Source organism: Streptomyces sp. NPDC031479 (assembly GCF_055581065.1).
On record NZ_JBVIKC010000043.1, the window covers coordinates 1 to 56,156 of the forward strand.

Sequence of the window (56,156 nt, forward strand, 5' to 3'; positions counted from 1 at the left end):
CTCGCCGACCCCGACACCCTCCACCACACCCCCATCGGCGTCTTCCGCGACACCACCCGCCCCGTCTACGACACCCTCATGGCCGACCAGCTCGACAGGGCCGTCGACCAGAAGGGCAAGGGCGACCTGGCGACGCTGCTCGCCGGCAACGACACCTGGACGGTCGTCGGCTGACCGATACCGCCGGCCGGCCGCAGCCGTACGGAAGCCCGGATCCCGCTACGGGGTCCGGGCTTCGTCGTACGCGACGCGGGCCCGCTCCACCTCGCCGGTGCGACGCTCCGTCCAGCGCGCCAGCGCCCACACCTGCTCGGCGGCCTCACGGCCCAGGTCCGTCAGGGAGTAGTCCACGTGCGGCGGGATCACCGGGCGGGCGTGGCGCAGGACGAATCCGTCGCGTTCCAGGGTCTGTAGGGTCTGGGCCAGCATCTTCTCGCTGACCCCGCCGACCTCGCGGCGCAGCTCGCTGAACCGGTACGAGCGCTCGAACAGGGCGGCGAGCACCAGGACGCCCCAGCGGCTGGTGACGTGTTCCAGGATGCCGCGCGAGGGGCACATGGGGGCTTTGACGCTCACTTCGACACTTACTTCCATACCAGTACCTTACTTTGAAGTGGGTACTTACGAATAGTTAGCGCTCTCCATAGGCTTGTGTCATCACCGCACGAAAGCCCCAGAGACCCACACAGGAGCGTGAGCGTCATGAGCATCGTCGTCACCGGAGCCACCGGATCCCTCGGCCGCCTCGTCGTCGAGGAGCTGCTGGACCGGGTCCCCGCCGACCGCCTGGCCGTCGTCGTACGCAACCGGGAGAAGGCAGCCGACCTGGCCGCGCGCGGCATCGAGGTCCGGGTCGCGGACTACGACGACCCCGCGAGCCTGGCCGGCGCCTTCCGGGCCGGCGACCGCGTACTGCTGATCTCCGGCAGCGAGGTCGGCCGCCGCGTCCCGCAGCACACGGCCGTGATCAAGGCGGCGGAGGCGGCCGGGGTGGCCCAACTGGCCTACACCGGGATCCTCGGCGGGCCCGAGGCGGACTTCGAGCTGGCGGCCGAGCACAAGGTCACCGAGCAGGCGGTCCTCGACTCCGGCCTGCCCTACACCTTCCTGCGCAACGGCTGGTACCACGAGAACTACACCGCGCAGCTGGCCTCGGTCCTGGAGCACGGGGCCGTCCTCGGCAGCGCGGGCGAGGGCCGGATCGCCTCGGCGGCCCGCGCGGACTACGCGGCGGCGGCCGCCGCGGTGCTGACCGGCGAGGGCCACCTGAACCGGGTCTACGAGCTCTCCGGGGACACCGCCTGGAGCCTGGCGGAGTACGCCGCCGAGGTGGCGCGGCAGTCCGGGCGCGAGGTCGCGTACGCCGCCGTCCCGGCGGACGCCCACCTGACGGCGCTGACCGGGGCCGGGGTGCCCGAGGGCTTCGCGGCGATCCTGGTCGACGTGGACGCGGCGATCTCGCGCGGCCGTCTCGCCGGGACCAGCGGGGACCTGGCCCGGCTGATCGGACGGCCGACGACCCCGGTGGCCCGCGCCATCGGCGCCGCCCTGGCCTGAGGAACGCGCGACGGCGGCCGGATGTCATGAGTATCTCGCCGTAACGGGCATGACAGCGGCCCCCCGCGGCGCTACGGTCGTGAGGTTGTGAGATTGGCCGGAAGTCGCACTGGAGGGCCCGTGAAGGCACAGAACGAGCAGCGCGCGGGTCTGCTCTACGGATTCGGCGCGTACGGGATGTGGGGGCTGGTCCCCCTCTTCTGGCCGCTGCTCAAGCCGTCCGGGGCGATCGAGATCCTCGCCCACCGCATGGTGTGGTCAGTGGCGGTGGTCGGCGTCGCGCTGATCGCGCTGCGCCGCTGGAGCTGGATGGCGGAGCTGCTGCGCCAGCCGCGCAAGCTGGCGCTGACCGCGCTGGCCGCGACCGTGATCAGCGTGAACTGGGGCCTGTACATCTGGTCGGTCAACAACGGCCACGTGGTCGAGGCCAGCCTCGGCTACTTCATCAACCCGCTGGTGACCATCGCGCTCGGCGTCCTGGTCCTCGGGGAGCGGCTGCGCCGCCCCCAGTGGGCCGCGGTCGGCATCAGTTTCGCCGCCGTCCTGGTCCTGGCCATCGGGTACGGGCGCCCGCCGTGGATCTCGCTCGCCCTGGCCTCCTCCTTCGCCACCTACGGGCTGATCAAGAAGAAGCTCGGCATGGGCGGGCTGGAGTCGCTGACCGCCGAGACGGCGATGCTGTTCCTGCCCGCGCTGGGCTACCTGCTGTGGCTCGCCGCCGAGGGACGCTCGACGTTCGCCTCACTGGGGCTCGGACACTCCGCCCTGCTCGCCTCGACCGGGCTGGTCACCGCGATCCCGCTGGTCTGCTTCGGGGCGGCCGCGATCCGCGTTCCGCTGTCCACGCTGGGGCTGCTGCAGTACCTGGCGCCGGTGTTCCAGTTCGGGCTCGGGGTGCTGTACTTCCACGAGGCGATGCCGCCCGAGCGCTGGGCCGGCTTCTCCCTGGTCTGGGCCGCGCTGGTCCTGCTGAGCTGGGACGCGCTGCGCAGCTCCCGGCGCTCGCGGGCCCGGCTGGCACAGGCCGCGGGGAACGCGGCGGCGCCCGCCGCGGTACCGGCCGCTTCCGTCGCGGAGCCCGCCCCTCCGGCCGCAGACGCCCCCGCGGCGGGGGCGGCCCCCACCCGTGGGCCCGCGTAACGGCCTTCACTCCTCTCCCCCGGTCCCCGGTACGAAACCTTCGTACCGGGGATCGTCCGTTTACCGAACTCCCTTGACCGGATTCTGGTCTTGACGGACAGTCACGCTCTCACTGAACATCAGGCTCGCACTGGCGCATCATCGTTCACCTGATCGATCCCGCACGTTCCGTCTCATCCCCATACGGAATCACGGAGCCCCCACATGAGCCTGTCCGTCTCCCGGCGCCTGGCCGCCGTGACCGCACTCGCGGTCGCGGGCCTGCTGGCCGCCACCTCCCCCGCCGCGCTCGCCGCGCCCACGGCCGTCACCGCCGCGCCGACGCCGCCCGACATCCCGCTGGCCAACGTCAAGGCCCACCTGGCGCAGTTCTCCTCCATAGCCGCCGCCAACGGCGGCAACCGCGCCCACGGCCGGTCCGGCTACAAGGCCTCGATCGACTACGTGAAGGGCAAGCTGGACGCGGCCGGTTTCACCACCACGCTGCAGACCTTCACCTCCAGCGGCGCCACCGGCTACAACCTGATCGCCGACTGGCCGGGCGGCGACCCGAACTCCGTGCTGATGTCCGGCTCCCACCTGGACTCGGTGACGGCCGGCGCGGGCATCAACGACAACGGCTCCGGTTCGGCGGCCGTCCTGGAGACGGCGCTGGCGGTCTCCCGCGCGGGCCTGCAGCCCACCAAGCACCTGCGTTTCGGCTGGTGGGGCGCGGAGGAGCTGGGCCTGGTCGGTTCGAAGTACTACGTGAACAACCTGCCGGCGGCCGAGAAGGCGAAGATCTCCGGCTACCTGAACTTCGACATGATCGGCTCGCCGAACCCGGGCTACTTCGTCTACGACGACGACCCGACCATCGAGCAGACCTTCAAGAACTACTACGCCGGCCTCGGCATCCCCACCGAGATCGAGACCGAGGGCGACGGCCGCTCCGACCACGCCCCCTTCAAGAGCGCGGGCATCCCCGTCGGCGGCCTGTTCTCCGGCGCCGACTACACCAAGACGGCGGCGCAGGCCCAGAAGTGGGGCGGCACCTCCGGCCAGGCCTTCGACGCCTGCTACCACTCCTCCTGCGACACCACCGCGAACATCAACGACACCGCCCTGGACCGCAACGCGGACGCCATCGCCTACGCGGTCTGGAACCTCGGGGCGGCCACCCCGGTCCCGCCTGGCCCGTCCTTCGAGAACACCGCGGACGTGAACATCCCGGACTCCCCCGGCGCCGCGGTGACCTCGCCGATCACGGTCTCCGGCGTCACGGGCAACGCGCCCGCCACCACCAAGGTCGACGTCAACATCGTCCACACCTACCGCGGTGACCTGGTGATCAACCTGATCGCCCCGGACGGCACGGCGTACCTGCTGAAGAACTCCGGCTCGGACTCGGCCGACAACGTGATCGCCACCTACACGGTGAACGCGTCGAGCGAGGTGGCCAACGGGGTCTGGAAGCTCCAGGTCAAGGACGTGGCGGCGCAGGACGTCGGCTACATCAACAGCTGGAAGATCACCTTCTGACGGACCGCCCTCCGGCAGCCATCCGCCGAATGGTCCGGTCCTCCAGGGCACCCCGACGAGGTGCCGGTGGCGCTACGCGTCCTCGGCCGCCGGCCGCAGCGAGGCGGGCAGGGGTTCCTGGATGCGGGCGCGCAGTTCCTCCGCGACCGCCCCGATGTCCACCCGGCCCAGCTTCGCGGCCTCCACCAGGTCGCCCAGCTCCTCCGGCGAGGGCAGCTGCTTGGCCCCGGCCACCCGCAGGTACGAGCGGGTGGCCGCGGCCGCGTAGAACTCGTTCATCGGGGATTCCAGCGCGGGGCACACGGCGAGGGTGTGCAGGAACGCGGCGGCCCGCCAGGCCGTGTCGGGAGCGGGCTGCTCGGGCACCAGCACCAGGTCGTTCTGGTGCCGGGCGACGGCCGCGGCGACCCCGGAGGGGTCCCACACGGCGGGATCCGACGGCAGATGGTGGGCCAGGGCCGTCCAGGCCCATTCCATGGTGATCTTCAATTGCCGAACCGCTCCTGGAAGTAGCCCCAGTGGTCGGCGAACTCCTCTATGCCCGACAGGAAGGTCTTCCGGTCCTCGTCGAGTTCGCGCTCGGTGACCTCGGTGATCAGCGCGGTCACCGTCGTCCCCAGTGCCGCCGCGCGCGCCTTGAGGCGCTCGTGGAACTCTTCGTCCAGGCGGATGGTGACGTGTCTCGACATGGCGTTCACGGTACAGCGGCCCTGCTGTACACAGGAGCGAAACAGGACAAGGGTGGCCGGGGACACACGTCCCCGGCCACCCCCGTCGGTGGTGCGCCTACTTGGCGGAGTCCGCCGTCTTCACCAGCTGGTCCTTGGTGACCGCGCCGACGTAGACCTTGCCGTCATCGGTGATCAGCGCGTTGACCAGGCGGGTGGAGAAGATCCGGCCCTCGCCGAACTTCCCGGTGACCTTGTCCCCGAGGGAGTTCAGGAACTGCTTGGCCTCCTTCGGCGCGTTCTTGTCCTTCTCGATGTCGCTCAGGTTCTTGCCGGCACCGGTGTCGATGCGCGCGACCGTCGCCCAGCCCTCGCCGAGGACCTTCACATCGCCCTTGCCGCCCTTGCCGTCCGCCCCGCCGGTCAGCGCGTCCAGACCGGGGAAGGCCTCCAGCGGCCCGAACTGCTTGCCGTGCTCCCCGCCCTTCCCGGCGGCCTTGTCCGCGCCCTCGGTCACCTTGGCGCCCTTGGGCGGGGTGAAGGAGAAGGCGTCGGCGGCCGGCTTGGCGAAGTCGACCTGGGTGAAGCCCGCCTCGGCGATCGGCTTGCCGCCCTGGCTGGAGAGCAGCTGGACCCGCAGCGGCACGCCGTTCCTGGCGTCGACGGCGATCCGGACCGAGCCGACGGTGGAGCCGCTCTGCTTGGGCTTCAGGACGAGCTGGTAGGCGTCGCGGCCGGCGACCTGCGCGGTGTCGCCCACGCCGATCTCGGTGGTCGGGCCGGCCTGCTTGATCAGGTCCTGGGCCATCTGCTGCGGCGAGGCCGCGAGCCGGTCGGCCGTCTTCGGGTGCTCCTTGCCCTTGCCCGCGTCCTTGCCGTCGGCCTTCTCGTGGAAGGCCTCGTTGGACTTGGAGTCGTAGCCCCAGACGTCCGTGCCGTTGTGGACGAGGGTGTACTCGTCCTTGCCGTCCAGGAAGGTCAGCTTCTGCCGGTCCGGGCCGTCGGCCGCGACGCGGAAGGTGTGCGTGCCGTTCGCCAGCTGCGCGACCTTGTCCTGCGGGTCGGCCGAGCCGCCCGCGACCCCGCCGCCGCCCAGCAGGCCGGAGGCGAGCGTCGGCAGACCCAGGTCGGTGCTGAGCTTGGCCGTACCGGTGAGCTGCTGGACGTCGGACGCCGCGACCTTCTCGATCAGCTGCTGCGCCGTCACCTTGGGCAGGTCCGGGCCGCCGGCGTTGGCGAAGGCCGGGACCATCGCCACGGTCGCCGCGGCGACGCCCGCCACCGCTACCGGTACCGCGTACCGGGCGGCCTTGCGAGAGGTCTTCGTGTTCGCTGCCATGTCAGTGCCCTGCCCTCTGTGTCTGTGGCGGCGACCCCCGTGTCACCGCGCTCACCCGATCCGGTGGGGTTGATGACTCCATCTGACCAAATGGGCGGGCTCGGGGCGTCAGTCCCCGGAATCAACTGCGCGTACGACCGTGGGATGACACGGAAGGGGGCCCCTCACCCCGGACCCGTAGGGGTCGCCGGGGGCGAGGGGCCCCTTGCGGTGCCGATGGGGACGGCTCAGCCGGCGCGGTGGACCACCGCGTCGCAGAGCTCCTCCAGGGCCGACTTCGCGAAGCACTCCGGCAGCGGGGCGAGCGTGGCGCGCGCGTCCTGCGCGTACTGGATGGTGTCGCGGCGGGCCTGTTCCAGCGCGGGGTGTACCCGCAGCCGGGTGAGCACCTCGGCGAGCCGGGCGTCGTCGCTCAGGTCCCCGTCCAGCAGCCGTACGAGCTCCAGGTCCTCCTCGCGGCCGTCGCGCTCGGCCATCTCCCGCAGCCGCAGCACGGGGAGCGTGGGAATGCCCTCGCGCAGGTCGGTGCCGGGGGTCTTGCCGGACTCGTGGGAGTCGGAGGCGATGTCGAGGACGTCGTCGGCGAGCTGGAAGGCGGTGCCGAGGCGCTCGCCGTACTGGGTCAGGATGTCGACGACCGACTCGTCGGCCCCGGACATCAGCGCGCCGAAGCGGCCGGAGACCGCGATCAGCGAGCCGGTCTTGCCCGCGATGACGTCGAGGTAGTGCGCGACCGGGTCGCGGCCGTCGCGCGGGCCGGCCGTCTCCAGGATCTGGCCCGTCACCAGCCGCTCGAAGGCCTCGGCCTGGATGCGCACGGCCTCCGGTCCGAGGTCGGCCAGGATGTGGGAGGCGCGGGCGAACAGGAAGTCACCCGTCAGGACGGCCACGGAGTTGCCCCAGCGGGCGTTGGCGCTCTCCACCCCGCGGCGCACGTCCGCCTCGTCCATGACGTCGTCGTGGTAGAGCGTGGCCAGGTGGGTGAGCTCCACGACCACCGCGGACGGCACGATCCCGGGCGCGTAGGGGTCGCCGAAGCGGGAGGCGAGCATCACCAGCAGCGGCCGGAACCTCTTGCCTCCGGCGCGCACCAGATGCTGGGCGGCCTCGGTGATGAAGGGGACTTCGCTCTTGGTGGCTTCCAGCAGACCCGCCTCGACGGCGGCCAGTCCGGCCTGGACATCGGTTTCAAGAGCCTGGTCCCGCACGCTCAGTCCGAACGGCCCGACGACGGTCACGAGGGGTACTCCTGTCTGCTGACGATCACGCTGACGATCACCTGGATTGTCGATGTGTCGCTGCCATCACTCAAGCCAGCGTATCCGGTCTGTTTTCGATCACCCAGAGCGCCTGCCCGGTCGCCACGTGCGCATCGCCCGATGCGCACCGGTATGTTCGTAGGGACCCGAAACAACCGGAGAGTACGTTTTGTCCAGAATTGTGACCGATATAGACGAACCCAGGGACCCGGAGGCGGACCAGCCGCCGCCCGGTGACGACCAGGCCTTCCTCGGTCACCCCAGGGGTCTCGCCACCCTCTCCGGGCTGGAGGTCTGGGAGCGGTTCTCCTTCCTCGGCATGCAGGCCATCCTCGTCCTCTACTTCGCGGACACGGTCGCGAACGGCGGCCTGGGGATGAACCCGGCCACGGCCGCCTCCGTCTCGGCGGCCTACGGGACCATGGTCTACCTCGTCTCCGTGGCCGGCGGATGGCTCGCCGACCGCATCCTCGGTTCGTACCGCGCCGTCCTCTCCGGCGGCATCCTGATCGCCTGCGGCCACTACGCCATGGCCGTCCCCACGGCCACCATGACCTGGGTGGGCCTCGGCCTGATCAGCGCGGGCACCGGCCTGCTCAAGCCCAACGTGGCCAGCATGGTCGGCAAGCTGTACCGGACGGCCGACCAGCGGCGCGACGCCGGCTTCGCCCTGTACTACATGGGCATCAACATCGGCGCCTTCGCCGGACCGCTGGTCACCGCCTGGCTCGGCGAGAACAAGGGCTGGCACTGGGGCTTCTCCGCCGCCGCCGTCGGAATGACCGCCGGGCTGGTCCAGTACGTCCTGGGACGCCGCCATCTGGCCGGACGCAAGCACTCCGCCGAGTACGCCCTCGCCCCCGACGCGATGCGCGCCGCCGTCCGGAGGATCGTCGGCGGCTGCGTCGCCCTCGCCGTCATCGCCACCCTCCTGGCGGTCGTCGGCTGGTTGACGATGGGCCGTCTCGTCGACCTCCTCACCCTCGCCTCGGTGATCGCCCCGGTCGTCTACTTCACGCTCATGTTCCGCAGCCCGCGCGTCAGCGCCGAGGAACGCGGACGGCTGCGCCCGTACGTGGTCCTCTTCCTGGCCTCGGTCGCCTTCAACTTCATCCTCTTCCAGGCCTACTCGACGATGATGCTGCTGGCCTCGACGAACGCCCGCACCGAGATCCTCGGCTTCGACTTCCCGGCCGGCTGGTACGCCTCGGCGCTCGGCGCCTTCGAGGTGCTGCTCGCCCCGGTGGTGGCCGCGCTCTGGGCCCGCATGGGACCCCGCCAGCCGCACGCCTCCAACAAGATCGCCATCGGGGTGATCCTGGGCGGCCTGTCCTTCCTGCTGATGGTGATCCCCACCTCGGGCCACGGCGGGGAGGCCTACCGGATGGCCGCCTGGTGGATCGTCGGCTCGTACCTGCTGCTGGGGCTCGGCGACGTGCTGCTGGAGACCTCCGGCATGTCGGCCACCACCAAGCTCGCCCCCAAGGCCTACGCCGGCCAGACGATGGCCCTGTGGTTCCTCTCCCTGGCCCTCGCCAACGGCATCCAGGCCCAGGTGGTCAAGGTCTACGGCACGGTGTCCGACCCCGTGTACTTCGGCGTCAACGGCGCCGTCGCGGTCGCGGCGGGCCTGGCCGTGATCGCGATGGCGCCCTGGCTGCGCCGCACGATGCATCCCGTCCACTGAGGGGACCGGTGAACCCACTCCGATGATCATCCGAACCGACTTTCCGTACGCGACCGCCCACGAGGACGTCCGGATCCCGATGCCCGACGGCGTCGAGCTGTACGCCCGGATCTGGCGCCCGGTGACGGACGAGCCCGTCCCGGCCCTGCTGGAGTACCTCCCGTACCGGCTCACCGACTGGACCGCCCCGCGCGACGCCCAGCGCCACCCCTGGTACGCGGGCCACGGCTACGCCTCCGTACGGGTCGACGTGCGCGGCCACGGCAACAGCGGGGGCCGCCCCGGAGACGAGTACGACGCCCGGGAACTGGCCGACGGGGTCGCGGTGGTGGAGTGGCTGGCCGCCCAGCCGTGGTGCACGGGCGCGGTCGGCATGTTCGGGATCTCCTGGGGCGGCTTCAACAGCCTCCAGATCGCCGCGCTCGCCCCCCGGGCGCTGAAGGCCGTCGTCACCGTCTGCTCCACCGACGACCGCTACGACAACGACGTGCACTACATGGGCGGCTCGGTGCTCGCCGTGGACATGCACGCGTGGGCCGCCACGATGCTCGCCTTCGCCTCCCGCCCGCCGGACCCGCGCTACGCCGGGGACGGCTGGCGCCGGCAGTGGCTGGAGCGGCTGGAGGGGATGGAGCCCCTGATCCACACCTGGCTCTCCCACCAGACCCGGGACGCCTACTGGCGCCACGGAAGCGTCTGCGAGGACTACGGGGCCGTCCGCGCGGCCGTCCTCGCCGTCGGCGGCTGGCACGACCCCTACCGGGACACGGTCCTGCGCCTGGTCTCCGCCCTGCCCGCCTCCCGCGTCCGGGGGCTGATCGGCCCCTGGTCGCACCAGTACCCGGACCGGGGACTGCCGCCGGGCCCGGCGATCGGTTTCCTCCAGGAGACCCTGCGGTGGTGGGACCACTGGCTCAAGGGCGAGGACAACGGGGTCATGGAGGAGCCGCTGCTGCGCTCCTGGATCAGCGAGTCGCACCGCCCCGCGACCGTGTACGAGCGCCTGGAGGGCCGCTGGGTCGGCGACCGGGCCTGGCCCTCCCCGACGGTGGTGCCCGTCTCCTACGGGCTCCAGGGCGCCCCGGTGGTCGTGGCCTCGCCCCAGCACACCGGGCTGGACGCGGGCCGCTTCTTCCCCTTCGGCAACGCCGCCGACCTGCCGCCGGACCAGCGGGAGGAGGACGCGAAGTCGGCCTGCTTCGAGTTCCCGGTGGCGCCGGGCGAGCCGGTGGAGATCCTGGGCCGCCCCTCGGTGACCCTGCGGCTGCGGATGGACGTCCCGTACGGGCAGGTCGTGGCCCGGCTGTGCGACGTCGCTCCCGACGGCTCCTCGACCCTGGTCACCCGGGGCGCGCTGAACCTGTCGGCGCGCCGGGGCCGGGACCGGGCGGTGCCGTGGACCCCGGGCACCCGGGAGGACGTCACCTTCGAGCTGAACGGCATCGGGCACGCCTTCCCGCCCGGCCACCGGATCCGCCTCGCGCTGTCCTCCGCGTACTGGCCGTGGATCTGGCCCCGGGCCGGCTCGGAGGCCGGCTGGACCGTGGACCCGGAGGGCAGCACCCTCGAACTCCCGGTCCGCTCGGGCTCCCCCGCCACCGACTCGGCCATCGTCTTCGAGGCCCCGGAGCAGGCGGAGCCGCTGGGGGTCTCCTACCCCGAGACCCTTGACGGGCCGCGCCCGGAGCGGCTCGTCGTACGGGACGTGGCGCGCGGCACCTGGCGCCTGGAGGTGGACCCCCGCTACGGCGGCACCCGGGTCTACCCGGACGGGCTGGAGTACGAGGAGGAGGCGGCGGAGGTCTACGAGATCCAGGACGCGGACCCGCTGTCGGCGTCCTGCCGCTCGGAGTGGCGGATCCGGCTCCACCGGCCGGAGGAGGGCTGGGACGCGCGGGTGGAGACCCGCTCGGAGATCACCTGCGACGAGGGCGGCTTCCTCACCTCGAACGAGGTGGTGTGCCGGGAAGGTGACGAAGTCGTCTTCCACCGCACGTGGGAACGCCGCCTGCCGCGCACGGCGGGCTAGGGTCCGGGCGCGGCTGCCGGCACAAGTCCCGGTGCGACCGCCGAGCACCGTCGTGGATCGGTGCTCCGCGGTGTCAGAGGGCGCTGGCAGCATCGTCGTCATGGATCTCGTCCGTACCACCCCGCCGCGGCCGCTCGACGTCACCGCCGTCTTCCCCCGACTGGCCCCGCTGGCCCGCACGGCGACCCGGTTGCACCCCCGCCCCGGAGCCCCTTCGGTGCACGACAGTTCGGTCGGCGGGCCCCTGCTGTGGCCCGCCGACGAGCCGTGGCCGCACTGCGACGCCCCGCACGAGGGTGAGGAGCTCGCCCTGGCCGAACTGCGCCTGAAGCAGCGCATCCGGGCGAGCGAGGCGATGCACCCGGACGGTGATGCCCCCGTCCCGGAGTACACGCCCGAGGAGCGAGCGTTCCTGGACCGGCTCAACTCCGACGAGACCTGGCACGACAGCTCGTGGCTGGAGGGCCCGGTCGCCCTGCTGCCCCTGGCCCAGCTCTACGTGCGTGACGTCCCCGTGCTGCGCCCGCCCGCCCGGGGCGGGGCGGATCTGCTCCAGGTGCTGTGGTGCCCCTTCGACCACCCTCCGGAGCACTACATGCCCAGGACCGTGCTGGTCTGGCGGTCCGCGGCCGATGTCACCGAGATGCTCACCTCACCCCCGGAACCGCCCCTGGTGGTCGAGGAATACCTGCCGGAGCCGTGCGTGCTCGCGCCGGAGCAGGTCACCGAGTACCCCAGTCGCGCGGAGTTGAGCAAGGAACTGCGGGAGCAGATCGGGGACTGGAGCCTGTGGCAGGCAGCTGACGCCCATGTGGACAGCTCCTACGCCCCCTACCCGGACGAGTTCTACGGGAGCCACCTGTCCATCGCCCCCGGCTGGAAGGCCGGCGGCTGGCCCATGTGGGGCTACACCGACCCCGCTCCCCGGTCCTGCCCCGCCTGCGGCACCGCGATGGACCCGCTGCTGACCATCGCCACCTTCGAATGGGACAGCAGCAACGGCAGCTGGATCCCGTACGAAGACCAGGCCGCCGCGTCCTCGACCGACCCCCGCTACCGCGACCTGACGCAACCGACCCGGATCCAGATCGGCAGCGGCTACAAACAGCAGCTCTACTTCTGCCCGGCGGCTCCGGAGCATCCCCACATCGAGTTGATGCAGTAGCCGGCCTGAGGGCGGCCGAACGGGCCCCCGGGCTGCCCGCCCGGGGCCCGCCGGGCCGCTCAGACGGCCTTGAGACCGTCGACGAAGGCGGAGAACGCGTCGGCGGTGAAGCCGAGTTCGGGGCCGTCGGTGCGCTTGGAGTCCCGGACGGGGACCACACCGCGCGAGGCGACGAGGTTGGTGGCGACCTCGACGCACTGGCCACCGTTCTCGCTGTAGGAGGACTTGAACCAGCGGGGGGATTCGGTCGTCACGACGTGCCCTTTCGTAGCTGATCGATCATGGCCACAGAAGCCGCCTGCGAGTGCGCTCCGGCCTGCAGTTGATGGTAGGCCGTCAGCATCGGCACCACGGAGTTGTTGTCCCGTTCCAGATGTCCCCGTTGGGCGGATTCGGAGTAGGACATGATCGAGCGGTCGGGCAGCGTCAGCACCGTGACGGGCAAGCTGAGCGGGCGACGCTCTCCCATGTCGAACGGAGCGACCTGGAGGACTGTGTTCGGCAATTCGGCGAATTCGAGCAGTCGCGTGAACTGCTCCTCCATGAGTGCGCGTCCGCCAATGGGGCGACGCAAACAGCTCTCGTCCAACACCACGAACACCAGCGGCGGAGGAGTGCGGAGCAGTGCCGCCTGCCGCTCCGAGACGACCGCGATTCGCTCCCTCGCGTGATCCGCAGTGATGGCCCCTCTCTTGACGGTGCTCTCGGTGACCACCGTCGCGTACTCGGGCGTCTGGAGCAGTCCCGGTATGACGCCGACCTCGTACAGCCGGATCTCCACCGCCCGGCTCTCGTAGCCGAGGAACTCCGGGAAGCCCTCCAGCAGGACGCCGTGCCGGATCTCCCTCCACTGACGTTCGAACGTGTTCTCGGTCCCCGCGGTGCCGAAGACCGCGTCCGCACTGCGCGCGAAACGCAGAGTAGAAATCTTGCGCCCGGTTTCCACCGCCGAGACGTGCGTGCTGGAGTAGCCCAGCCGCTTCCCGAGCTCCTCCTGCTTCCAGCCGCGCTCTTCCCGCGAGCTGCGCAGACGTGCCCCGAAGGCGGCTTCGGGGCCCGCTTCGGGGTTCAACTCCTTGCGATTCACAGGCTCGTGACCGATCTTCCGTTCCGCACTGGCAAGTTGAAGTGTCCCCACCGCCCGGCCACTCTGAACCCGCTTGGTAGTGGCATCGCTACGGAGAGGAACCGCCGTGTGTGGAACGCCCCTTCCCCCGCCCCCCGTTCCCGGAACCCTCGTCGTGGACACCGGCCGCGACGACCGTCTCGGGGAGTTCCGGGGCCTCGCCGGACCGTACTGGGCGCTGCGGCCCGTACGCGGGGGCCCCGAGTGGGAGGCGGAGCCGCGCGAGGTGCGGCTCGCCGACCCCATGGAGCGGCTCCGGGCCGAGATCGCGCGGCGCAACGCCCTCAGCGTGGAGGGCCGGCCGTGACGCCCCGCCTGGAGGCCGTGGCCGTGACCCTCGGGGCCGTCGCCTGGGTCGGCTGCGTGGCCTGGATCGTCGCCCGGGGGTGGGCGTCGTGAGCGGCCCCTGCCGTACGCCCGGCCTCCTGTCGGCCGACCACCTCGACGCCCTCGCGGAGCTCCTCGCCGGGAACGCCCGCGCCCTGCGGGCCGCGCTCGGGGAGGGCCCCGAGCTGCGCTGCGCGCTCGAACGCCACTCCGGCCCCCATATGGACCTGGTCCACGACACCGGCTCCGGCACCGCCCTGTGGGCCCAGTGGCCCGGGCCGGGCGGCGGCGACGACGGGTGGCTGGAAACAGTCGCCCTCCTGCCCGACTGCCCCGCCACCGCCCCCGGCCGCGCCACCGGCTGCTGGGCCTACCTGGCCCACCCCGGCGCGCACACCTGGGAGCTCACCCCGCCGTGGGCCGTCGGACGGAGTCCGGCGCAGCGGCGCGTTCAGGAATAGAGCCGTTCCAGGACCACCGCGATGCCGTGCTCCTCGTTCGAGAGGGTCACCTCGTCCGCGACGGCCAGCAGCTCGCGGTGCGCGTTGGCCATCGCCACCCCGTGCGCCGCCCAGGCGAACATCGGGACGTCGTTCGGCATGTCGCCGAAGGCGATCGTCGACGACGCCGGCAGGTCCAGGACCTCGGCCGCCCGCGCGAGCCCCACCGCCTTGTCGACTCCGGGCGGCTGGAGCTCCACCGTGTGCTCCCCCGCCATCGTGACGTTCACCAGGTCCCCGACCACCGCGCGCGCCGCCCGGGTCAGCTCGTCGTCGTCCAGGTGCGGGTGCTGGAGCAGCACCTTGTTGATCGGCGCCGACCAGAGGTCGTCCCGCTTCCCGACCCGGACCATGGGCAGGTGCGGGTGCCACATCCGGTAGCCCGGCCCCATCAGGGTCTCCCCGTCGAGCCCCTCCTGGTTGACCGCCGCGTAGACCTCGCCGATCTCGGCCTCGATCTTGCCGAGGGCCACCTCCGCGAGCCCCCGGTCCATGGAGACGGAGTGCAGCAGGCGGCCGCGCGCCGTGTCGTACACCTGCGCGCCCTGCCCGCACACCGCGAGCCCCGTATACCCAAGATCCTCCAGGATCTTCCGGACCTGCGGGACGGGGCGTCCGGTGACCACGATGTGCTGGGCTCCGGCCGCGCGCGCCGTGGCGAGAGCCTTGTGCGAGCGGGCGGAGACGGTGTCCGCGGTGCACAGCAGAGTCCCGTCCAGGTCAGTGGCGATCAAGGCATACGGAAGGGCGGAAGTCACGGCGCCAAGGATACGGACCCCATTGGACAAGTCCTACAAATAGCGCCCGAATCCGGCCTCCCACAGACCCCACCAGACACGTAACGTGTCAGCCAGCCCCCGGGACACCCCCGGACCGCATGGAAAGCGAGGCAGTACCCCATGCCCCAGCAGAGCCCCCTCGACGTTCCCGAGGGCGACCCGTTCGGGCCGCACAACCTCCCCTACGGCGTGTTCAGCACCGCGCAGGAGCCGGAGCGCCGCCGCGTCGGCGTGCGGATCGGCGGGCACGTGCTCGACGCCGGGGCCGTCGCCCTCGCGCTCGGATCCCCGTACGCCGGGCTCCTCGCCCAGGGCTCGCTGAACCCCCTGCTGGCCGCCGGCCGCACCGCCTGGCGGGACGTGCGCCGCGCGCTGACCGCCTGGGTGACCGACCCGGGCCACCGCGGGACCGTCGAGCCGCACCTGCTGCCGCTCGACGCCGTCACCCTGCACCTGCCGTACGAGGTCGCGGACTACGTCGACTTCTACGCGAGCGAGCACCACGCCACCAACGTCGGGAAGATCTTCCGCCCGGACGGGGACGCGCTGACCCCGAACTGGAAGCACCTGCCGATCGGTTACCACGGCCGGTCGGGAACGATCGTGGTGTCGGGCACGGACGTCGTGCGGCCCTCCGGGCAGCGCAAGGCCCCCACCGACGCGGCGCCCGTCTTCGGGCCCTCCGTCAAGCTCGACATCGAGGCCGAGGTCGGCTTCGTCGTCGGCACCCCGTCCGAGCTGGGCCGCCCCGTCGCGCTCGGCGACTTCGAGGACCACGTCTTCGGCCTCTTCCTCCTCAACGACTGGTCCGCACGCGACGTCCAGGCCTGGGAGTACGTGCCGCTCGGCCCCTTCCTCGGCAAGTCCTTCGCCACCTCCGTCTCCGCCTGGGTGACCCCCCTGGAGGCCCTGGACGCGGCCCGCGTGGCCCCGCCCGCCCGGGACTTCCCGCTCCTGCCCTACCTCGACGACTCCGCGGCCGACCGCCCCGGCGGCTTCGACCTGCGCATCACCGTCTCCATCAACGGGCAGGAGGTGGCGCGCCCGCCGTTCGCCTCGATGTACTGGACCGCCGCCCAGCAGCTGGCCCACATGACCGTCAACGGCGCCTCGCTGCGCACGGGCGACGTGTACGGCTCCGGCACCGTCAGCGGCCCCGAGGTCGACCAGCGCGGCTCCCTCCTGGAGCTCACCTGGAACGGCCGCGACGCCATCGAGCTGGCCGACGGCAAGCGCACCTTCCTGGAGGACGGCGACACCGTCACGCTCACCGCCTGGGCCCCCGGCGCCGACGGCACCCGCGTCGGCCTCGGCGAGGTCACCGGCCGGATCGTGGGCTCCGCCCGCTAGACCCCTCCGGCGGGGTGGCGGATCTTCCCGCCGCCCCGCCGGAACCGCAGGTCAGAGCCGGTGCGGCGCGGCCCGTTGGTGGCGCAATACTGCGGCAACACCATTGCCCCCGCACCCCCGGTACGTTCCCTGCCATGCCAGCCGAACGCACCTCCGCACGCACCGTCCCGGTCGCCGCCGCGCGCCGCCGGCGGCTGCGCGCGGACCAGGCGCGCCAGCTGGCCGACCTGCTGCGCCACCAGATCCTGGCCGGCGCCTTCCCCGCCGGCGTGCTCCCCCTGGAGGACGCCCTCGCCGCCGAGTACGGCGCCGGCCGCAACACCGTCCGCCAGGCCCTGGACCTGCTGCGCGGCGAACGCCTCGTGGAGCGCCGGCCGGGCGTGGGCACCGTCGTCGTCTGCGAGAAGTACCCGCACGGGCTGGACCGGCTCCAGGGCCTCGCGGAAACCCTGCGCGAGCACGGCGAGGTCACCAACGAGGTCCGCACGGCGGGCCCCGTCCGCGCCCCCGCCCCCGTCGCCCGCCGCCTCGGCCTGCCCGAGCACGCCGACGTGCTCTACGTCGAACGGCTGCGCCTGCTGAACGGCCTGCCGCTCTCCCTCGACCTCACCTACGTCCCCCTGGACATCGGCGCCGCCCTCCTGGACTGCGACCTGGAGCACACCGACGTGTTCCGGCTGCTGGAGGAGCTCACCGGACAGCCGCTCGGCCACGCCGAGATCACCGTCGAGGCCGTCAACGCCGACGCGCACTCCGCCGCCGTCCTCCAGGCCCCGCGCGGGGCCGCCGTCCTGATGCTGGAACGGCTCACCCACCTCGCCGACGGACGCCCCGTGGACCTGGAGTTCATCCGCTTCCGCGGCGACCGCATCACCATGAGCGGCCTGCTGCGCCGCGCCCTGTGACACCGCCCTCCCCTTCCTCCTGGAGACAGCCATGCCCGTGGTCCCCCAGCGCGGCGACGTGCCCGTGACCATCGACGAATCGCTGTGCATCAGCGGCTGCACCCTCTGCGTCGACATGTGTCCGCTCGACTCGCTCGCCATCCGCGAGGAGGACGGCACCGCGTACATGCACGTCGACGAGTGCTGGTACTGCGGACCGTGCGCCGCCCGCTGCCCCACGGGCGCGGTGACCGTCAACATGCCCTACCTGCTCCGTTGATACCGGCGAAAGGCACCCCCGTCGTGCGTACGAGAACCCTGGCGCCCGCCCTCGTCCTGCTGCTCGCCCCGCTCGCCACCGCCTGCGGACAGGCCTCCGGGGCCGACACCGCCAAGACCGTCACCGTGACCGTCGGCTACCAGTCCAAGACCATCAACACCGTCACCGCCGGCACCCTGCTGCGCTCCCTGGGCTACTTCGAGCAGGAGCTCGCCGCCCGCGGCCGGCGCGAGGGCGTCACGTACCGGGTGGACTGGCAGGACTACGCGACCGGCGCCCCGATCACCGCCCAGATGACCGCCGGGAAGGTCGACATCGGCTCGATGGGCGACTTCCCTCTGCTCATCAACGCGGCCCGCGGCAAGGAACTGAAGCAACCCACCCGGCTCGTGTCGGTGACGGGCTACAACCTGCGCGGCGGCCTCAACACCATCGTCACGGCGCCCGACTCGAAGCTGGAGTCCCTCGCCGACCTGCGCGGCAAGAAGGTCTCCACCAGCGTGGGCTCCGCCGCCGACGGCACCCTCGTACGGGCCCTGCGGCGGGCCGGGATCGACCCCGCGAGCGGCATCCAGAAACTCAACCAGCAGCCCAGCGTGGGGGCTTCGGCCCTCCAGGCGGGCAGCGCCGACGCCCTCTCCCAGTTCGTGGCCTGGCCCGGGCAGCTCGCCTACGAGGGCAAGGCCAAGGCCCTCTACGACGGCGCCGAGCTGAACCTGCCGACCTTCCACGGGGTCACCGTCCGGGAGAGGTTCGCCCGGCAGCGCCCCGGCGTGGTGGACGACTTCCTGCGTGCCCAGCAGCGGGCCACGGAGCACCTGCGGACCGAACCGGTGGCCTCCGCCGAAACGGTGGCCAAGGAGACCGGCCTCCCGGCGGAGGTGGTCTACCTCTACAACGGCGCGAACGGCATCGCCACCTTCGACCCGGCCCTGCGCCCCGAGCTGATCGAGGCGCTCAAGCAGGACGTGCCCGTCCTGAAGGACGCCAAGCTGCTCGGTGACGTGGACGTGGACGCCTTCGTCGACCCGGAGCCGCTCGGGCGCGTCGCGGCGGCCGGCCCGCGCTACGGGCTCGCGGCGGGCGCCCGGCCGGAGCTGTGGCTCAAGGGGCGGTCCTCCACGCAGCCGTACGCCACCCCGCGCGAGCTCCTGCGGGCGGCGCGCGGCGCGGACGTCAGGGCCGCGTACGTCCCCGACGCCGTGACCGGCACCCTCTGGTTCGCCGACCGCGCGGTATGGGTCACCGAGGGCGGCGATCTGCGCGCCTTCGTCACGGCGGCGGGCGCGAGGGCGTACACCGAGCGGCACCAGGACTCCGGGGCGCGGACCGTGAGCTACGCCGAGGCCGTGGAGCTGGCCGGATGAGCGCCGGCCGACGGGCGCTGCGCGCGGCCTCGCTGCTGGCGGCGCTCGCGCTGTGGCAGGCGCTGACCTCGCTGGACGTGAACCTGTGGCTGCGGTTCGAGCAGTTCCCGACGGCCGGGGAGGTGGCGTCGAAGCTGGTCGAACGGGCGGCGACGGGCCCGTACTGGCAGGACCTGGCGGACAGCCTGCGCCGGATCGTGACGGGCTTCGCGCTCGCCGCCGTCCTCGGCGTGACGGCGGGCACCGCGGTGGCCCGCTCCCGGCTCGCCTCGGACCTGCTGACCCCGGTGCTGGAGGTGCTGCGGCCGGTCCCGGCGATCGCGCTGGTGCCGGTGGCGATCCTGCTGTTCCCCTCCAACGAGCAGGGGATCGTCTTCATCACCTGCGCGGCGGCCTTCTTCCCGGTGCTGGTCTCGACCCGGCACGCGGTGGCGGCGCTGTCCCCGGTGTGGGAGGAGGCGGTCCTGACCATGGGCGGGAGCCGGTGGCGGGTGCTGTTCTCGGTGGTCCTGCCGGGGGCCCTGCCGGGGATCTTCGGCGGACTGTCGGTGGGGGTGGGGGTCTCGTGGATCTGTGTGATCTCCGCCGAGATGATCTCCGGCGAGTACGGGGTCGGGTACCGGACCTGGCAGGACTACACGGTGGTGGACTACCCGGGCGTCTTCGTCGGCATGGCCACGATCGGGGCGCTGGGCTGGCTGACGTCGACCCTGGTGGAACGGACGGGCCGCCGCCTGACCCACTGGCTCCCCTCCCGCGAGGCCCCCGCACCGGCCCGCCCGCGGCCCCGCCCGGAGCGGACCGAGGCCGGGCGGATCCCGGCCGGGCGGGACCCCGACGGGCGGATCGCGGCCGGGCGGGACCCCGACGGGCGGATCGCGGCCGGCGTGGAGGGCGGCGTGGAGGGCGGGGGCCGGGGGCGGTCCGCCCCCGGAGCCGCCGGGCACGTCCTCGCCGGCCGTCCCCACGACCACGGGCCCGTCCCGCGGAGCAGCGCACGAGAGGTGGCCCCATGAGTCCGTCCGATGTCGCCGCCGGGCCCGCCGGCGCCGTGCTCGCCCTGCGCGGGGCGCGGCTCGGGCACCGTGGGGGCGTGGTCCTCGACGGGGTCGACCTGACGGTCGAAGCCGGTGAGGTGCTGGCCGTCGTAGGCCCCTCCGGATGCGGGAAGTCGACCCTGCTGCGGACCCTGGCCGGGCTGCTGCCGCCGCTGGGCGGGGCCGTCGAACAGGACGGACGGCCCGTCACCGGGCCGGACGCCGACCGGGCGCTGGTCTTCCAGGAAGACGCCCTGCTGCCCTGGCGCACGGTACGGGCCAACGTGGAACTCCCCCTCGCCATCGGCCGGCCCGACCTCCCGGAATGCCCCGGCACCCCCCGCGAGCGCCGCAGGCGCACCGCCGAGGCCTGGCTGGCCCGGGTCGGCCTCGCCGGGCACGCGCACAAGCTCCCCCACCAGCTCTCCGGCGGCCAGCGCCAACGCGTCCAGCTGGCCCGCGCCCTCGTCGCGCGGCCCCGTGCCGTCCTGATGGACGAGCCCTTCGGGGCGCTCGACGCCCAGACCCGCGCCGGCATGCAGGACCTCCTCGTGGACGTCCTCGCGGGCACCGGGGCCACCGTCGTCTTCGTGACCCACGACGTGGACGAGGCCCTGCACCTCGGCGACCGCGTCGCCCTGCTGGGCAGCGGCGAGGTGCTCCCCGTACCCCGTCCGCGCGACCGGGGCGCCGACCGCTCGGCGCTGCGGCGGCGGATCGTCAACTCGCTCTGAACTCCCGAACCCCGAAGGACACCCACCGTGGACATTCCCGCGATCGGCGACGCCGAGGAACTCTCCTGCGACGTCCTCGTCATCGGCGGCGGCACCGCCGGCACGATGGCCGCGCTGACCGCCGCCGAGCGCGGGGCGAGCGTCCTGCTGCTGGAGAAGGCCCACGTGCGCCACTCCGGCGCGCTCGCCATGGGCATGGACGGGGTGAACAACGCGGTCGTGCCCGGCCGCGCCGAGCCCGACGACTACGTCGCGGAGATCACCCGCGCCAACGACGGCGTCGTCGACCAGTCCACCGTCCGCCAGACCGCCACCCGCGGGTTCGCGATGGTGCGGCGGCTGGAGTCGTACGGGGTGAAGTTCGAGAAGGACGAGCACGGCGAGTACGCGGTCCGCCAGGTGCACCGCTCCGGTTCGTACGTGCTGCCCATGCCGGAGGGCAAGGACGTCAAGAAGGTGCTCTACCGGCAGCTGCGGCGGCGCGAGATGCGCGAGCGGATCCGGATCGAGAACCGGGTGATGCCGGTCCGCGTGCTCACCTCCCCGGACGACGGCCGGGCGATCGGCGCCGCCGCCTTCAACACGCGCACCGGTGCCTTCGTGACGGTCCGGGCGGGCGCGGTGATCCTGGCGACCGGCCCCTGCGGGCGGCTCGGTCTGCCGGCCTCCGGATATCTGTACGGGACGTACGAGAACCCGACCAACGCCGGTGACGGCTACGCCATGGCCTACCACGCGGGCGCGGCGCTCACCGGGATCGAGTGCTTCCAGATCAACCCGCTGATCAAGGACTACAACGGGCCGGCCTGCGCCTACGTCGCCAACCCCTTCGGCGGCTACCAGGTCAACCGGCACGGCGAGCGGTTCGTGGACTCCGACTACTGGTCGGGGCAGATGATGGCGGAGTTCGCGGCCGAACTCGCCTCGGACCGGGGGCCGGTGTACCTGAAGCTCAGCCACCTCCCGGAGGAGTCGGTGTCCTCCCTCGAATCGATCCTGCACACCACCGAGCGGCCGACGCGCGGCACGTTCCACGCGGGGCGGGGCCACGACTACCGCACGCACGACATCGAGATGCACATCTCGGAGATCGGCCTGTGCGGCGGGCACTCGGCGTCGGGCGTCCGGGTCGACGACCACGCCCGCACCACCGTGCCCCGGCTGTACGCGGCCGGGGACCTGGCCTCGGTGCCGCACAACTACATGATCGGGGCGTTCGTCTTCGGGGACCTGGCGGGGGAGGATGCCGCCCGGTACACGGCGTACGAGGGCGAGCTGCCGGCCGGCCAGGTGGCGGCGGCGCACGAGCTGGTCTACCGTCCGCTGCGGCATCCGGACGGGCCGCCGCAGCCGCAGGTGGAGTACAAGCTGAGGCGGTTCGTCAACGACTACGTCGCCCCGCCGAAGACGGGGGCGAAGCTGTCGCTGGCGGTGGAGGCCTTCACCCGGATGAGCGGCGAGATCGCGGAGATGGGCGCGCGGACCCCGCACGAGCTGATGCGGTGCGCGGAGGTGTCGTTCATCCGGGACTGCGCGGAGATGGCGGCGCGGGCCTCGCTGACGCGCACGGAGTCCCGCTGGGGGCTGTACCACGAGCGGCTCGACCATCCGGAGCGCGCCGACGAGGACTGGCTGTACCACCTGGACCTGCGCAAGGGGGCTTCGGGCGGGATGGAGTTCACCGCCCGGCCGGTGGAACCGTACGTGGTCCCGGTCCCGGAGTTCACCCCCCGGGGCGGCCCGTCGCGCCCGCTGGGGGAGACGGCCCTGACACCGGTGGCGGTGGCGGGACCGGCGGGACCGGCGGGACGGCCGGGCGCGGCGGGCCCGGTGGGCGCGGACGGCCCGGCCGGGCAGGCGGCCGTGGCCGGTGGGGCTGATGGGGCTGATGGAGCCGGTGGGGCGGTGCCCGGGGACGGGCCCGCGGGGGTCACCTCGCCCGGCGGCTCGCCGCGCATCCTGGAGCTGCTCGCGCTCGCCGAGGAGACCCCCGACCTGGCGACGCTGCGCCCCTACCTCGACGACCCGGACCCGGCGGTGCGGGCCGCGGCCGTCGCCGCGGTCGGGGAGACCGTCCCCGCCGGGGCGGGCCCGGCGCTCGCCGACCGGCTCGGGGACCGGGCCGCGCCGGTACGGGCCGCCGCGGCCGCTGCGCTGCGGGAACTGCTGGAGGTCCTGCCGGGCGACCCGGCGCTGCGGGCGGGGCTGCGCGCCGCCCTCGCGGTGCCCGACGGCGTGGTCCGGGCGGCGGCCCTGGAGGCCCTGCGCGCGCTGCGGCTGGGCGACGCCGCGCTGTACGCGGCATCGCTGACCGACCCCGAACCGGAGGTCCGCGTACACGCCGTACGGGCCCTGGTCTCGGTGGACGCCGTCCGGGAACTGGCGACGGCCACGGCGGACCCGTCCCGGGAGGTCCGCGTGGCCGTGGCCAAGGGCCTGGCCTCGCTCACCCCGCCCACCGGGCCCGACGGGTCCCCCGGGCCGGAGCCCGCTCCCGTGCACGCCGCGCTCGGGGCCCTGCTGCGGGATCCGGATCCCGTCGTGCGGGGGGCCGCGCTCGGGGCGCTCGGGGCGGTCGGGTGCCCGCCCGGGTACGCTCCGGCCGCCGTGGCGGCGCTCGCGGATCCGGCCTGGCGGGTGCGGGCCGGGGCGGCGGCGGCGCTGGCCGCGGCGGCGCCCTCCACCGCGGTGGCCGCCCTCGCCGGGGCCCTGGCGGATCCCGAGGCCGACGTCCGCAAGGCCGCCGTGCTGGCGCTGCTCGCCCACCGGGACGCCCCGGGGGCGCGGGCGGCGCTGGCCACCGCGGTCGCCGACACCGACGCCGACGTCCGCGCGTACGCCGCCCGAGCGGCCTGACCACCCGTACGCTCCCCCACCCGTGGCGGGGCCCGACGGGGCGGGTGACGCTGCTCGCATGCCCCCTCGCAACGCGAAGCTCATCCCGCTCGCCCTCGCGGCCGCGGCGACGCTGGCGGCCGCGCCGTCGGCCGCCGCCGCCGCGCCCGCCCCGCCGGCCCCGCCCGCCGGGCCGTCGTCCCGGCTCGCGCCCTCCGCCCAACTGGCCCTGACCTACCGGGCGACCGCCAAGTACCACCGGCACAGCGTCGGCGTCGCCGACGGGTACGTCCCCGACAAGTACTGCGTCATGAACCCGTCGGGCGGCGCCGGCTCCCTCGGCTACCCGCACTTCAACCACGCCTACGACGGCTCCGTCGACCCGGCCAGGCCCACCGCCCTGCTCTACGAGGGCGACGGCAAGGGCCGGTGGCGCCTGGCGGGCCTCGAATGGATGGTCGTGGACAAGGACGGCCTGGTGGAGACCGACGACGACCGTCCGTCCCTGTTCGGGGAGCCCTTCCGCGGCCCGCTGCCCCCGCGCTTCCCGGGGCAGAAGGTCCACTACTCGCTGCACCTGTGGCTGTGGAAGGACAACCCCGCCGGACGCTTCGAGCCCTTCAACACGAAGGTCACGTGCCGCCCCGGCACCACCCGGCCCCGCCCGGCCGCCCAGGCTCCCGCCGCCACCCCTTAGAGGAAGCGGCGCCCCCGTTCGGAGGCCCGCCGGGTGCAGGCCGTACGAACCACCGCGAAGGTGGATGAAACGGCCCCACCCCACCAGGAGTTCCGATGCCCGTTCGCAGCCTGAAGCCCGTTCTCGCCTGCGCGGCCGCCGTGTCGCTCGGCCTGGCCGCCGTGCCGGCGGCCCACGCGGTGGACGGCCCCGCGCCCGACCCGCGCAACCGGCAGGCCATGCGGGACATGGCGACGGCGATGGCGGTGACGGCGAAGTACGTGGACGAGCGGGAGGCCATCAAGGACGGGTACGTCCCGCACGGAGAGGCGTGCATGAGCAACCCGTTCGGGGTCGGCTCCATGGGCTACCACTACGTCAAGGAGGCCTACTGGGGTTCGAAGGACCCCGCCAAGCCGACCGCGCTCCTCTACAGCTACACGAAGGACCGCAACGGCCGGCGCAAGCTCCAGACCGTGGAGTGGATGTCCACCGACCGCGACCAGGACCTGACGACCACCGACGACCGGCCCAGCATGTTCGGACTCCCCTTCGACGGGCCGATGCCCGGCCACTGGACGGGCATGCCCAAGCACTACGACCTGCACATGTGGGCGTACGAGAAGAACCCGGCGGGCCGCTTCCACAACTGGAACCCGGCCCTGCCCTGCCCGAACAAGCCCCCGCAGGTACCGGGCGCCGCCAACCCGTCGACGCACGCGCACGGCCACTAGGCGGCACCGACCGACGTCGTCAACTGCCTCCCGCATATGACTCACCCGAATGGACGGGGTTCCGCGATTGCCCGGCGATACGCTGGTCGCACTCGCGAGACTCTGCCCCATGGGAGCACTGATGAGCGTCGAATCCGCAGCGCCGCAGCCTGAACCAGAACCGGGGCCGCGCTGGCCGATCCCGCCTGCGGGCGGCTGGACCGCGGACGACCTGGACACGCTTCCGAATCTGCCTCCGCACACGGAGCTGATCGACGGGAGCCTGATCTTCGTGAGCCCGCAGAGCGTCTTCCACGAGCGGGCCATCGACTTGTGCAAGTGGCAACTGCAATCGGTGGCCCCTGACGACTTCGAGGTCTTCCGCGAATTCACCATCGACATCGACAAGCTGAATCGGCCCGAGCCGGACGTCGTCGTCGTGCGCGCGGATGTCGTCGATGCTCTGGAACAAACGCGATTCCCCGCCGGGGCCGTGGTTCTGGCCATCGAAGTGGTCTCCCCCGACTCCATCGGGCGTGACCGCGAAACGAAGCCGTTGAAGTACGCCAGGGCCGGGATCCTCCACTTCTGGCGTGTGGAGAACAAGGAAGGCCGGGCCGTGGTCTACGTCTACGAACTCGATCCCGCCACCCGCAAGTACGTGGCCACCGGCATCTTCCACGACCGCCTGAAGGTCTCCGTCCCCTTCCCCGTCGATCTCGACCTCGACGCGATCACGCCGAAGCGGCCACGGCCCGAGTAGCCGTCCGCCCACGCGAAGGGCCCGGCTCCGAGGGAGCCGGGCCCTTCCGCGCGGACCGGGAGGGTCAGCGCACGAACGTGCTCGCCTGGCCCGCCAGGTCCAGGAAGTACTGCGGGGCCAGACCCAGGACCAGGGTGACGGCCACGCCGACCGCGATGGTCGTCATCGTCAGCGGCGAGGGGACGGCCACGGTCGGGCCGTCGGCCTTCGGCTCGCTGAAGAACATCAGCACGATCACCCGGATGTAGAAGAACGCGGCGATCGCGGACGAGATCACACCGACCACGACCAGCACCCCCGCGCCGCCCTCCGCCGCCGCCTTGAACACGGCGAACTTGCCCGCGAAGCCGGAGGTCAGCGGGATGCCGGCGAAGGCCAGCAGGAACACCGCGAACACGGCGGCGGTGAGCGGCGAACGCCGTCCCAGTCCCGCCCACTTCGACAGGTGAGTGGCCTCGCCGCCCGCGTCGCGCACCAGCGTGACCACCGCGAAGGCGCCGATCGTCACGAAGGAGTAGGCCAGCAGGTAGAACAGGACGGACTGGACGCCCTCCGCCGAGGTCGCGATCACACCGGCCAGGATGAAGCCCGCGTGCGCGATCGAGGAGTACGCCAGGAGCCGCTTCACGTCGGTCTGGGTCACGGCGATCACCGCGCCCGCCAGCATCGTGACGATCGCGACGCCCCACATCACCGGCCGCCAGTCCCAGCGCAGACCGGGGAGGACCACGTAGAGCAGGCGCAGCAGCGCGCCGAAGGCGGCCACCTTGGTCGCGGCGGCCATGAAGCCGGTGACCGGGGTCGGGGCGCCCTGGTAGACGTCCGGGGTCCACATGTGGAAGGGGACCGCGCCGACCTTGAAGAGCAGGCCCATCAGGATCAGCGCACCGCCGATCAGCAGCAGCGCGTCGTTGCCCATGGTGGAGGCCAGGGCCGGGTCGAGCTTGGCGACGGTGCCGTCGACCACGTCGGCGATCACCGCGTAGGAGACCGAGCCCGCGTAGCCGTAGATCAGCGCGATGCCGAAGAGGAGGAAGGCGGAGGAGAACGCGCCGAGCAGGAAGTACTTGACCGCGGCCTCCTGCGACATCAGCCGCTGGCGGCGGGCGACGGCGCAGAGCAGGTACAGCGGGAGGGAGAAGACCTCCAGCGCGATGAACAGCGTCAGCAGGTCGTCGGCCGCCGGGAAGATCAGCATGCCGGCGATCGCGAACAGGGCCAGCGGGAACACCTCGGTGGTGGTGAACCCGGCCTTGACGGCGGCCTTCTCGCTCTCGCTGCCCGGTACCGACGCGGCCTGCGCGGCGAAGGAGTCCACCCGGTTGCCGTGCGCCGCCGGGTCCAGGCGGCGCTCGGCGAAGGTGAACACGGCCACGATCGAGGCCAGCAGGATCGTGCCCTGGAGGAACAGGGCCGGGCCGTCCACGGCGATCGCGCCCATGGCCGCGATGTGGGCCTTGGTGCTGCCGTAGCCGCCGGCGGCGAGGCCGACGACCGCCGCGAAGGCCGAGGCCAGCGCGGCGACGGCCAGGAACACCTGGACGAGGTAACGGGACTTGCGCGGGACGAAGGCCTCGACGAGGACTCCGACGACGGCCGCGCCCACCACGATCAGCGTGGGCGCCAGCTGCGCGTACTCGATGTGCGGGGCCGGGATCTTGTCGGCCGGTCCGTTGGCCGCCAGGTTCAGCAGGGCCTGGGCAGCAGTCGCGGTGCTCACTTGGCCGCCTCCCCATTCTTGGCCTCGACGGCCACCTCGGGCTTCGGGTCGGTCTGCTTCACGTCCGACATGGTGTGCTCCACCGCCGGGTTGACGATGTCGGTGAGCACCTTCGGGTAGACGCCCAGTCCGATCAGCAGCGCGATCAGCGGGGCGACCACGAGGACCTCGCGCAGGCGCAGGTCCCGCATGCCGGAGACCTCCTCCTTGACGGGGCCGGTCATGGTGCGCTGGTACAGGACCAGGGTGTAGAGCGCCGCCAGCACGATGCCGACGGTGGCGATGATCCCGACGACCGGGTAGCGGGCGAACGTGCCGACCAGTACCAGGAACTCGCTGACGAAGGGCGCCAGGCCCGGCAGGGAGAGGGTGGCGAGGCCGCCGATCAGGAAGGTGCCGGCGAGGACCGGGGCCACCTTCTGGACGCCGCCGTAGTCGGCGATGAGCCGCGAGCCGCGCCGGGAGATCAGGAATCCGGCGACCAGCATCAGCGCGGCCGTCGAGATCCCGTGGTTGACCATGTAGAGCGTCGCGCCCGACTGGCCCTGGGAGGTCATCGCGAAGATGCCCAGGATGATGAAGCCGAAGTGCGAGATCGACGCGTACGCGACCAGCCGCTTGATGTCCCGCTGTCCGACCGCGAGGAGCGCGCCGTAGACGATGCTGATCAGGGCCAGGACGAGGATCACCGGGGTGGCCCACTTGCTGGCGTCGGGGAAGAGCCCGAGGCAGAAGCGGAGCATCGCGAAGGTGCCGACCTTGTCGACGACCGCGGTGATCAGGACGGCGACCGGGGCGGTGGACTCGCCCATCGCGTTCGGCAGCCAGGTGTGCAGCGGCCACAGCGGGGCCTTCACCGCGAAGGCGAAGAAGAAGCCGAGGAAGAGGAGCCGCTCGGTGTTGGTGGCCATGTCGAGGGTGCCGGCGGCGCGGGCGGCGGTGATCTCCTGGAGGGAGAAGTTCCCGGCGACCACGTACAGCCCGATGACGGCGGCCAGCATGATCAGACCGCCGACCAGGTTGTAGAGGAGGAACTTGACCGCCGCGTAGGAGCGCTGCGCGGCCGCGTTCTCGTCGGTGCCCGCGTGGGCCCGGTCCCCGAAGCCGCCGATGAGGAAGTACATCGGGATGAGCATGGCTTCGAAGAAGATGTAGAAGAGGAAGACGTCGGTGGCCTCGAAGGAGATGATCACCATCGCCTCGACCATCAGGATCAGGGCGAAGAAGCCCTGCGTCGGCCGCCAGCGCGAGTTCGACGTCTCCAGAGGGTCGGCGTCGTTCCAGCCGGCGCCGATGACGAAGGGGATCAGCACGGCGGTGAGCGCGATCAGCGCCACCCCGATGCCGTCGACGCCCACTTCGTAGCGGACGCCGAAGTCCTGGATCCAGGCGTGGGACTCGGTGAGCTGGTAGCGGTCGCCACCGGGCTCGAAGCGGACCGCGACCAGCACGGCCAGGGCCAGCGTGGCCAGGGAGAACAGCAGCGCGAGCCACTTGGCGGCGGTCCTGCGGGCGGCCGGGACGGCCGCCGTGAGGACCGCGCCGACCGCGGGCACGGCCGCCGTCACCGTCAGAAGCGGGAAACTCATCTCACACCGCCCTCATCAGCAGGGTCGCGGCGATCAGGATCGCCGTGCCCCCGAACATCGAGACCGCGTAGCTGCGGGCGTAGCCGTTCTGCAGCTTGCGCAGCCGGCCCGAGAGCCCGCCGACCGAGGCGGCCGTCCCGTTGACGACTCCGTCGACCAGGCTGTGGTCCACGTAGACGAGCGAGCGGGTCAGGTGCTCTCCGCCGCGCACCAGCACGACGTGGTTGAAGTCGTCCTGGTACAGGTCGCGGCGGGCAGCCCGGGTGAGGAGCGAGCCGCGCGGGGCGACGACCGGGACGGGCTTGCGGCCGTACATCCCCCAGGCGATGGCGACACCGATCACCAGGACCACCATGGTGGACAGGGTGACCGTCAGGGCGCTGATCGGCGGGTTGCCGTGCGCGTCCCCGGTGACCGGCTCCAGCCAGTCCACGAACCGGTCGCCGATCGAGAAGAACCCGCCCGCGAAGACCGAGCCGAAGGCGAGCACGACCATCGGGACGGTCATGGACTTCGGGGACTCGTGCGGGTGCGGGGGGTGGCCTTCCGCGTCCGGCTGCCAGCGCTTCTCGCCGAAGAAGGTGAGGAGCATGACCCGGGTCATGTAGAAGGCGGTGATCGCCGCGCCCAGCAGGGCCACTCCACCGAGGATCCAGCCCTCGGTGCCGCCCTTCGCGAAGGCCGCCTCGATGATCTTGTCCTTGGAGAAGAAGCCCGACAGTCCCGGGAAGCCGATGATGGCGAGGTAGCCGAGGCCGAAGGTCGCGAAGGTGACCGGCATGTACGTCCGCAGGCCGCCGTACCTGCGCATGTCCACCTCGTCGTTCATCCCGTGCATCACGGAACCGGCGCCGAGGAAGAGGCCCGCCTTGAAGAAGCCGTGCGTGACCAGGTGCATGATCGCGAAGATGTAGCCGATCGGGCCGAGGCCCGCCGCGAGGATCATGTAGCCGATCTGCGACATCGTGGACCCGGCGAGGGCCTTCTTGATGTCGTCCTTCGCGCAACCGACGATCGCACCGAAGAGCAGCGTGACCGCGCCGACGACCGTGACCACCAGCTGGGCGTCCGGCGCCCCGTTGAAGATCGCGGCCGAGCGGACGATCAGGTAGACGCCGGCGGTGACCATGGTCGCCGCGTGGATCAGGGCCGAGACCGGGGTCGGGCCCTCCATCGCGTCGCCGAGCCAGGACTGCAGCGGCACCTGCGCCGACTTGCCGCAGGCGGCCAGCAGCAGCATCAGGCCGATGGCCGTCAGCTTGCCCTCGGTGGCCCCGCCGACCGCTGCGAAGAGCGGCTCGAAGGCGAAGGTGCCGAACGTGGTGAACATCAGCATGATCGCGATCGACAGGCCGATGTCACCGACGCGGTTGACCAGGAAGGCCTTCTTCGCTGCCGTGGCCGCGCTGGGCTTGTGCTGCCAGAACCCGATCAGCAGGTACGAGGCCAGGCCCACGCCCTCCCAGCCGAAGTACAGCAGGAGGTAGTTGTCGGCGAGGACGAGCAGCAGCATCGCCGCGACGAACAGGTTGAGGTAGCCGAAGAAGCGGCGGCGGCGCTCGTCGTGCTCCATGTAGCCGATGGAGTAGATGTGGATGAGCGTGCCCACGCCGGAGATCAGCAGGACGAAGGTCATCGACAGCTGGTCCAGCTGGAACGCCATGTCCGCCTGGAAGCCCTCCACCGGGATCCAGGTGTACAGGAACTGGTGCAGGGTCCGGTCATCGGCGCTGCGGCCCAGCATGTCGGCGAACAGGACGACGCCGATGCCGAAGGATACGGCGGCGAACAGGGTGCCGAGCCAGTGCCCGGCTTTGTCGAGGCGCCGGCCGCCGCAGAGCAGCACCACCGCTCCGAGCAGGGGCGCCGCGATCAGCAGCGCAATCAGATTCTCCACGGTGAGCGCCCCTTACAGCTTCATCAGGCTGGCGTCGTCGACCGAGGCCGAGTGGCGGGTACGGAACAGCGACACGATGATCGCGAGGCCCACCACGACCTCCGCGGCGGCGACGACCATCGTGAAGAACGCGATGATCTGGCCGTCGAGGTTGCCGTGCATCCGGGAGAAGGCCACGAACGCGAGGTTGCACGCGTTGAGCATCAGCTCGATGCACATGAACAGCACGATCGCGTTCTTCCGGATCAGCACACCGGAGGCGCCGATGGTGAACAGCAGGGCCGCCAGGTACAGGTAGTTGACCGGGTTCACTTCGAGGCCTCCTCACGGCCGAGGCGCTCCGCGGAGCGCTGCTCCAGCGCCTTGAGGTCGTCCAGGGCCTGGCCCGACACGTCGCGGACCTGCCCGCGGGCCCGCAGCGTCTTGCTGACGGTCAGCTCGGACGGGGTGCCGTCCGGGAGCAGGCCGGCCACGTCGACCGCGTTGTGCCGGGCGTAGACGCCGGGGGCCGGCAGCGGCGGGAGCTGCACGCCCTCGCGCACGCGCTTCTCGGCGAGTTCGCGCTGGGTGGCGGCCCGCTCGGTGCGCTCGCGGTGGGTGAGCACCATCGCGCCGACGGCCGCCGTGATCAGCAGGGCGCCGGTGATCTCGAAGGCGAAGATGTAGCGGGTGAAGATCAGCTCGGCCAGGCCCTGGACGTGTCCGGCGGAGTTCACCCGGCCGAGCCCGTTGAAGTGGGTGAGCCCGGCGTTGGCGATGCCGGCGATCAGCAGGATGCCGAAGCCGAGCCCGCACAGGACGGCGTACCAGCGCTGCCCCTTGAGGGTTTCCTTGAGCGAGTCCGCCGCCGTGACGCCGACGAGCATGACCACGAAGAGGAAGAGCATCATGATGGCGCCGGTGTAGACGATGACCTGGACGACGCCCAGGAAGTACGCCCCGTTGGCGAGGTAGAACACCGCCAGGATGATCATCGTCCCGGCGAGGCAGAGGGCGCTGTGGACGGCCTTGCGCATCAGGACCGTGCACAGCGCGCCGATGACGGCGACGGTGCCCAGCACCCAGAACTGCACCGCCTCGCCCGTGGAGGTGAGGGTGGCGCCGGAGGCGGCGAGGGCGCTCATGCCTGCACCTCCTCGGCGGAGCCGGCGGCCGTCTCGCCCTTGGAGACCGCCACCTGCCGGACCGTGCCCGGGGCTGCGCCCGTCACCAGTCCCCGGTAGTAGTCCTGCTCGTCCGTCCCCGGGAAGATCGAGTGCGGGGTCTCCACCATGCCCTCGGTCAGACCCGCGAGGAGCTGCTCCTTGGTGTAGATCAGCGCCTCGCGGCTGGAGTCGGCGAGCTCGAACTCGTTCGTCATCGTCAGCGCCCGGGTGGGGCAGGCCTCGATGCACAGCCCGCACAGGATGCAGCGGGCGTAGTTGATCTGGTAGACCCGCCCGTACCGCTCGCCCGGGGAGTAGCGCTCCTCCTCGGTGTTGTCCGCGCCCTCCACGTAGATCGCGTCGGCGGGACAGGCCCAGGCGCACAGCTCGCACCCGATGCACTTCTCCAGACCGTCGGGGTGGCGGTTGAGCTGGTGCCGTCCGTGGAAGCGCGGAGCGGTGGTCTTCTCCTGCTCCGGGTACTGCTCGGTGAGGCGCTTCTTGAACATGGCCTTGAAGGTCACGCCGAACCCGGCCACCGGGTTCTGCCACTTTTCCTCAGACACGTCTCAACCCTCCTCTCGGTCGCTGTCGGGGTTCGCCCCGCCGCTGACGATCAGCTCCCGCTCCGCGCGGGGCCGCCGGCGCGGTACGGGCGCCAGGTGCTGGCCGGGCTTGGGCGGTACGGGGAACCCGCCCGCCATCGGGTCGAAGGTCCCGGCCGCCGCGGCCTCGCCGGCCTCCTCGGCCGCCGCCTTCTCCCGCTTGTCGCGGAAGAGGTCCGCGACGAAGGAGAGCAGCAGGATCGCGACGACCGCCCCGCCCACGTAGAGGACGATCTCGCTGAAGTCGTAGCGCTCGTTGCGCAGCGCCCGGACGGTGGCGACCAGCATCAGCCACACCACGGAGACCGGGATCAGCACCTTCCAGCCGAGCTTCATCAGCTGGTCGTAGCGCACGCGGGGCAGCGTGCCGCGCAGCCAGATGAAGAAGAACAGCAGCAGCTGCACCTTGATGACGAACCAGAGCATCGGCCACCAGCCGTGGTTCGCGCCCTCCCAGAAGTGGCTGATCGGGTACGGGGCCCGCCAGCCGCCCAGGAAGAGGGTGACCGAGACCGCCGAGACGGTGACCATGTTGACGTACTCGGCCAGCATGAACAGCGCGAACTTGATGGAGGAGTACTCGGTGTTGAACCCGCCGACCAGGTCGCCCTCGGACTCCGGCATGTCGAAGGGGGCGCGGTTGGTCTCGCCGACCATCGTGATGACGTAGATGATGAAGGACACCGGCAGCAGCACGATGTACCAGCGGTCCGCCTGCGCCTCCACGATCGCCGAGGTCGACATCGACCCGGAGTAGAGGAACACCGAGGCGAAGGCCGCGCCCATCGCGATCTCGTACGAGATCATCTGCGCGCAGGAGCGCAGGCCGCCGAGGAGCGGGTACGTGGAGCCGGAGGACCAGCCCGCGAGCACGATGCCGTAGATGCCGACGGAGGCCACGGCGAGGACGTAGAGCATCGCGATGGGCAGGTCGGTCAGCTGCATCGTGGTGCGCTGCCCGAAGATGGACACCTGGTCGTCGGCCGGGCCGAAGGGGATCACCGCGATGGCCATGAAGGCCGGGATCGCCGCGATGATCGGGGCCAGGACGTAGACGACCTTGTCGGCCCGCTTGACGATCAGGTCTTCCTTCAGCATCAGTTTGACCCCGTCGGCGAGCGACTGGAGCATGCCCCAGGGCCCGTGCCGGTTGGGGCCGATGCGCAGCTGCATCCAGGCGACGACCTTGCGCTCCCACACGATGGAGAAGAGCACGGTCACCATCAGGAAGGCGAAGCAGAACACCGCCTTGACGAGGACCAGCCACCAGACGTCCCTGCCGAACAGGGAGAGGTCCTCGGCAGCGAGCTGTACCGCGTTCACGCGCCCACCTCCGCATCGGGGTCGCTGCTGTCGGCCGGGGTCGCCGGGCCGATCCGCACGAGGGTGCCCGGACGGGCGCCGGTGTCGGCGAGGACGCCGCGGCCGGAGGAGTTCAGCGGGAGCCAGACCACCCGGTCGGGCATCCCGGTGACCTTCAGCGGGAGTTCCACCGAGCCGGCCGGGCCGGTCACGGCGAGGACGTCGCCGTCCTTGACGCCGGTCTCGGCGGCCGTGGCGGCCGACAGCCGGGCGTTCGCCTCGTGCCGGGTGCCGGCCAGGGCGTCGTCGCCCTCCTGGAGCAGGCCCCGGTCCAGCAGCAGCCGGTGACCCGCGAGGACCGCCTCGCCCGCGCCGGGGCGGGGCAGCGGCTCGGTGGCCGTGGACTGCTCCGCCGCGAGCTCCCCCTCCCAGGGACCGAGCCGCTCCAGCTCGCGCCGTACGGCGTGTACGTCGGGCAGCGCGATCGGCCGGTCGGCCGCGTCGGCCAGCATGTGCAGCACCCGGGCGTCGGCGGGGGCGAGCCGGCGGGTCATCTGGTCGGGCTTGAGGGCGGCCTCGAACGGCCGGACCCGGCCTTCCCAGTTGATGAACGTGCCGGTCTTCTCGGCGACGGCGGCGACCGGCAGGACCACGTCCGCGTGATCGGTGACCTCGCCGGGCCGCAGTTCCAGGGAGACCACGAAGGCCTCCTCCAGGGCGGTCCTGGCCCGCCGCGGGTCCGGCAGGTCGGCGAGCTCGACGCCCGCGACCAGCAGGGCGGACAGCTCGCGGGTGGCGGCCGCCTCCACGATCTGCCCGGTGTCCCGGCCGTAGCGGTGCGGGAGTTCGTCCAGCCCCCAGGCGGTGGCGACCTCGGCTCGGGCCCGCGGGTCGGTGGCCGGGCGGCCGCCCGGCAGCAGGGACGGCAGCGCACCCGCCTCGACGGCGGCCCGCTCCCCCGCCCGGCGCGGGATCCACACCAGCCGGGCCCCGGTCGCCGTCGCGGCCCGGACGGCTGCGGTCAGCGCGCCGGGCACGCCCGCCAGGCGCTCCCCGACCACGAGGACCGAGCCGGGCCGGCGCAGCGCCTCGGCGGCTTCGTCGCCGCCGGCCTCCAGCCCGGTCCGGGTCGCGAGGGCGTCCAGCCACTCGGGCTCGGTGCCGGGGGCGGCGGCCAGCAGGGTGCCGCCCGCCTTGGCGAGGCCGCGGGTGGCGAAGGGGGCCAGGGCGAAGGTCCGCTGCTTGTGCCTGCGGTGGGCCTTGCGCAGCCGCAGGAAGACCCCGGGGGCCTCCTCCTCGGCCTCGATCCCGGCGAGCAGCACGGTGGGCGCCGCTTCCAGGGAGGCGTACGTGACGCCCGTGCCGTCGAGGTCCTTGCCGGTGCCCGCCACGGTGGCGGCCAGGAAGTCGGCCTCCTCCGCGCTGTGCACCCGGGCCCGGAAGTCGATGTCGTTGGTGTCGAGCACGACCCGGGCGAACTTGGCGTACGCGTAGGCGTCCTCGACGGTGAGCCGGCCTCCGGTCAGCACCCCGGCCCGGCCGCGCGCGGCGGCCAGTCCCTTCGCGGCGGCCTCCAGGGCCTCCGGCCAGCTCGCCGGGGCGAGGACGCCGTCGGCGCCGCGCACCAGCGGGGTGGTCAGCCGGTCCGGGCGCTGCGCGTAGCGGAACCCGAAGCGGCCCTTGTCGCAGATCCACTCCTCGTTGACCTCGGGGTCCTCGGCGGCGAGGCGGCGCAGCACCTTGCCGCGCCGGTGGTCGGTCCGGGTCGCGCAGCCGCCCGCGCAGTGCTCGCACACGCTCGGGGAGGAGACGAGGTCGAAGGGGCGGGAGCGGAAGCGGTAGGCGGCCGAGGTGAGGGCGCCGACGGGGCAGATCTGGATGGTGTTGCCGGAGAAGTACGACTGGAAGGGGTCGCCCTCGCCGATGCCGACCTGCTGGAGCGCGCCGCGTTCCAGCAGCTCAATCATGGGGTCACCGGCGATCTCGTTGGAGAAGCGGGTGCAGCGCGCGCACAGCACGCACCGCTCGCGGTCCAGGAGCACCTGCGTGGAGATCGCGACGGGCTTCTCGTAGGTGCGCTTGTGGCCCTCGAAGCGCGATTCGGCGTTGCCGTGGGACATCGCCTGGTTCTGCAGGGGGCATTCGCCGCCCTTGTCGCAGACGGGGCAGTCCAGCGGGTGGTTGATGAGCAGCAGCTCCATCACCCCGCGCTGGGCCTTGTCGGCGACCGGGGAGGTGAGCTGGGTCTTGACGACCATGCCGTCGGTGCAGGTGATCGTGCAGGAGGCCATCGGCTTGCGCTGGCCCTCGACCTCGACGATGCACTGGCGGCAGGCGCCGGCCGGGGGGAGGAGGGGGTGGTCGCAGAACCGGGGGATCTCGATGCCGAGCTGTTCGGCGGCCCGGATGACGAGGGTGCCCTTGGGGACCGACAGTTCGAGCCCGTCGATGGTCAGGGACACCGTGTTCTCGTCCTGCGGCCGGCCGGCGGCCTCTCCGCCACCGGCCGGAGCGTTCGTGGCGACGGTCATGCGTTCACCTCCGAGTCAGCCCAGAGGGTCGACTTCTTGGGGTCGAAGGGGCAGCCCTTGCCCGTGATGTGCTGCTCGTACTCCGCGCGGAAGTACTTCAGCGAGGAGAAGATGGGGCTGGCGGCGCCGTCGCCGAGGGCGCAGAAGGACTTGCCGTTGATGTTGTCGGCGATGTCGTTCAGCTTGTCGAGGTCGGACATGACGCCCTTGCCGGCCTCGATGTCGCGCAGCAGCTGGACGAGCCAGTACGTGCCCTCGCGGCAGGGCGTGCACTTGCCGCAGGACTCGTGGGCGTAGAACTCGGTCCAGCGGGTGACGGCGCGCACCACGCAGGTGGTCTCGTCGAAGCACTGGAGGGCCTTGGTGCCGAGCATGGAGCCGGCCGCGCCGACGCCCTCGTAGTCCAGCGGGACGTCGAGGTGCTCGTCGGTGAACATGGGGGTGGAGGAGCCGCCGGGGGTCCAGAACTTCAGCCGGTGGCCGGGGCGCATGCCGCCGCTCATGTCGAGGAGCTGGCGCAGGGTGATGCCGAGGGGCGCCTCGTACTGGCCGGGGCCGGCGACGTGCCCGGACAGCGAGTAGAGGGTGAAGCCGGGGGACTTCTCCGTCCCCATCGCCTTGAACCAGTCCTTGCCCTTGTTGAGGATCGCGGGAACCGAGGCGATGGATTCGACGTTGTTGACGACAGTGGGGCACGCGTAGAGCCCCTCGACCGCGGGGAAGGGGGGACGCAGCCGGGGCTGACCGCGCCGGCCTTCGAGGGAGTCGAGCAGTGCCGTCTCCTCGCCGCAGATGTACGCGCCCGCTCCCGCGTGCACCGTGATGTCGAGGTCGCGTCCGCTGCCGCCGATGTCCTTGCCGAGGTACCCGGCCGCGTACGCCTCGCGCACGGCCTCGTGCAGGCGCCGCAGTACGGGGACGGTCTCGCCGCGCAGGTAGATGAAGGCGTGCTCCGACCGGATCGCGTAGCAAGCGATGATCATTCCCTCGATGAGGGAGTGCGGGTTGGCGAAGAGGAGGGGGATGTCCTTGCAGGTTCCCGGCTCCGACTCGTCCGCGTTCACGACGAGGTAGTGCGGCTTGCCGTCGCCCTGCGGGATGAACTGCCACTTCATTCCGGTGGGGAAGCCCGCGCCGCCACGGCCGCGCAGTCCGGAGTCCTTGACGTAGGCGATCACCTCGTCCGGGGTCATCGCGAGCGCCTTGCGCAGGCCCTCGTACCCCTCGTGACGCCGGTAGGTCTCCAGCGTCCACGACTCGGGCTCGTCCCAGAACGCCGACAGGACAGGTGCGAGGAGCTTCTCCGGGCTGGTCCCTCCCCCAGCCTCCGGCTGGGAGGTGCCCCCGTGCGTTTCCTTCGGAGTGGACACGCTCATCACTCCCCTCCCTCTGCGGTGGCTTCGCCGCGCGCCTCGCCGCGGGGGTGCACGACCGGAGCGTGCGGAGCCTCGCCGCGGGCGATGCGCAGTCCGATCAGGGAGGCGGGGCCGGCGCCGCCGCTCGCGGCCACCGCGCCCTCGCGCTCGTCCGGGAAGCCCGCCAGGATCCGGGCGGTCTCCTTGTACGTGCACAGCGGAGCGCCGCGGGTCGGTTCGACGGGGCGGCCGGCCAGCAGGTCGTCGACCAGGGCCTTGGCGGATTCGGGGGTCTGGTTGTCGAAGAACTCCCAGTTGACCATCACCACGGGGGCGTAGTCGCAGGCCGCGTTGCACTCGATGTGCTCCAGCGTCACCTTGCCGTCGGGGGTGGTCTCGTTGTTGCCGACCCCCAGGTGCTCCTTGAGCTCGTCGAAGATGGCGTCGCCGCCCATGACGGCGCACAGGGTGTTGGTGCAGACGCCGACCTGGTAGTCGCCGGAGGGCTTGCGCCGGTACATCGTGTAGAAGGTGGCGACCGCGGTGACCTCGGCGGTGGTCAGGCCCAGCACCTCGGCGCAGAAGCGGATACCGGTGCGCGAGACGTGGCCCTCCTCGGACTGCGTCAGGTGCAGCAGCGGCAGCAGCGCGGAGCGGCTGTCGGGGTAGCGGGCGATGACCTCGGCGGCGTCGGCCTCCAGCCGGGCTCGTACGTCGGCCGGGAAGTCGGGGGCCGGAAGCTGGGGCATCCCCAGACTGACGTCTGTCATCGGTCGACGCCTCCCATCACGGGGTCGATGGAGGCGACGGCGACGATGACGTCGGCGACCTGGCCGCCTTCGCACATCGCGGCCATGGCCTGCAGGTTGGTGAAGGACGGGTCGCGGAAGTGGACCCGGTAGGGGCGGGTTCCGCCGTCGGAGACGACGTGCACGCCGAGCTCGCCCTTGGGGGACTCGACGGCGGCGTACACCTGTCCGGCCGGTACCCGGAAGCCCTCGGTGACGAGCTTGAAGTGGTGGATGAGGGCCTCCATGGAGGTGCCCATGATGTTCTTGATGTGGTCGAGGGAGTTGCCGAGGCCGTCGGGTCCCATCGCGAGCTGGGCGGGCCAGGCGATCTTCTTGTCGGCGACCATGACCGGGCCGGGCTCCAGCCGGTCCAGGCACTGCTCGACGATCCGCAGGGACTGGCGCATCTCCTCCAGGCGGACCAGGAAGCGTCCGTAGGAGTCGCAGCTCTCGGTGGTGGGGACGTCGAACTCGTAGGTGTCGTAGCCGCAGTACGGGTCCGACTTGCGCAGGTCGTGCGGCAGCCCGGCCGAGCGCAGGATCGGGCCGGTGGCGCCCAGGGCCATGCAGCCGGTGAGGTCGAGGTAGCCGACGTCCTGCATGCGGGCCTTGAAGATGGGGTTGCCGGTGGCGAGCTTGTCGTACTCCGGCAGGTTCTTCTTCATGGTCTTCACGAACTCGCGCAGCTGGTCGACCGCGCCGGGGGGCAGGTCCTGGGCGAGGCCGCCGGGGCGGACGAACGCGTGGTTCATGCGCAGGCCGGTGATCAGCTCGAAGATGTCCAGGATCAGTTCGCGGTCCCGGAACCCGTAGATCATGATCGTGGTCGCGCCCAGCTCCATGCCGCCGGTGGCGATGCACACCAGGTGGGAGGAGAGCCGGTTGAGCTCCATCAGCAGGACGCGGATGACGGTGGCGCGGTCCGGGACCTGGTCGGTGATGCCGAGCAGCTTCTCGACGCCGAGGCAGTACGCCGTCTCGTTGAAGAACGGCGTCAGGTAGTCCATGCGCGTGACGAAGGTGGTGCCCTGCGTCCAGTTGCGGAATTCGAGGTTCTTCTCGATGCCGGTGTGCAGGTAGCCGATGCCGCAGCGGGCCTCGGTGACCGTCTCGCCGTCGATCTCCAGGATCAGCCGGAGCACCCCGTGGGTGGAGGGGTGCTGGGGGCCCATGTTGACGACGATGCGCTCGTCGTCCGCGCGGGCCGCCGACTGGACGATCTCGTCCCAGTCGCCGCCGGTGACGGTGTAGACGGTGCCCTCGGTGGTCTCGCGGGAGGACGCAGGGTGCGATGCGTTCGGGGTGTTCATCAGCTGTACGACCTCCGCTGGTCGGGAGCCGGGATCTGGGCGCCCTTGTACTCGACGGCGATGCCGCCGAGCGGGTAGTCCTTGCGCTGGGGGAAGCCCTGCCAGTCGTCCGGCATCATGATCCGCGTGAGGGCCGGGTGGCCGTCGAAGACGATCCCGAAGAAGTCGTAGGCCTCGCGCTCGTGCCAGTCGTTGGTCGGGTACACCGCCACCAGGGACGGGAGGTGCGGGTCGGCGTCGGGGACCGACACCTCCAGGCGGACGAGCCTGCCGTGGGTGAGCGAGCGCAGGTGGTAGACGGCGTGCAGCTCGCGGCCCTTGTCGCCGGGGAAGTGGACCCCGCTGACCCCGGTGCAGAGCTCGAAGCGCAGCGCCGGGTCGTCGCGCAGGGTGGAGGCCACCCGTACGAGGTGCTCGCGGGCGATGTGGAAGGTGAGCTCGCCGCGGTCCACCACGGTCTTCTCGATGGCGTGGGCGGGGAGCAGGTCCTGCTCCTCCAGGGCGCCTTCGAGCTCGTCGGCCACCTCGTCGAACCAGGAGCCGTAGGGGCGCGCGGACGCCCCGGGCAGGGCCACGGTGCGGACGAGGCCGCTGTAGCCGCTGGTGTCGCCGCCGTCCTCCGCCCCGAACATGCCCTTGCGGACGCCGATCACCTCGGGCCCGGCCGAGGTGCGGGGAGCGGGGACGTTGTTGCCGTTCTCGACGGCCGGGTCGTCGCTCACCGGAGCAGCCCCTTCATCTCGATGGTGGGGAGGGCCTTGAGGGCCGCCTCCTCCGCCTCGCGCGCCGCCTCTTCCCGGTTCACGCCGAGCTTGGAGCCCTGGATCTTCTGGTGGAGCTTGAGGATCGCGTCCATCAGCATCTCGGGGCGGGGCGGGCAGCCGGGGAGGTAGATGTCCACCGGGACGATGTGGTCGACGCCCTGGACGATCGCGTAGTTGTTGAACATTCCGCCCGAAGAGGCGCACACGCCCATGGAGATGACCCACTTCGGGGCGGGCATCTGGTCGTACACCTGGCGCAGCACCGGCGCCATCTTCTGGCTGACCCGTCCGGCGACGATCATCAGGTCGGCCTGGCGCGGGGAGCCGCGGAAGACCTCCATGCCGAAGCGGGCCAGGTCGTAGCGGCCGGCTCCGGTGGTCATCATCTCGATGGCGCAGCACGCCAGGCCGAAGGTGGCCGGGAAGACGGATGACTTGCGCACCCAGCCCGCGGCCTGTTCGACGGTGGTCAGCAGGAAGCCGCTCGGCAGCTTCTCTTCCAGTCCCATGGAAAATTCAGCCCCTCAGTCCCATTCCAGGCCGCCGCGGCGCCAGACGTAGGCGTAGGCGACGAAGACGGTGAGCACGAAGAGGAGCATCTCGACGAGCCCGAAGATCCCCAGGGAGTCGAAGGTGACGGCCCAGGGGTAGAGGAAGACGATCTCGATGTCGAAGACGATGAAGAGCATCGCCGTCAGGTAGTACTTGATGGGGAAGCGACCGCCCCCGGCGGGCATCGGCGTGGGTTCGATGCCGCACTCGTAGGCTTCAAGCTTCGCCCGGTTGTACCGTTTTGGGCCGATCAGCGTGGCCATGACCACGGAGAAGATCGCAAACCCTGCGCCGATGGCGCCGAGCACGAGGATGGGTGCGTACGCATTCACGCTCCTCGCTCCTTCCAGTCGTCCTTGACCGTTGGACCGCTGCGCCGGCGACGGGTGAGCTCCGCCTCGTGAAGATCGCCCCGGGAGCCGGGGGACCGCATGTGAGGCAGTTCACAAGCCGGGCTGGTGCGCATCTTATGCCTGCCGGTCTGTGATCTGCGACACGGGTAACAACACCGAGTTTGTGATCTCCACCACCCGACGAACGATCATGAAGCCCGCCGAGGGGCGATCTTCGTACGCAAGGCATCCACATGATCACCAAAGGTGACATCCGGGCCCGTCATCCCAGGTGAAAGGCGTGCCGCCCTATCAAATGATGTCCGCTGCAGGCAAATTGGCCCGTCTCCCGCCCAGGTGATAAGGGAACCCGCGTCCCCCGGTCGGGGGGCCCGGGGGTACGGGAGTGGACGCGGTGGCCGAGAGTCGACGGTGGGGGAAAGGGGTGGTCGATGCTGTGCATCCGTTCACGAACCGCACGGCAAGTTCACGGTCGGATCACGGACCGGCCACAGCGCCCTCACGACGGGAGGTATCTGTGACCTGCACCACACCGGATCGAGACCGTGAAAAGGGGGCTTGGCCATCTGTGCGCGTCGATGGTAGGCAGTGGATCAATTCGGACTTATTGCTGAAAACCCATGATCACAGCCTTGTGAAGGTGTGTCCGTTTCGCCCGTTACGGCGTCAATAAGAGTCGCGACGCGCCCGGTTCGCGCCCGGATTCCGCAACTGTGGCGCAGACCACGTTTCTTGAAGGAAACCCGGCACCCCTGATAGCGGTTGTCCCATGTCCCACACCGCTCACATACCCAGCCACCGGAAGCCGCGCCGTAGCGCCTCGAAGCTCGCGGTTCGCGCCGGAGTTGCCGGTGGCGTCCTCAGCACCCTCGCCATGGCCGGCACCGCGAGCGCGACCCCTTCGTCCCCCGAGCCCGTGGCCGAGACGACGCTCGAAATGCCGGTCCTCGACCTGAACCTCGGCGCCGAGGTCTCCAGCGCCGTCAACACGGCCGCCGAGAACACCCGCGTCGCCGCCGTAGAGGCCGCCGTGACCGGCGAGCTGAACGCCCAGGAGGAGAGCGCCCGTACGGGTGCCGCCGCCGAGGCGAAGCAGGCCAAGGAAGACGCCACCAAGGCCGCCGAGCAGAAGGCCAAGCAGGAGGCCGACCGCAAGGCCGAGGCCGAGCGCGCCACCCGCAGCTCCGGCCGCAGCTCGCTGACCAACGCCTCCGCGTCGGACGACAGCGGCTTCACCTCCAACGGCTCGGGCAGCGGCTCCGCCAGCACCGGTTCCTCCTCCAAGGCCACCGGTTCCGCCGCCGCCATCGTGAACTTCGCCCGCGCCCAGATCGGCAAGGCGTACGTCATGGGCGCCACCGGCTCCTCCGCGTACGACTGTTCGGGCCTGGTCCAGGCGGCCTACCGCCAGGCCAACATCAGCCTGGACCGCACGTCCCAGGACCAGTCGCTGGCCGGCTCCTCGGTCTCGCTGAGCAACCTGCAGCCCGGCGACATCCTCTACTGGGGCCCCAAGGGCAGCGCCTACCACGTCGCCATCTACGTCGGCGGCGGCAAGTTCGTCGGCGCGCAGAACCCCAGCACCGGCATCGTCGAGCGCAACCTCAGCTACGACATGCCGACGGGCGCCGTCCGCGTCCTCTGATCCTTCCGGTCGCCACGAGGGCCGGCACTCCCCCGCTCGGGGGCGGAGTGCCGGCCCTCCGGCACGCCCCGGCACCGCCGCCCGCGCACCCCGGCACCGCCGCCCGCGAGCCCGCCCGCACACCCCGGCCCCGCCGCCCGCGCACCCCGGTCGGTGACGCGGTACCCAAGCCCCCGGGGCCCTGAGAAGATGGGCGGGCGCCGGACCGAGACCTGGAGGTGGTGACCCGGTGAGCAGACGGTCCTACGAGGACCACGGCACCGGCGACGACCCCACCGCCGTCCCGGCCGCAGCCGGGCTCGCCCTCCTCGCCGTCGGCGGCTGGCTGTTGACCACCGCCCGCCCCTGGCACAAACCGGGGCATCCCCTCACCCTGGCCCTCGGCTGGACCCTCTCGGGCGCCCTGCTGGTGTCCGGACTGGTCCTGCTGACCCGCTGCGTACGCGCGGTACACGACGCCCAGGACGCCCCCGAGGGCCCCGGGAACGACTGAGCCGCCCCCCGGACCCCCGGGAGGCGGCTCGATGCGCCCCAGGCCCGGATCAGGCCTTCGGGGCCACCTTCGAGAGGCCGTTGATGATGCGGTCCATCGCGTCGCCGCCCGTCGGGTCGGTCAGGTTCGCCAGCATCTTCAGGGTGAACCGCATCAGCACCGGGTGGGTCAGACCGCGCTGCGCGGCGATCTTCATGACCGTCGGGTTGCCGATCAGCTTCACGAAGGCGCGGCCCAGCGTGTAGTAGCCGCCGTACGTCTCCTTCAGCACCTTCGGGTAGCCGTGCAGCGCCAGTTCCCGCTGCGCCGGGGTGGCCCGCGCGTGAGCCTGCACGATCACCTCTGCGGCGATCTGCCCGGATTCCATCGCGTAGGCGATGCCCTCGCCGTTGAACGGGTTGACGAGCCCGCCCGCGTCACCGACCAGCAGCAGGCCCTTGGTGTAGTGCGGCTGACGGTTGAACGCCATCGGCAGGGCCGCGCCGCGGATCGGCTGCGTCATGTTCTCCGGGGTGTAGCCCCAGTCCTCCGGCATCGACGCGCACCAGGCCTTGAGGACCTCGCGCCAGTCCAGCTCCTTGAAGGCGGAGGAGGAGTTGAGGATGCCGAGGCCGACGTTGGACGTGCCGTCGCCCATGCCGAAGATCCAGCCGTAGCCGGGCAGCAGCCGGTCCTGCGGGCCGCGCCGGTCCCACAGCTCCAGCCAGGACTCCAGGTAGTCGTCGTCGTGCCGCGGCGAGGTGAAGTACGTGCGCACCGCGACGCCCATCGGACGGTCCTCGCGCCGGTGCAGGCCCATCGCGAGCGACAGCCGCGAGGAGTTGCCGTCCGCCGCGACCACGAGCGGGGCGTGGAAGGTGACCGGGGTCTTCTCCTCGCCCAGCTTGGCCTGAACGCCCGTGATGTGCCCGGTACGGGGGTCGCGGACCGGCTCGCCGACGTTGCAGCGCTCGTACAGCCGGGCCCCGGCCTTCTGCGCCTGGCGGGCCAGGGTCTCGTCGAAGTCGTCACGCTTGCGGACGAGTCCGTAGTCCGGGTACGAGGCCAGTTCCGGCCAGTCCAGCTGGAGCCGCTGCCCGCCGCCGATGATCCGCAGACCCTTGTTGCGGAGCCAGCCCGCCTCTTCGGAGATGTCGATTCCCATCGACACCAGCTGCTTGGTCGCCCGCGGGGTCAGACCGTCGCCGCAGACCTTCTCGCGCGGGAAGGCCGTCTTCTCCAGCAGCAGGACGTCCAGTCCGGCCTGGGCGAGGTGGTACGCGGTCGTGGAGCCGGCGGGCCCGGCCCCGACGACGATCACATCCGCGGAGTGTTCGGAGAGGGGCTCGGTCACTGCGGGGTCTCCCGAAGGCTCGATAAGGGGTGCCCAACGGCACGGGACATGACGCAGTCTATGCAGCGAGAGAGATCGCGATCCCGAAGGGCTGCCCCGATGACCACCTCACCGACCCGGCCACTCCCCGACGTCACGCTGCGCGTGCCGACGGACGAGGACGCGCACGCCTGGCACCACGTCTTCGACGACCCCGACGTGATGGAGTTCCTCGGCGGCCCGGCCGAGCTGTCCCACTACGAGGAGATCACCGCCCGGCAGCGGATGCACGACGCGCAGCTCGGGTACTGCCTGTGGACGCTCCTGGACGCCGAGGGCGAGGTCCTCGGCTTCACCGGGGCGCAGCCGTGGCCCGCGCACAAGGAGTGGGGCCCGGTCGGCGAGATCGAGATCGGCTGGCGGCTCGGGCGCGAGGCGTGGGGGCGGGGCTACGCGTACGCCGCGGCGCTGGCGACGCTGGAGCGGGTGCGGGAGGCGGGGGTGCCGAAGGTGGTGGCGATGATCGACGATGCGAACGTCCGCTCGGCGGCGGTGGCGGAGCGGCTGGGCATGACCCTGGCCGCCACGTTCCCCCTCCCGGGCGGCCGCCGCAAGGGCCGCCGCTACGAACTCCCCCTCACGGAGTCGTAGGACCGGCCCGCTGACCGGAACGGTCAGTCGACGGGACGCAGGGCGCGCTCGGAGCGCAGCGCGGCCCAAGCGGCCACGGCGGCCAGGGCCGCGCCCCCGGCGAGGGCGAGGCCCCCGGTCAGGCGTGCCGGATCGGGCGGGGCCTGGTTCCACAGGTACAGCTGGTACTGGGCCTCGGCGGGCAGGTTCAGCAGGTCCGCGATCCAGCGGTGCGGCAGGAACGGCGCCGCCGGCAGCAGGACGAGCGGCGCGGTCACCAGCAGGGGCCCCACTCCGAGCGCGATGGTCCCGATGACGCTGCGCATCAGGGCCGCCGCGCATCCGGCCAGGGAGACGAAGAGGAGCTGGACGAGGAGGGCGCCGGCGATCGCGCCCACGGCCTGGCCCCAGGTCGCGGACTCGACGGGCACGGGCGGCGGGGCATGGACGGGCACGGCTGCGAACCCCGGCGCCACCACGCGGGGCCGCACCGGCCACAGCCTGGCGAGGGCCGAGGTCGCCAGCCACAGCAGCACGCCGGTGACGATCTGCGCGGCGAGCGAGAGAGCGAGCGCGGCGCCGACCTTGCGGGCCCACAGCACGCCGACGCGGTTCTCGAACAGGCGCAGGGCGCTCCAGGTACCGCCCTCCAGGGTCTGGCCGAGGCTGGTGGCCACGACCACGCCCGTGAGGACGAGCCCGAGCAGGGTCGCGAACTGCCAGGCCGCCGCCCGCAGCGCGGCCGGGAGCGAGGTCAGGGCCGAGACCGAGGGGTCGACCACGCCGTACGAGGCCCCGGCGATCCACAGCCGGGCGGCCAGCGCCAGGACCACCACCATCGCGGCGGCGGTCGCCCCCCACACGGGAGCGGTCCACAGGGTCCGCAGCTCGCCGGCCCAGGCGGTCCCCTCCCCGCGGGCCGGCCGGCGCCGGGTACCGGCCATCAGGCGCGGTCCCGCGTCCGGTTGAGACGGTCCAGCCATGCCCAGAGCAGGGCGATGAGGGCCAGGGTCGGCAGGAGACGGAGCAGGACGGGGGCGGTGGAAGGGTCCGTGGAGATCCAGAAGTGGTCCCAGACCCCGTCGACGGCGCCGAAGCCGACGAGGTCCGCGAGCGCGCCGCCGGGCAGCCAGGCGCCCAGCCCGGGTGCGGCGGAGGTGCGGACCACCAGGACGAGCAGCAGCATCCCGGCGAGGAAGGTTCGCATCGGCTGGCGCAGCAGTGCGGCCACGGCGACGGCGACGGCTGCGGCCCCGGCCAGCACGGCGGCCCCGGCCAGTACGCCCAGCCCGGTGTCCGCGAGGACGGATCCGAGAGCTCCGGACGAAGGCAGCGGGTAGGCGTCACGGCCGTAGAGCAAGCCGAACGCGGCGGTCACCGCGCCGGATACGCAGAGCAGCACGAGGCTCCACAGCCAGACGGCCAGGGCCTTGGCGGCGAGCAGCCGGCCGAGACGGGACTCGTAGAGGAGCAGTGGCACGATGCTGCCCCGGCTCCACTCGCCGGCGACGGAGAAGGCCGCCAGCATGACGAGGAGCGCCAGTCCCGGGATGGACGTCAGCAGCCGTACGGTCCACAGCAGGGCGCCCACGGGGTGCTGAGCCTGCGCGGCCCGCACTCCTTCGGCGGTGAACCTGTCCTGGATCCGCTCCAGCCCGACGGCCTGCAGGGGCACTTCGGCGAGGCACTTGGCCTTCTGCTCCGGGGTGTTCTGCGCGGAATCACACGATCGGGGGAGGTAGTCGAGGTTGGCCTGCACCTGCGTGATGTTGTACGAGGCCATGTTCTGGCTCACCCAGGCGCAGTAGAGGGAGCCGAAGACGAACAGCGTGGCGAGGGTGAGGGCGAGCGGGTGCCGCAGCAGCCGCCGGGTCTCTGCCCGGACGAGGCGGTTCACTGGCTGCCGCCGTTTCCGACGAGCCCGAAGAACCAGTCCTCGAAGGCGGCCGGACCGCTTTCCGGGTCGTAGCCGAGCGCGTCGAGAGTGCCGGCGGCGACGACGCGGCCCTGGGCGAGCATGATCACGCGGTGGCAGATCCGCTGGATCTCGTCGAGCTGGTGGCTGGAGACGAGGACGGCGGCCCCGCGTGCGGCCTCCTCGGCCACGATTCGCCGCACCATGCGCAGTCCCTCGGGGTCGAGCCCGTTGGTGGGCTCGTCGAGGATCAGCAGATCGGGCTGCTTGAGCAGCGCTGCGGCGATGGCCAGCCGCTGCCGCATGCCCTGCGAGTACGTCCCGAGGCGGCGGTCGGCGGCGCCGGTCAGGCCGACGCGGTTGAGCGTACGGGCGATCCGCCCGCCGTCGGGAAGCCCGGCGGTGTCCAGCAGGGTGCGCAGCATGGCGCGTCCGGTGGACCACCGGTGGAAGGCGGGCGCGTCGAGCGCGGCACCGAGCCGGTCGAGCTGCCGCGGCCTCATGGGCAGGGCGTCCCCGAACAGCCGCACCTCACCGGAATCGGGGGTGGAAAGCCCGGTGATCACCCGCATGAGGGTGGTCTTGCCCGCACCGTTGAGCCCGAGGAGGCCGACGATTTCGCCGGCCTCCAGGCTGAGATGGACCCCTTCCAGCACGGAGTGCCTGCGGAAGCTCTTGGTCACTTCGTGACAGGAAAGGACGATCATCGTCTGAGATTACTTGCAGTTGTGGACGACCCGGCTCGGGGACGCCGGACGGAGCCGGCGCGTCAGAAGACGGACAGGCCCGTCAGGGTCGTGAAGCGGTCGAGGGCCGCGACGCCCGCGACCGAGTTGCCCTGGGCGTCGAGCCCCGGGCTCCAGACGGCCAGGCTGCAGCGGCCCGGGACGACCGCGACGATGCCGCCGCCGACCCCGCTCTTGCCCGGCAGCCCCACCCGGTACGCGAACTCGCCCGCCGCGTCGTACGTCCCGCAGGTCAGCATCACCGCGTTGATCTGCTTCGCCTCGCTGCGCGTCAGGAGCCGGGAGCCGTCCGCGCGCAGCCCGTGCCGGGCCAGGAAGCCGCCCGCCAGGGCGAGGTCGGCGCAGCTCATCTCGATGGAGCACTGCCAGAAGTAGTGGTCCAGCAGCGCCGGTACGGGGTTGTCGATGTTGCCGTAGGAGGCCATGAAGTGCGCGACGGCCGCGTTGCGGTCGCCGTGCTCGTGCTCCGAGGCGGCCACCTCCGCGTCGAAGCCGATGTCCGGGTTGCCGCTCTCCTCGCGGAGGAATTCCAGGAGTTCGCTGCTCGCGTCGCCGGTCAGGGTCTGCAGCCGGTCGGTGACGACGAGCGCCCCCGCGTTGATGAACGGGTTACGGGGGATGCCGTTCTCGTACTCCAGCTGGACAAGGGAGTTGAACGGGTTGCCGGAGGGCTCCCGGCCCACCCGCTCCCACAGGCTGTCGCCGCCCTCCGCGAGCGCCAGGGCGAGCGCGAAGACCTTGGTGACGGACTGGGCGGAGAAGGGGACGCGCCAGTCCCCCGCCCCGAAGACGTTGCCGTCCAGGTCGGCGAGCGCCATCCCGAACTGCCCGGGGTTCACGGACGCCAGTGCCGGGATGTACTCGGCGGGGGTGCCGCTGCCCACCAGCGGGGCGACGTCGGCCGCGACCCGCTCCAGCAGCGCCGCGTAGTCGAAGGGCCGGGTCTCCACCGTGCGCTACTCCTTGACCCCGCGGTGCAGCGCCACGATGCCGCCGCTCAGGTTGCGCCACGCGACCCGGCCCCAGCCGGCCTTCTGCAGCAGGGCGGCCAGCGCGGGCTGGTCGGGCCACTCGCGGATGGACTCGGCGAGGTACACGTACGCGTCGGGGTTGGAGGAGACCGCGCGGGCCACCGGCGGCAGCGCCCGCATCAGGTACTCGGTGTAGACCGTCCGGAACGGCGCCCAGGTCGGCTGCGAGAACTCGCAGATCACGACCTGTCCGCCCGGCTTGGTCACCCGGTACAGCTCGCCCAGCGCGGCGTCGGTGTCCTGGACGTTGCGCAGCCCGAAGGAGATCGTCACGGTGTCGAAGACGTCGTCCTTGAACGGCAGCTTCGTCGCGTCGCCCGCCGTCAGCGGCAGCCACGGGTTGCGCTTCTTGCCCTCGCGCAGCATGCCGAGGGAGAAGTCGCAGGGCACCACGTAGGCGCCGGTCGCGGCGAAGGGCAGCGAGGAGGTCGCGGTTCCGGCGGCCAGGTCGAGCACCTGCTGGCCGGGGCGGGCGGCGACCGCCTTGGCGACCTCCTTGCGCCACAGCCGGGCCTGCCCGAGGGAGAGGACGTCGTTGGTGAGGTCGTAGTTGGCCGCCACACCGTCGAACATGGAGGCGACTTCGTGCGGCTGCTTGTCCAGGGAAGCCCTTGTCACTGGCGTTGGCCCCTCGGTGCTCGGTGGATCTGCGGTTCGGCGGGTACGGGCCCATCCTCTCAGGCCCCCGCCCCGCCCGGACGGCTGCCCCGGGTCCGGCGCGGCCACAGGCCTGCCGGGCACACTGGACGGACATACCGAACAAAGGGTTTCAGGATGCCGACAGGCCAGTCACTCAGCGCGGGACGGATCGAGCGGCGCAGGCGGCTGCGCCGCACGGTCCTGTGGGCGGCGGCGTTAGCCGCCCTGTCGGTCGCCGCCTACCGGCTCGGGCCGGCGCACGACCGCCCCGCCGACGCACGCCCCCCGGCCCGCTCCGACCGGGGGAACGCCGAGGGGAACACCGGCGGCGGCGCCCAGGGGCCCGGCACCTCCCCCTCGGTGGGGTTCACGGCCTCCTCGGCAGGCGGGAAGGCCCAGGGCAAGGGGCCGGCGCTGCGCTGGCGGGTGGAGGTGGAGAACGGCAGCGGGGTCGACCCGGACGGCGCGGCCCGCGCCGTCGAGGCGATCCTCGGGGACCGGCGCGGCTGGATACGCGACCCCGCGTACGGCTTCCGGCTGGCCGGCCGCGGGGAACCCGTGGACTTCGTCGTCAAGATCGCCACCCCCGGTACCACCGACCGGCTGTGCGAGGTGGTCACCCCGGAGCTCGTCGGGGAGACGAACTGCCGGGTCGGCCACACCGTCGTGGTGAACCTCAAGCGCTGGCAGGAGGGTTCGCCCCAGTTCAGCGGATCCCCGCAGGAGTACCGGGCGCTGATCGTCAACCACGAGGTGGGCCACGAACTCGGCCACGAGCACGAGACCTGCCCGCGCCCCGGAGCGCCCGCCCCCGCGATGATGCAGCAGATCAAGGGCCTGCTCGGCTGCACCTCGAACGCCTGGCCCTACTCCGCCGACGGCACCTACCTGGCCGGCCCCCGCGTCCCCTGAGGACGGATCAGCGGCGGCGGTGCAGCAGCCGGCCCGCGATGACGGTGGCCACGCACGTGCTCGCGCCCCGCTCGGGCAGCTCCGCCGGCCCGGCGACGGCGAACACCGCGAAACGGGCCGCCGCGCCCTCCCGCAGCTCCCCGTGGAAGGCCTCCTGCGGGGTGCGGAGCCCCGCGAACGGGTCGAGGGACGGCGCGCCCCCGTACGGCACGGGAGGCACGACGGTGAGGCCCGAGCGGACCACCGCGGTGCGCACCGAGGGGATCGTGAACCGCCCGGCCACCGCGACGACCCCGCGCGCGAGCAGTTTCTGCGTGCCGCGCCGGGCGCTGTGGCCCCAGCGGGCCTCGGTCATCTCCAGGGCGGCGAGCGCCTCGGCGCCGGTGATCGGGCCGGCGCCGAGCTCGGTGGTCTCGGAGGGGTCGTCGGGGTAGTACGTCCCCTCCAGCAGGACGTCCGCCCCGCGGGCCAGCAGCCCCGGGGTGAGCACCCCGGGCCAGCGCCGGACCCGGGCGTGCGGGACGGCCGCGCCGAGCTCCTCGTACGGGCCGACGCGGACGATCCGGTCGCCCTCGACGAGGACCGCGCCGCCCTCGACGGGTGCGGATCCCGGTCCGGCGACGAGCAGCTCGGCGGTGTGCAGCGTCAGCATCGGCGGGCGTCAGTTCGTGGAGATGAGCTTCAGCTCGGGGTGCGCGGTGCCGCCCTCGATCGCGGTCGAGGAGATGTGCGAGACGACGCGGTCGTCGACGGGGTCGTTGGCCGGGTCGTCGTGCACCAGCAGGTGCTCGTACGTCGTCGCGCGCTGCGCGGGGACGCGGCCCGCCTTGCGGATCAGGTCGATGATCTCCTGGCGGTTCGAGCGGTGCTTGGCACCGGCCGAGGAGACGACGTTCTCCTCCAGCATGATCGAACCGAGGTCGTCGGCGCCGTAGTGCAGCGAGAGCTGGCCCGCCTCCTTGCCGACGGTCAGCCAGGAGCCCTGGATGTGGGCGATGTTGTCGAGGAAGAGCCGCGCGACCGCGATCATGCGCAGGTACTCGAAGACGGTCGCCTGGGTCCGGCCCTTGAGGTGGTTGTTCTCGGGCTGGTACGTGTACGGGATGAAGGCGCGGAAGCCGCCCGTGCGGTCCTGCGTGTCCCGGATCATCGCGATGTGCTCGATGCGCTCGGCGTTGGTCTCGCCGGTGCCCATCAGCATGGTGGAGGTGGACTCCACGCCCAGCCCGTGGGCGAGCTCCATGATCTCCAGCCAGCGCTCGCCGGACTCCTTGAGCGGGGCGATCGCCTTGCGCGGCCGCTCCGGCAGCAGTTCGGCGCCGGCGCCCGCGAAGGAGTCGAGTCCGGCGGCGTGGATGCGGCGGATGGCCTCCTCGGCGCTGACGCCGGAGATGCGGGCCATGTGGTCCACCTCGGACGCGCCGAGGGAGTGGATCACCAGCTGCGGGAACGCCTTCTTGATGGCGGAGAAGTGCTCCTCGTAGTACTCCACGCCGTAGGCCGGGTGGTGTCCGCCCTGGAACATGACCTGGGTGCCGCCCAGTTCGACGGTCTCCGCGCAGCGGCGCAGGATGTCGTCGAGGTCGCGGGACCAGCCCTTCTTCGTGTCCTTGGGGGCCGCGTAGAAGGCGCAGAACTTGCACGCCGTGACGCACACGTTCGTGTAGTTGATGTTGCGCTCGATGATGTACGTCGCGATGTGCTCCGTACCGGCGTAGCGCAGCCGGCGCGCGGCGTCGGCGGCCTGGCCCAGCGCGTGCAGCGGGGCGTGCCGGTAGAGGTCGAGGGCCTCTTCCTTGGTGATCCGGCCCCCTGCGGCGGCACGGTCGAGGACAGACTGGAGAGCGGCCTGGTCGGTCACCGGTGCGTCACCTTTCGGCGGTGTGTCAAGGGGTTCGGACCGATCCAGCCTACGCCAGGGGCGGTGCGCGGATGTCAGGGGCTACGGGTGAGGTCGCCCTCCGGGTTCCCGGCCCCCCTGTCGCCCGACCTGTAGTGCAGCGAGCCACCGGGGTTGAGGGTGAAGCGTTCGTCGGCGGAGCCGCCGGAGCAGATGCCGGGGGCGGGGTTGGGGCCGCCCGCGCTGTTCAGGACCAGGGTGCCGTCGGTGGCGGAGGAGAGCCTCCAGTCGCCGCTGCAGTCGGTGCCGAGGACCGGCAGGACCGACTTGTCCCGGGCGACGACCTCGCCGATCTTGCCGGCCTTGATGGTGATCTCGAACTCGGTGGTGGCCTTGATGCTGGTGGTGACGCTGCCCTTCCACGTGCCGATGAACTCCTCGGGCACCTCCTTGCGGCTCCCCTTCGGTGCGGAGGGGGAGGACGAGGGGGCGGAGCCGGCGGGGTCCGGGGCCGAGGTGGCCGGGGGCTTGGCGGCCGCCGCGTCCCGGGTGTCCCCCTGCCCGGGCAGCAGCCCCGTCCCGTACAGCCCGCCGGACACCGCCACCAGGGCGACGGCCGCGCCGAGCACCAGGGTGCAGCTGAAGCGGCGGCCCGCCACGCTGAGGCTCGCCCGGCCGCCGCCGGAACCGGCCGTCCGCTGCCCCGGGACCGTCGCGCCGGGGTGCGGGGTCGCGCCGCCCGCGCCGCCCGCCGTCTCGGTGGGGACCCCGTACATGCCGCCGTGTGCGCCGAAGGAGCCGTACGGACCCGCCGGAGCGGAGTACGGCGAGCCCTGCGGGCCCGGTCCCCCGTAGGACGGGTCGGGCGTGCCGAAGCCGACGCCCACGGGCCCCCCGACGGAGGACCCGGTGAACGGCACCGGCCCTGACGGGGCCTCCGGGAAGGAGCCGCCCCCGCTCCCGCCCCCGGCGGCGTCGGCGTCGGCGTCCAGGTCCAGCAGGGCCACGGCGGCCCGGCTCGCCTCCTCCACCAGCGGTCCCGGCAGCCACCCCCGGCCGCCCGGGGCCACGCCCAGGGCCGCCACGAGCGCCTCGGGCGCCGGCCGCTGCTCCGCCGGCTTCGCCAGGCAGGACGCGATCAGGTCGCGCAGCTCCCCGGCGGGGACCCCGTCCAGCTCCGGCGGCTCGTGGACCACCTTGTAGAGGAGGGTCGCGGAGTTGTCCCCGGTGAACGGCGCCCGCCCGGTCGCCGCGAAGGCCAGCACCGCGCCCAGCGAGAACACGTCCGAGGCGCCGGTGACGCCCTTGCCCAGGATCTGCTCCGGGGACATGTAGCCCGGCGAGCCGATGGAGACGCCGGTGGAGGTCAGCGAGGCGGTGCCGTCCGTGGCCCGGGCGATCCCGAAGTCGATCAGCCGCGGCCCGTCGAGGGTCAGCATCACGTTCGACGGCTTCACGTCCCGGTGGACGAGGCCCAGCCCGTGCACCGCGACCAGGGCCCGGGCCAGTCCCGCGCCGATGGCCCGTACCGACACCTCCGGCAGCGGACCGTGCCCGGCCACCGCCCGGTCCAGCGACGGCCCCGCCACGTACCCGGTCGCCACCCACGGCACGGCCGCGTCCGGATCGGCGTCCAGCACGGGCGCGGTCCACTCACCGCCCACCCGCCGCGCGGCCTCCACCTCGCGGCGGAACCGGGCGCGGAACTCCTCGTCGGCCGCGAAGTGCGGGTGCACGATCTTGACGGCGACCGTCCGGCCTCCGGCGCTGCGCCCCAGGTAGACCCGGCCCATCCCGCCGGCACCGAGCCGGCCCAGCAACCGGTACGCGCCTATGCCCCGGGGCTCTCCGGCTTCGAGCGGCTGCATCGTGTCCCCGTCCCCCGTCCCCCGTGTGTGTGGTGTCCCTGCATCCCCGGGGAACCGCGTCGGGTACAGGGCCGCGTTCAAGGCCGCGTCCGGTCGAACCGCCGGCGCCGAGCGCCGCACCCGAGCAGGCTACTCCCCAACTCGATCTCCCCACCCGCGCCTTCGCCAGGCTCCGTACGACCGGCCGACGGACATTGCCGTCATCACGGTGACCGGTCCCGCCCGGGTGCTGCGCGTCTTCGCCGTGACGGCCGGTGTTCATGGGACGGTCGTGGCGGCGGACGGCGCCGGTCCGCGGACGGCGCCGCACGGCAAGGGTTCGGGCCCCCGGGGCCTGCGGTCGGACGGGACGGTGCCATGGCGGGATCGGCTGCTGCGGGAGCTCCAGGACCTGCGCCGAGCGCGCGGAGCGTTCTCGCCCCGCTGGCGTTGGCCCAGTTCATCTGCAGCTTCGCGGGCTCGAACATGAACGTGATGATCAACGACATCAGCGAGGACCTGGACACCACGGTGCAGGGCGTCCAGATCGCCATCACGATCTTCCTGCTCGTGATGGCCGCGCTGATGATCCCGGGCGGGAAGCTGACCGACAAGTGGGGCCGCAAGCGCTGCCTGGTGGCGGGTCTGGTGGTGTACGGGGTGGGGGCGGTGCTCAGCGCGGTCGCGCCGGGGCTGGGGGTACTGATCCTCGGGAACTCGATCCTGGAGGGGGTGGGGACGGCCCTGCTGATCCCACCGGTCTACATCCTGACCACGCTGCTGTTCACCGACACCGCGTCCAGGGCGCGCGCGTTCGGCTCGATCATGGCGATGGGCGGGATCGGCGCGGCGGCGGGCCCGCTGATCGGCGGACTGATCACCAGTGCGATCAGCTGGCGGGCGGCGTTCGTGTTCCAGGCGCTGGTGATCGTGGTGATCGTGGTGCTGAGCCGCGGCATCGCCGATCCGCTGCCGCCCGACCCCGCGCGCCCCTTCGACACCGTGGGGGCGGTGCTGTCGGCGGCGGGCCTGGTGCTGCTGGTGACCGGCATCCTCGCGGTGGACAACAACGGCTGGCTGGCGCTGGGCCTGCTGGCGGCCGGCGCCCTCGTACTGGCCGGGTTCTTCGCCTGGGTCCGCGCCCGCGAGCGCGGCGGCCGGGAGGCGCTGCTGTCGACCGGCCTGTTCCGCAACCGCACCTCCAACCTCGGCCTGGTCACCCAGAACACGCAGTGGCTGATGCTGATGGGCGTCTCGTTCACCGTCGCCGCCTACCTGCAGGTGGTGCGCGGCTACGACGCGATCCAGACCGGCGTGATCTTCACCGCCGCGACGCTGGGCATCCTCGCCTCGTCACTGGCCGCCGAGAAGCTGGCCCGGCGGCGTCCGCAGCGCACCCTGATCATGGCCGGCTTCGCCGTGACGATCGCGGGCGTCGCCCTGCTGCTGGCCCTGGTCGCCTGGACGCCCGGGGTCTGGGCCTTCGCCCCGGGTCT

53 protein-coding genes and 2 pseudogenes (1 of these 55 running past the window's edge) are annotated in these 56,156 nt (G+C 72.1%); 24 read left to right on the top strand and 31 right to left on the bottom strand.

Translation table 11 applies throughout. The annotated features are described in order from the left end of the window. A pseudogene (locus tag ACZ5D2_RS32530) lies at positions 1-174 on the top strand (2-oxoacid:ferredoxin oxidoreductase subunit beta); the annotation flags it as partial. Positions 175-219: 45 nt separating this feature from the next. Here the strand turns inward: ACZ5D2_RS32530 and ACZ5D2_RS32535 are convergent. Continuing rightward, positions 220-594 carry a winged helix-turn-helix transcriptional regulator gene (locus tag ACZ5D2_RS32535; protein ID WP_371677168.1) on the bottom strand — a complete coding sequence of 125 codons (375 nt, stop codon included), beginning with the start codon at positions 592-594 and terminating at the stop codon, positions 220-222. Between the two features lie 108 nt (positions 595-702). Between ACZ5D2_RS32535 and ACZ5D2_RS32540 the strand changes: the two genes are divergently transcribed. The 3 genes from ACZ5D2_RS32540 to ACZ5D2_RS32550 all read left to right on the top strand — a co-directional run bounded on the left by ACZ5D2_RS32540 (position 703) and on the right by ACZ5D2_RS32550 (position 4,218). Further along, a complete protein-coding gene (locus ACZ5D2_RS32540) occupies positions 703-1,557 on the top strand; it encodes an SDR family oxidoreductase (RefSeq protein WP_371677169.1) in 855 nt (284 codons plus the stop codon). Between the two features lie 120 nt (positions 1,558-1,677). After that, positions 1,678-2,697 carry an EamA family transporter RarD gene (gene rarD / locus ACZ5D2_RS32545; RefSeq protein ID WP_371677170.1) on the top strand — a complete coding sequence of 340 codons (1,020 nt, stop codon included), beginning with the start codon at positions 1,678-1,680 and terminating at the stop codon, positions 2,695-2,697. Positions 2,698-2,901: 204 nt separating this feature from the next. Next, on the top strand, positions 2,902-4,218 hold the full coding sequence (locus ACZ5D2_RS32550; protein WP_371677171.1) for a M28 family metallopeptidase: 1,317 nt from the start codon (positions 2,902-2,904) through the stop codon (positions 4,216-4,218). 72 nt (positions 4,219-4,290) lie between these two features. Here ACZ5D2_RS32550 and ACZ5D2_RS32555 read toward each other — a convergent pair whose 3' ends face one another. The 4 genes from ACZ5D2_RS32555 to ACZ5D2_RS32570 all read right to left on the bottom strand — a co-directional run bounded on the left by ACZ5D2_RS32555 (position 4,291) and on the right by ACZ5D2_RS32570 (position 7,463). Next, positions 4,291-4,707: a hypothetical protein gene (locus tag ACZ5D2_RS32555; protein ID WP_371677172.1), complete on the bottom strand. Its 417-nt coding sequence runs from the start codon at positions 4,705-4,707 to the stop codon at positions 4,291-4,293. Next, on the bottom strand, positions 4,704-4,907 hold the full coding sequence (locus tag ACZ5D2_RS32560) for a hypothetical protein (protein WP_234333790.1): 204 nt from the start codon (positions 4,905-4,907) through the stop codon (positions 4,704-4,706). The genes ACZ5D2_RS32555 and ACZ5D2_RS32560 overlap by 4 nt, the downstream gene beginning before the upstream one ends. A gap of 97 nt (positions 4,908-5,004) precedes the next feature. Next, positions 5,005-6,225 (bottom strand): LolA family protein, encoded by a 1,221-nt coding sequence (locus ACZ5D2_RS32565; RefSeq protein WP_371677173.1) that lies wholly within the window; start codon positions 6,223-6,225, stop codon positions 5,005-5,007. Between the two features lie 227 nt (positions 6,226-6,452). Beyond that, positions 6,453-7,463 (bottom strand): polyprenyl synthetase family protein, encoded by a 1,011-nt coding sequence (locus ACZ5D2_RS32570; RefSeq protein ID WP_371677174.1) that lies wholly within the window; start codon positions 7,461-7,463, stop codon positions 6,453-6,455. A 211-nt stretch (positions 7,464-7,674) separates the two neighbouring features. Between ACZ5D2_RS32570 and ACZ5D2_RS32575 the strand changes: the two genes are divergently transcribed. The 3 genes from ACZ5D2_RS32575 to ACZ5D2_RS32585 all read left to right on the top strand — a co-directional run bounded on the left by ACZ5D2_RS32575 (position 7,675) and on the right by ACZ5D2_RS32585 (position 12,365). Continuing rightward, a complete protein-coding gene (locus ACZ5D2_RS32575; protein WP_371681190.1) occupies positions 7,675-9,171 on the top strand; it encodes a peptide MFS transporter in 1,497 nt (498 codons plus the stop codon). A 22-nt stretch (positions 9,172-9,193) separates the two neighbouring features. Further along, a complete protein-coding gene (locus ACZ5D2_RS32580) occupies positions 9,194-11,200 on the top strand; it encodes a CocE/NonD family hydrolase (protein ID WP_468934389.1) in 2,007 nt (668 codons plus the stop codon). A gap of 100 nt (positions 11,201-11,300) precedes the next feature. Beyond that, positions 11,301-12,365, top strand: coding sequence for a hypothetical protein (locus tag ACZ5D2_RS32585; protein ID WP_468934392.1), 1,065 nt, complete (start codon positions 11,301-11,303; stop codon positions 12,363-12,365). Between the two features lie 59 nt (positions 12,366-12,424). On the opposite strand, the gene ACZ5D2_RS32590 is transcribed toward ACZ5D2_RS32585, so the two are convergent. Together ACZ5D2_RS32590 and ACZ5D2_RS32595 are read right to left on the bottom strand one after the other, a co-directional pair. Continuing rightward, positions 12,425-12,619: a DUF397 domain-containing protein gene (locus ACZ5D2_RS32590; protein ID WP_468934394.1), complete on the bottom strand. Its 195-nt coding sequence runs from the start codon at positions 12,617-12,619 to the stop codon at positions 12,425-12,427. Then, positions 12,616-13,452: a helix-turn-helix domain-containing protein gene (locus tag ACZ5D2_RS32595; protein ID WP_391388265.1), complete on the bottom strand. Its 837-nt coding sequence runs from the start codon at positions 13,450-13,452 to the stop codon at positions 12,616-12,618. Before ACZ5D2_RS32595 ends, ACZ5D2_RS32590 begins: the two co-directional genes overlap by 4 nt. Positions 13,453-13,606: 154 nt before the next feature. Between ACZ5D2_RS32595 and ACZ5D2_RS32600 the strand changes: the two genes are divergently transcribed. Both ACZ5D2_RS32600 and ACZ5D2_RS32605 read left to right on the top strand, forming a co-directional pair. After that, complete coding sequence (locus ACZ5D2_RS32600) at positions 13,607-13,798, top strand: hypothetical protein (protein WP_371677180.1); 192 nt, start codon at positions 13,607-13,609, stop codon at positions 13,796-13,798. An 88-nt stretch (positions 13,799-13,886) separates the two neighbouring features. Then, positions 13,887-14,279: a hypothetical protein gene (locus ACZ5D2_RS32605; RefSeq protein ID WP_468934398.1), complete on the top strand. Its 393-nt coding sequence runs from the start codon at positions 13,887-13,889 to the stop codon at positions 14,277-14,279. On the opposite strand, the gene ACZ5D2_RS32610 is transcribed toward ACZ5D2_RS32605, so the two are convergent. After that, positions 14,270-15,076, bottom strand: a complete 807-nt coding sequence (locus tag ACZ5D2_RS32610; protein ID WP_371677182.1) for an HAD family hydrolase — start codon at positions 15,074-15,076, stop codon at positions 14,270-14,272. The two genes, ACZ5D2_RS32605 and ACZ5D2_RS32610, sit on opposite strands and share 10 nt — an antisense overlap. Before the next feature lie 141 nt (positions 15,077-15,217). Between ACZ5D2_RS32610 and fahA the strand changes: the two genes are divergently transcribed. The 10 genes and pseudogenes from fahA to ACZ5D2_RS32660 all read left to right on the top strand — a co-directional run bounded on the left by fahA (position 15,218) and on the right by ACZ5D2_RS32660 (position 25,736). Then, the gene (fahA, locus tag ACZ5D2_RS32615) at positions 15,218-16,447 is read left to right on the top strand and encodes a fumarylacetoacetase (RefSeq protein WP_371677183.1); all 1,230 of its coding nucleotides are present in this window, start codon (positions 15,218-15,220) and stop codon (positions 16,445-16,447) included. A gap of 134 nt (positions 16,448-16,581) precedes the next feature. Further along, on the top strand, positions 16,582-17,352 hold the full coding sequence (locus tag ACZ5D2_RS32620) for a GntR family transcriptional regulator (RefSeq protein ID WP_371677184.1): 771 nt from the start codon (positions 16,582-16,584) through the stop codon (positions 17,350-17,352). Between the two features lie 31 nt (positions 17,353-17,383). Beyond that, complete coding sequence (locus ACZ5D2_RS32625; protein WP_371677185.1) at positions 17,384-17,611, top strand: 4Fe-4S dicluster domain-containing protein; 228 nt, start codon at positions 17,384-17,386, stop codon at positions 17,609-17,611. A gap of 23 nt (positions 17,612-17,634) precedes the next feature. Next, positions 17,635-18,978, top strand: a complete 1,344-nt coding sequence (locus tag ACZ5D2_RS32630) for an ABC transporter substrate-binding protein (RefSeq protein ID WP_468934403.1) — start codon at positions 17,635-17,637, stop codon at positions 18,976-18,978. Then, positions 18,975-19,811: pseudogene (locus tag ACZ5D2_RS32635) on the top strand (ABC transporter permease); the annotation flags it as partial. The gene ACZ5D2_RS32630 and the pseudogene ACZ5D2_RS32635, both read left to right, overlap by 4 nt. Positions 19,812-19,990: 179 nt before the next feature. After that, a complete protein-coding gene (locus tag ACZ5D2_RS32640; protein WP_468934406.1) occupies positions 19,991-20,749 on the top strand; it encodes an ABC transporter ATP-binding protein in 759 nt (252 codons plus the stop codon). Between the two features lie 27 nt (positions 20,750-20,776). Then, positions 20,777-23,605, top strand: coding sequence for a fumarate reductase/succinate dehydrogenase flavoprotein subunit (locus tag ACZ5D2_RS32645; RefSeq protein ID WP_468934409.1), 2,829 nt, complete (start codon positions 20,777-20,779; stop codon positions 23,603-23,605). Positions 23,606-23,663: 58 nt separating this feature from the next. Further along, positions 23,664-24,281: a hypothetical protein gene (locus ACZ5D2_RS32650; RefSeq protein WP_371677190.1), complete on the top strand. Its 618-nt coding sequence runs from the start codon at positions 23,664-23,666 to the stop codon at positions 24,279-24,281. A gap of 95 nt (positions 24,282-24,376) precedes the next feature. Further along, entirely contained in the window at positions 24,377-24,994 is a 618-nt protein-coding gene (locus ACZ5D2_RS32655) for a hypothetical protein (protein ID WP_371677191.1), read from the top strand. A 109-nt stretch (positions 24,995-25,103) separates the two neighbouring features. Then, positions 25,104-25,736 (top strand): Uma2 family endonuclease, encoded by a 633-nt coding sequence (locus tag ACZ5D2_RS32660; RefSeq protein ID WP_468934414.1) that lies wholly within the window; start codon positions 25,104-25,106, stop codon positions 25,734-25,736. A gap of 64 nt (positions 25,737-25,800) precedes the next feature. Here ACZ5D2_RS32660 and nuoN read toward each other — a convergent pair whose 3' ends face one another. Genes nuoN through ACZ5D2_RS32730 form a run of 14 tightly spaced genes read right to left on the bottom strand, consistent with a single transcriptional unit; the run spans position 25,801 to position 41,629 of the window. Beyond that, entirely contained in the window at positions 25,801-27,456 is a 1,656-nt protein-coding gene (nuoN, locus tag ACZ5D2_RS32665) for an NADH-quinone oxidoreductase subunit NuoN (RefSeq protein WP_371677193.1), read from the bottom strand. Then, positions 27,453-29,045 carry an NADH-quinone oxidoreductase subunit M gene (locus ACZ5D2_RS32670; protein ID WP_371677194.1) on the bottom strand — a complete coding sequence of 531 codons (1,593 nt, stop codon included), beginning with the start codon at positions 29,043-29,045 and terminating at the stop codon, positions 27,453-27,455. Before ACZ5D2_RS32670 ends, nuoN begins: the two co-directional genes overlap by 4 nt. A gap of 1 nt (position 29,046) precedes the next feature. Then, positions 29,047-30,942 carry an NADH-quinone oxidoreductase subunit L gene (gene nuoL, locus ACZ5D2_RS32675; RefSeq protein ID WP_371677195.1) on the bottom strand — a complete coding sequence of 632 codons (1,896 nt, stop codon included), beginning with the start codon at positions 30,940-30,942 and terminating at the stop codon, positions 29,047-29,049. 12 nt (positions 30,943-30,954) lie between these two features. Next, positions 30,955-31,254 carry an NADH-quinone oxidoreductase subunit NuoK gene (gene nuoK, locus ACZ5D2_RS32680; RefSeq protein WP_243629856.1) on the bottom strand — a complete coding sequence of 100 codons (300 nt, stop codon included), beginning with the start codon at positions 31,252-31,254 and terminating at the stop codon, positions 30,955-30,957. After that, complete coding sequence (locus ACZ5D2_RS32685) at positions 31,251-32,066, bottom strand: NADH-quinone oxidoreductase subunit J (protein ID WP_468934419.1); 816 nt, start codon at positions 32,064-32,066, stop codon at positions 31,251-31,253. Before ACZ5D2_RS32685 ends, nuoK begins: the two co-directional genes overlap by 4 nt. Then, complete coding sequence (gene nuoI, locus ACZ5D2_RS32690; RefSeq protein WP_371681191.1) at positions 32,063-32,596, bottom strand: NADH-quinone oxidoreductase subunit NuoI; 534 nt, start codon at positions 32,594-32,596, stop codon at positions 32,063-32,065. Before nuoI ends, ACZ5D2_RS32685 begins: the two co-directional genes overlap by 4 nt. Before the next feature lie 60 nt (positions 32,597-32,656). Further along, positions 32,657-34,015: an NADH-quinone oxidoreductase subunit NuoH gene (gene nuoH, locus ACZ5D2_RS32695; RefSeq protein ID WP_371677197.1), complete on the bottom strand. Its 1,359-nt coding sequence runs from the start codon at positions 34,013-34,015 to the stop codon at positions 32,657-32,659. Beyond that, positions 34,012-36,525, bottom strand: a complete 2,514-nt coding sequence (locus tag ACZ5D2_RS32700) for an NADH-quinone oxidoreductase subunit G (RefSeq protein WP_468934423.1) — start codon at positions 36,523-36,525, stop codon at positions 34,012-34,014. Before ACZ5D2_RS32700 ends, nuoH begins: the two co-directional genes overlap by 4 nt. Beyond that, positions 36,522-37,901, bottom strand: a complete 1,380-nt coding sequence (gene nuoF, locus ACZ5D2_RS32705; protein WP_371677199.1) for an NADH-quinone oxidoreductase subunit NuoF — start codon at positions 37,899-37,901, stop codon at positions 36,522-36,524. Before nuoF ends, ACZ5D2_RS32700 begins: the two co-directional genes overlap by 4 nt. After that, positions 37,901-38,650, bottom strand: a complete 750-nt coding sequence (nuoE, locus tag ACZ5D2_RS32710) for an NADH-quinone oxidoreductase subunit NuoE (RefSeq protein WP_371677200.1) — start codon at positions 38,648-38,650, stop codon at positions 37,901-37,903. Before nuoE ends, nuoF begins: the two co-directional genes overlap by 1 nt. Beyond that, the gene (locus tag ACZ5D2_RS32715; RefSeq protein WP_371677201.1) at positions 38,647-39,981 is read right to left on the bottom strand and encodes an NADH-quinone oxidoreductase subunit D; all 1,335 of its coding nucleotides are present in this window, start codon (positions 39,979-39,981) and stop codon (positions 38,647-38,649) included. Before ACZ5D2_RS32715 ends, nuoE begins: the two co-directional genes overlap by 4 nt. Continuing rightward, on the bottom strand, positions 39,981-40,703 hold the full coding sequence (locus tag ACZ5D2_RS32720; RefSeq protein WP_371677202.1) for an NADH-quinone oxidoreductase subunit C: 723 nt from the start codon (positions 40,701-40,703) through the stop codon (positions 39,981-39,983). Before ACZ5D2_RS32720 ends, ACZ5D2_RS32715 begins: the two co-directional genes overlap by 1 nt. Next, entirely contained in the window at positions 40,700-41,254 is a 555-nt protein-coding gene (locus ACZ5D2_RS32725) for a NuoB/complex I 20 kDa subunit family protein (RefSeq protein WP_007265818.1), read from the bottom strand. Before ACZ5D2_RS32725 ends, ACZ5D2_RS32720 begins: the two co-directional genes overlap by 4 nt. Before the next feature lie 15 nt (positions 41,255-41,269). Then, positions 41,270-41,629, bottom strand: coding sequence for an NADH-quinone oxidoreductase subunit A (locus tag ACZ5D2_RS32730; RefSeq protein ID WP_045946775.1), 360 nt, complete (start codon positions 41,627-41,629; stop codon positions 41,270-41,272). 790 nt (positions 41,630-42,419) lie between these two features. Between ACZ5D2_RS32730 and ACZ5D2_RS32735 the strand changes: the two genes are divergently transcribed. Together ACZ5D2_RS32735 and ACZ5D2_RS32740 are read left to right on the top strand one after the other, a co-directional pair. Further along, positions 42,420-43,295, top strand: a complete 876-nt coding sequence (locus ACZ5D2_RS32735) for a C40 family peptidase (protein WP_371677203.1) — start codon at positions 42,420-42,422, stop codon at positions 43,293-43,295. Between the two features lie 229 nt (positions 43,296-43,524). Then, complete coding sequence (locus tag ACZ5D2_RS32740) at positions 43,525-43,788, top strand: LPXTG cell wall anchor domain-containing protein (protein WP_371677204.1); 264 nt, start codon at positions 43,525-43,527, stop codon at positions 43,786-43,788. A 49-nt stretch (positions 43,789-43,837) separates the two neighbouring features. Here the strand turns inward: ACZ5D2_RS32740 and ACZ5D2_RS32745 are convergent, their stop codons facing one another. Continuing rightward, complete coding sequence (locus ACZ5D2_RS32745; protein ID WP_266841011.1) at positions 43,838-45,121, bottom strand: geranylgeranyl reductase family protein; 1,284 nt, start codon at positions 45,119-45,121, stop codon at positions 43,838-43,840. Positions 45,122-45,220: 99 nt separating this feature from the next. Here ACZ5D2_RS32745 and ACZ5D2_RS32750 point away from each other — a divergent pair, with 99 nt between their 5' ends. Then, positions 45,221-45,751 (top strand): GNAT family N-acetyltransferase, encoded by a 531-nt coding sequence (locus ACZ5D2_RS32750; protein WP_371677205.1) that lies wholly within the window; start codon positions 45,221-45,223, stop codon positions 45,749-45,751. A gap of 23 nt (positions 45,752-45,774) precedes the next feature. Here ACZ5D2_RS32750 and ACZ5D2_RS32755 read toward each other — a convergent pair whose 3' ends face one another. From ACZ5D2_RS32755 to ACZ5D2_RS32775, 5 genes are all read right to left on the bottom strand, one after another. Continuing rightward, positions 45,775-46,674: a hypothetical protein gene (locus ACZ5D2_RS32755; RefSeq protein ID WP_468934432.1), complete on the bottom strand. Its 900-nt coding sequence runs from the start codon at positions 46,672-46,674 to the stop codon at positions 45,775-45,777. Continuing rightward, positions 46,674-47,627 carry a hypothetical protein gene (locus tag ACZ5D2_RS32760; protein WP_371677207.1) on the bottom strand — a complete coding sequence of 318 codons (954 nt, stop codon included), beginning with the start codon at positions 47,625-47,627 and terminating at the stop codon, positions 46,674-46,676. Before ACZ5D2_RS32760 ends, ACZ5D2_RS32755 begins: the two co-directional genes overlap by 1 nt. Further along, positions 47,624-48,352 (bottom strand): ABC transporter ATP-binding protein, encoded by a 729-nt coding sequence (locus ACZ5D2_RS32765; RefSeq protein ID WP_468934435.1) that lies wholly within the window; start codon positions 48,350-48,352, stop codon positions 47,624-47,626. Before ACZ5D2_RS32765 ends, ACZ5D2_RS32760 begins: the two co-directional genes overlap by 4 nt. A 62-nt stretch (positions 48,353-48,414) precedes the next feature. Beyond that, on the bottom strand, positions 48,415-49,341 hold the full coding sequence (locus ACZ5D2_RS32770; RefSeq protein ID WP_371677209.1) for a glutaminase: 927 nt from the start codon (positions 49,339-49,341) through the stop codon (positions 48,415-48,417). Positions 49,342-49,347: 6 nt separating this feature from the next. Next, positions 49,348-50,040: a demethylmenaquinone methyltransferase gene (locus ACZ5D2_RS32775; protein WP_266841008.1), complete on the bottom strand. Its 693-nt coding sequence runs from the start codon at positions 50,038-50,040 to the stop codon at positions 49,348-49,350. 156 nt (positions 50,041-50,196) lie between these two features. Between ACZ5D2_RS32775 and ACZ5D2_RS32780 the strand changes: the two genes are divergently transcribed. After that, positions 50,197-50,973, top strand: a complete 777-nt coding sequence (locus ACZ5D2_RS32780; RefSeq protein ID WP_371677210.1) for a DUF3152 domain-containing protein — start codon at positions 50,197-50,199, stop codon at positions 50,971-50,973. A 7-nt stretch (positions 50,974-50,980) separates the two neighbouring features. On the opposite strand, the gene ACZ5D2_RS32785 is transcribed toward ACZ5D2_RS32780, so the two are convergent. The 3 genes from ACZ5D2_RS32785 to ACZ5D2_RS32795 all read right to left on the bottom strand — a co-directional run bounded on the left by ACZ5D2_RS32785 (position 50,981) and on the right by ACZ5D2_RS32795 (position 54,681). Next, positions 50,981-51,625, bottom strand: a complete 645-nt coding sequence (locus tag ACZ5D2_RS32785) for an imidazolonepropionase-like domain-containing protein (protein ID WP_266841006.1) — start codon at positions 51,623-51,625, stop codon at positions 50,981-50,983. A 9-nt stretch (positions 51,626-51,634) separates the two neighbouring features. Further along, complete coding sequence (mqnC, locus tag ACZ5D2_RS32790; RefSeq protein ID WP_468934441.1) at positions 51,635-52,834, bottom strand: cyclic dehypoxanthinyl futalosine synthase; 1,200 nt, start codon at positions 52,832-52,834, stop codon at positions 51,635-51,637. A 74-nt stretch (positions 52,835-52,908) separates the two neighbouring features. Beyond that, positions 52,909-54,681 (bottom strand): serine/threonine-protein kinase, encoded by a 1,773-nt coding sequence (locus tag ACZ5D2_RS32795; RefSeq protein ID WP_371677213.1) that lies wholly within the window; start codon positions 54,679-54,681, stop codon positions 52,909-52,911. Between the two features lie 357 nt (positions 54,682-55,038). On the opposite strand from ACZ5D2_RS32795, the gene ACZ5D2_RS32800 reads away from it, so the two are divergent. Beyond that, positions 55,039-56,156: the 5' portion of an MFS transporter gene (locus ACZ5D2_RS32800; RefSeq protein ID WP_468934445.1), read on the top strand. 310 nt of this gene lie beyond the right edge of the window; 1,118 of the gene's 1,428 nt are visible here — the first part of the coding sequence; its start codon is at positions 55,039-55,041; its stop codon lies off the right edge, out of view.

Bases quoted from the DNA above. Each gene is read 5' to 3' on its own strand.
- ACZ5D2_RS32715 (WP_371677201.1), bottom strand. From the start codon at position 39,981: ATGAACACCCCGAACGCATCGCACCCTGCGTCCTCCCGCGAGACCACC.
- ACZ5D2_RS32565 (WP_371677173.1), bottom strand. From the start codon at position 6,225: ATGGCAGCGAACACGAAGACCTCTCGCAAGGCCGCCCGGTACGCGGTA.
- nuoE (WP_371677200.1), bottom strand. From the start codon at position 38,650: ATGACAGACGTCAGTCTGGGGATGCCCCAGCTTCCGGCCCCCGACTTC.
- ACZ5D2_RS32580 (WP_468934389.1), top strand. From the start codon at position 9,194: ATGATCATCCGAACCGACTTTCCGTACGCGACCGCCCACGAGGACGTC.
- ACZ5D2_RS32755 (WP_468934432.1), bottom strand. From the start codon at position 46,674: ATGGCCGGTACCCGGCGCCGGCCGGCCCGCGGGGAGGGGACCGCCTGG.
- fahA (WP_371677183.1), top strand. From the start codon at position 15,218: ATGCCCCAGCAGAGCCCCCTCGACGTTCCCGAGGGCGACCCGTTCGGG.
- ACZ5D2_RS32795 (WP_371677213.1), bottom strand. From the start codon at position 54,681: ATGCAGCCGCTCGAAGCCGGAGAGCCCCGGGGCATAGGCGCGTACCGG.
- nuoF (WP_371677199.1), bottom strand. From the start codon at position 37,901: ATGAGCGTGTCCACTCCGAAGGAAACGCACGGGGGCACCTCCCAGCCG.
- ACZ5D2_RS32625 (WP_371677185.1), top strand. From the start codon at position 17,384: ATGCCCGTGGTCCCCCAGCGCGGCGACGTGCCCGTGACCATCGACGAA.
- ACZ5D2_RS32650 (WP_371677190.1), top strand. From the start codon at position 23,664: ATGCCCCCTCGCAACGCGAAGCTCATCCCGCTCGCCCTCGCGGCCGCG.
- ACZ5D2_RS32735 (WP_371677203.1), top strand. From the start codon at position 42,420: ATGTCCCACACCGCTCACATACCCAGCCACCGGAAGCCGCGCCGTAGC.
- ACZ5D2_RS32700 (WP_468934423.1), bottom strand. From the start codon at position 36,525: ATGACCGTCGCCACGAACGCTCCGGCCGGTGGCGGAGAGGCCGCCGGC.
- ACZ5D2_RS32750 (WP_371677205.1), top strand. From the start codon at position 45,221: ATGACCACCTCACCGACCCGGCCACTCCCCGACGTCACGCTGCGCGTG.
- ACZ5D2_RS32785 (WP_266841006.1), bottom strand. From the start codon at position 51,625: ATGCTGACGCTGCACACCGCCGAGCTGCTCGTCGCCGGACCGGGATCC.
- ACZ5D2_RS32550 (WP_371677171.1), top strand. From the start codon at position 2,902: ATGAGCCTGTCCGTCTCCCGGCGCCTGGCCGCCGTGACCGCACTCGCG.
- ACZ5D2_RS32560 (WP_234333790.1), bottom strand. From the start codon at position 4,907: ATGTCGAGACACGTCACCATCCGCCTGGACGAAGAGTTCCACGAGCGC.
- ACZ5D2_RS32535 (WP_371677168.1), bottom strand. From the start codon at position 594: ATGGAAGTAAGTGTCGAAGTGAGCGTCAAAGCCCCCATGTGCCCCTCG.
- ACZ5D2_RS32640 (WP_468934406.1), top strand. From the start codon at position 19,991: ATGAGTCCGTCCGATGTCGCCGCCGGGCCCGCCGGCGCCGTGCTCGCC.
- ACZ5D2_RS32670 (WP_371677194.1), bottom strand. From the start codon at position 29,045: ATGAGTTTCCCGCTTCTGACGGTGACGGCGGCCGTGCCCGCGGTCGGC.
- nuoI (WP_371681191.1), bottom strand. From the start codon at position 32,596: ATGTTCAAGAAGCGCCTCACCGAGCAGTACCCGGAGCAGGAGAAGACC.
- ACZ5D2_RS32620 (WP_371677184.1), top strand. From the start codon at position 16,582: ATGCCAGCCGAACGCACCTCCGCACGCACCGTCCCGGTCGCCGCCGCG.
- ACZ5D2_RS32685 (WP_468934419.1), bottom strand. From the start codon at position 32,066: ATGAGCGCCCTCGCCGCCTCCGGCGCCACCCTCACCTCCACGGGCGAG.
- ACZ5D2_RS32660 (WP_468934414.1), top strand. From the start codon at position 25,104: ATGGGAGCACTGATGAGCGTCGAATCCGCAGCGCCGCAGCCTGAACCA.
- ACZ5D2_RS32765 (WP_468934435.1), bottom strand. From the start codon at position 48,352: ATGATCGTCCTTTCCTGTCACGAAGTGACCAAGAGCTTCCGCAGGCAC.
- ACZ5D2_RS32655 (WP_371677191.1), top strand. From the start codon at position 24,377: ATGCCCGTTCGCAGCCTGAAGCCCGTTCTCGCCTGCGCGGCCGCCGTG.
- ACZ5D2_RS32585 (WP_468934392.1), top strand. From the start codon at position 11,301: ATGGATCTCGTCCGTACCACCCCGCCGCGGCCGCTCGACGTCACCGCC.
- ACZ5D2_RS32540 (WP_371677169.1), top strand. From the start codon at position 703: ATGAGCATCGTCGTCACCGGAGCCACCGGATCCCTCGGCCGCCTCGTC.
- ACZ5D2_RS32725 (WP_007265818.1), bottom strand. From the start codon at position 41,254: ATGGGACTGGAAGAGAAGCTGCCGAGCGGCTTCCTGCTGACCACCGTC.
- ACZ5D2_RS32780 (WP_371677210.1), top strand. From the start codon at position 50,197: ATGCCGACAGGCCAGTCACTCAGCGCGGGACGGATCGAGCGGCGCAGG.